The sequence below is a fragment of the Lachnospiraceae bacterium JLR.KK002 genome, from assembly GCA_036941025.1.
GTDB lineage: Bacteria > Bacillota > Clostridia > Lachnospirales > Lachnospiraceae > Petralouisia.
The window spans coordinates 2,977,744-3,034,713 of record JAYMNP010000001.1 but is presented as its reverse complement, the minus strand read 5'-3'; the positions used below and the strand labels follow the sequence as shown (position 1 = coordinate 3,034,713).

Below are 56,970 nucleotides of genomic sequence, written 5' to 3'. Positions count from 1 at the left end.
TGTGGGAGCAACCGGAGGCATGATCTGCCAGAAAGGGGCTTTTCTCTGCGCAGAGGAAAGCGTAACGTTAAGCGTGGCTCTTACCAAGAAGTTATCTGCGGGCCTGTTCGGCGGAGAAGGTTTTATTCTTCAGGATATTTCCGGCAAAGGTATGGTATTTCTGGAGATAGATGGAAATAAAGTGGAGAAGCAGCTTGCACCGGGAGAAGTAATCAAGGTGGATACCGGAAATGTGGTTGCTTTTGAAAAGTCCATAAAATATGAAATCGAGACGGTGAAGGGGCTGAAAAACATCTTTTTCGGAGGGGAAGGTCTGTTCCTGACCAAACTGACCGGGCCAGGAAGAGTGGTGTTGCAGACCCAGAACTTTAACGAATTTGCCGGAAGGATTATCCGCATGGTGCCCAGCAGGTAGCAGACAGCAGTATGCAGGCTATGGCTGTATTCTGTAACAGTTCAGCCCGTGCCCCTTAGACAGGCCACAGACCGCCTGCCAGGCAGGATCCGCTACTGCCGCAGCTCTTGTCTGAGGCTTAAGGGGCGCTCCGCTCATAGCCGGCAAGACGTGTTCATTCATGTAAACATGATTCACACGTCTTACAGGCTATGGCTGAACTGTTACAAAAAAATAAAAAAGGGTATTGACAATTTGGTATTTAGCGGGTAAAATAATATCGTTGCTGAGGAACAGCAGGCCCAGTTAGCTCAGTTGGTAGAGCAGAGGACTGAAAATCCTCGTGTCTCTGGTTCGATTCCGGAACTGGGCATTTACACTGAGTAATCACCGTGCGGGTGTAGTTCAATGGTAGAACACCAGCCTTCCAAGCTGGATACGTGGGTTCGATTCCCATCACCCGCTTCTGCGATAGTGGCGTAGTTGGTAACGCGCGACCTTGCCAAGGTCGAGACCGCGGGTTCGAGCCCCGTCTATCGCTCTCACGGATAACAGCCGCAAACCTGAGGATTTTTACAGTAGAATCAAAGGTTTGCGGCTGTTTTTTCTCTTACAGGAAATACCGTGTCACGTTAATGCCCTGTGCATTCTCTTTTAAGTTTTGCTCATACGGAGACATTCAGAAGCAGTTACTGTTCACACCCTGCGGGTGTTCCGGTAACGGCATCCGGTGACGTGTGAACAGTAACCAGAAGTATTCTGTCTTTCGCATATTTTCAGGTGAGTATTTTACTTTTGACAAAAGTATGTTAAAATGTAAAAACGAGAGCGTGATGACAAAAGAAATACGGAAGGGAGAAGCAGATGAAAGTTTTTCGATTACATCTGGCAGAAGTGGCGGTTGTGCTCTGCTTTGTGATTCTGGTAACCTGCTTTTTCAGAGGAAATGGAGATGATACGGAAATTTCCGGAACCGTACCGTATAATGAAGACTGGATTTGCATTACGGAAGAAGGGATGAAGGAATATCCGGTATTGCCTGAGAACATACCGATACCGGAAGGCAGAGAAGAGATTATTCTGCGCAAAGAGCTGGACGAAGATGTGATTTCCATAAATTCCGTGGGTTTTTATACGTCTCACCAGGAAGTACTTGCTTTTGTGGACGGAAAACAGGTATACAGGAAAAAGGCTCCGGAACATGTGCAGAGCAAATCACCGGGAAACTGCTGGAATTTTGTACAGATGCAGGAGGGATACGGAAAGAAAACGCTGGAAATACGCATTCGGAACTGTTATGATTATGGCAGTGTAAAAGTACCGGAATTTACCTGTGGCCCCCAGTCGGCCATTGTGGTGCAGCAGCTTAACACCAAAACAATGTCTCTGATCATAGGTATCAGTATGCTGGTGCTGGGTCTGATGCTGGTCATAAGCTGGTTTACCATCGGCAGGAGAATGCATTTTCATGAAGGGATTCAGTGGCTGGGTCTGTTTACCATTTATTTTGCCGTATGGTCCACCATGGAGACGCAGGTGCCGGCCCTGATGTTCGGAAGAGAACTTATGTGCAACCGGATTACCTTTATGAGTCTGAAACTGATGGTGCTGCCGATTGTCTGTTTTATTCAGGTGGTTTATCAGGTGAAGGGCAGCCGGCTGTGGAATGCTTTTGCCTGGATGGGAATTCTGGACTTTGCAGTCAGCTTTGTACTCCAGTTTTTTGGATGGGCGGATTACCGGGAAACCATATGGGTAACCCACCTGACGGGAATCTCTGTTATCTTTGCGGCTATGATATACGGAGGAAAGCTCCTGATTGAGAGAAGGAAAGAGATTGCGTCCCGGAAGCGCCGGGTGTGTATCAATATCATCGGTATCTGTATCATAGGCGGGTCCATGCTGCTGGACGCACTGAATTATTATTATCGGTTTTACGAAGATGTGGCGACTTTTTCCAGAATCGGATGCCTGCTCTTTATACTGATTCTGACAGCCCGGTTTCTGGATGATTCCATGGAGCTGATAGAAGTTGGCAAAAAAGCCGAAAGTATCAGAGAAGAAGCTGAAATGGACGGGCTTACCATGCTGAAAAACCGCAGAATTTTTGAGGCGGATCTCCATGGGATACCGGAACATAAACTGGAGAAATATGCAGTTGTCATGTTCGATTTGAATAATCTGAAGAAGATGAACGATTTATACGGACATGGAATGGGAGATTATTATATTATAACAGGAAGTGAAATTATCCGGGAAGTATTCGGAGAATTTGGAGAAATATACCGGATTGGAGGAGATGAGTTCTGCCTGATTTCAGAACATATTACACGGAAGATATTTCAGGAAAAAGAAAAAGTTATGTGCCGGTGGCTGGACAGTCTGAAGGGAATTCAGATGGAGATGAAAGATTATATGCAGATTGCGTCAGGCTGCGCAGTGTTTGACCGGAATCGGGATGGAAATCTTCAGGATACCATGGAACGTGCGGATAAACAGATGTACCAGTGTAAGAAAGGGCAGAAGGAGCAGAAGACAGGAGGTGTCTGAGATATGCGTTATATACCTGTTGCAGACGTGGAAAAAGGAATGGAACTGGGTCAGAATATCTATGATGGAGCCGGAACAGTTTTGTGGGAAAAAGGTTTTTTCCTGACGGATGAGGCAGTCTGGAAACTGCAGAATCTGGGAATTTCGGGTATCTATGTGGAAGATGAGTTCAGCTGGGATCTGGAAGTACCCCGGTTTATAGAGCCGGAATTAAAAAGAGAAGCACTCCGGCTCGTTCATGACCTGTTTCAGGAAGAACATTTTCGGGATGTGGAGCAGGATGACATTCAGCAGGCCGCGGGAAAGATTACCCGTCAGGTTCTTGCAGGAAGAGGGCGGATGTATAACCTGATTGATACCAGGATTTCTGATGACTATACATTTTTCCATTCGATTAATGTGGCGGTGCTGGCTGTTATGCTTGGAGCGGCAACGGGCAATCTGGGGCTGGAAGAACTGAACGAACTGGCTGCTGCGGCGCTGCTTCATGATGTGGGAAAACGATATGTGGAACAGGATGTGCTGAATGCCAGGAGGGGGCTTACGGAAGAAGAACGGCTGCTGGTGGTGCAGCATCCCAAACTGAGCTATGATTTCCTGCGGGAGCATTACGATTTTTCTCCGGAAATCTGTACGGGGGTGCTGGAACACCATGAATGGTATAATGGCTGCGGTTATCCCATGCGCAGGTCCGGAGATGAGATTTCCTATTATGCCAGAATTATCAAAGTGGCGGACGTGTTTGACGCCCTGACTTCCAGGCTCCCCTATCATGACCCCATTTCCCCTTCCGGTGCGGTGGACTATATTCTGTCCAATACCTGGGCGGAATTTGACCCGGATCTGGCGGAGATTTTTACACGGAAAATTGCTGTATATCCGGTGGGATGCGAGGTGTCTCTGTCAGATGGCCGGAGGGCGGTGGTATGGGAAAACCATCCGGAATCACCGTTGCGGCCCATTGTAAAAGTGCTGCCGGAAGGAGAAGTGCTGGATTTGGAGTCCGGTAAGGAAGGAAAGGAACTGGCAATTTCGGAATTGTTCATGTAACAGGCAAAAAGCAACGGGAAGTGAGAGTGTGGCGATACAGAAAGAAACCATGGATACCCTGCTGGCAGAAAGTTTCAAGGAGCTGGCATGTCAGCAGCCCATTGAAAAGATAACAATTAAGGCGATTACAGACAAAGCGGGAGTTATCCGTCCCACTTTTTACAATCATTTTCAGGATAAATACGAATTGCTGGAATGGATTATCCAGGTTCAGATTCTGGAGCCAATCCGGCCCCTGATTCACGCGGGAATGGTGGATGAGGCGCTGATACTGATTTTTACTTTATTAAAGAAGGAAAAAGAATTTTATGAAAAAGCCGTGCGTCTGGAAGGCCAGAATTCCTTTGAGGATATTGTGAAAAAGTGTGTGGAGGATATTCTGCTGGAGGTAATCCGGAGCAAAAGTTCCTCTGCCCGGCAAAGGCATCCCTGGCTGACGCCGGAGCATATTGCCCGGTATTATGCTCAGTCCATGTGTTTTGTGGTAATCAGCTGGATAAAAGGCGGAATGACCGTGGAGCCGGAGGAGATCACGGATATCTATAATTATATGATTACCCGTTCCATGAGCCAGGTAATCGAAGAACTGTGACGTCAGAGCCGGTTTTAACGTCAGAGTCAGATACAAAATGCTGTTTGTGTTTTTCAAAAGCTACAAATCATGTAAAATGTATGATTGAATGATACAGAGTAAAAGGATTGAATATTTCATTATTCAATCCTTTTTTTTATACTCTGTATGAGCTAAAAAATATTGAAAGAGGAGCGAGAGGAAGAAAGATGATTAAATTTGGAAAAGGAGTCGTAAAGTTAAGAGTACCGATTTTCATTATCAGTTTACTGCTTTTGATTCCGGCAGCATTCGGTATGATAACCACCAGAGTCAATTACGATATTCTGACTTATCTGCCAAAAGATATTGAAACTATGATAGGCCAGGACATTCTGGTAAATGATTTTGGTACGGGAGCATTTTCCATGTGCGTGATAGAAGGCATGGAGAACAAAGATGTTGTGGATTTGAAGGCTCAAATCGAGGAAGTTGACCATGTAAAGGCAGTTGTCTGGTACGACTCCGTTGCAGATTTATCACTTCCCATGGAATTTTTGCCGGAAGACCTGGTGGATAAATTCAATTCCGAAGGAACCACACTGATGGCCATCCTGTTTGAAACCTCCATGTCGGCGGATGAGACCATGGACGCCATCGAAGAAATTCGCGGTCTGGCAGACAAAGGATGTTTTGTCAGCGGTATGTCGGCAGTGGTAACGGACATCAAGAACCTGTCCAACAAAGAAACGCCCATTTATGTACTGATTGCAGTGCTGTTATCTTCCCTGGTACTGGCATTGACCATGGATTCTTTCCTGGCGCCGGTGTTCTTCCTGTTGAGTATCGGAATGGCAATTCTGTATAATCTGGGAAGTAACATATTCCTGGGAGAAATTTCCTACGTGACCAAAGCCTTAAGCGCAGTGCTTCAGCTTGGAGTTACCATGGACTATTCCATTTTCCTGTGGCACAGCTACGAGGAAAACCGGGAGCGTTATCCGGGAGATAAGAACCGGGCCATGGCCCATGCGGTGTCCAATACCCTGACCTCTGTGGTGGCAAGTTCTATTACAACGGTAGCCGGTTTCGTGGCTCTGTGTTTCATGAGTTTTACGCTCGGTATGGACCTTGGCGTGGTAATGGCAAAAGGCGTGGTATTCGGCGTGATTGGCTGCGTAACCATTCTTCCGTCCATGATACTGATTTTTGATAAGGCCATTGAAAAGACAAAACACAAACCCATTATTCCGGATTTGGGAGGAATCGGAAACTTTGTAACAAAACGGTTCCCCATATTTATTGTAGTATTCCTGCTGGTACTGGGGCCGGCAATTTACGGGTATACTCATACGGATGTGTATTACGATTTGGCAGGCACACTACCCAAAGATCTGGCAAGTATCCAGGCCAAAGAGAAACTGGAAGATAAATACGAAATGAATTCCACCCATATGGTGCTGGCGGACAGCAGCCTTTCCAGCAAGGACGCCACTTCCATGATAGAGGAAATGAAAGCGGTGGACGGTGTGAAAACCGTGATGGGCATGGATTCCATTGTGGGCCCGGCTTTTCCAAAGGAAATGATACCGGACGATATCAAAGAAGCGCTGATGGATGAAAATTATCAGCTTATGCTGGTAAGTTCCGAATATGCCATTGCTTCTGATGAAGTAAATGCTCAGATTGATGATTTGAATAAAGTAATTAAGAAGTATGATAAAAAAGCCATGCTGATTGGCGAGGCGCCCTGTACCAGAGATTTGATTTCCATAACAAATACGGATTTCCAGACCGTAAGCGTTGTGTCCATCGGAGCAATCTTTGTGATTATCCTGCTGGTGTTCAAATCCATTTCACTGCCGATTATTCTGGTATCCGTCATTGAATTTGCAATTTTCATCAATATGGGTATTCCGGCATATACAGGAACTACACTGCCCTTTATCGCTTCCATCGTAATCGGAACGATTCAGCTGGGCGCAACCGTTGACTATGCAATCCTGATGACCAACCGTTATAAGAAAGAGCGGAACCGGGGCGAAGACAAAAAGACTTCCGTCACCATTGCCCTCTCCACATCGGTACAGTCCGTATTCGTCAGCGCACTGAGCTTCTTCGCGGCAACCTTTGGTGTTGGCATGTACTCCAATATCGACATGATCAGCTCACTGTGTATCCTGATGGCAAGAGGCGCGATAATCAGTATGTTTGTGGTAATCTTCATTTTGCCGGCAATGTTCATGGTATTTGATAAGATTATCTGTAAATCAAGTATGGGATTTGGCAATCATAAAAAAGAATCAGCAGCAACTGTAAAAACAGTGTAATGAAATTGCAGGAGGAAATAACATGAAAAATCTGGAGTTAAAGAAAAAATTTAGAAATAAATACGTGATTCGTGTGGCAGCAGGAGTGGTTACCGTTGCGGTAATCGGAACCAGCGCCGGAGTAAGCGCTTATACCGTGCGGGCGGAAAAACAGGAAACTGTGCAGGAAACCCAGGACGAAGAAGACGATACGGTTGAAAAGGCAAAAGCAACCCTGGAGAAAGCCCTGTCTGTGGGAGAAGAAAATGAAGAAGCGGGAAAAGAAGAAACCGTTTACGTGGTGGCTAATCCCGACGGTTCCACAAAAAATGTGATTGTAAGTGAATGGCTGAAAAATAAAGACGGAGCCGCAACCCTGGAAGATACCTCTGATTTGAAAGACATTGAAAATGTAAAAGGCGATGAAACCTTTGAGCAGAACGGGGATAAGATTACCTGGCAGGCGGACGGTAAGGATATCTATTATCAGGGAACCACGGACAAAGACCTTCCGGTCACGGAAAAAGTAACGTATTTCATGGACGGAAAGGAAATGTCTCCGGAGGAGATGGCCGGAAAGAGCGGTAAGGCAACCATCCGTTTTGATTATACCAATAATGAAAAAACCACGCAGGTTATTGACGGAGAAGAACATGAAGTGTATGTGCCTTTCACCGTTATGACAGGTATGATTTTACCGGAAGATTATGCAAATGTGGAAGTAACCAACGGAAAAGTGATTTCCGACGGGGATAAAAAGGTAGTTGTGGGCATGGCAATGCCCGGTCTGAAAGAGAGTCTTGGTATTGAAGAAGGGGATCTGGACGGAGATCTTGAGATTCCGGAATACGTGGAAGTAACTGCAGATGTGGAGAATTTCTCTCTGGAAATGACCATGTCCATTATCATGAATGATCTGGTAGGTCAGGCCAACCTGGGAGAAGGGTTTGACCTGAGCAGCCTGGATGAGGAGCTGGATACATTGACAGACGCTTCCGGTAAGCTGATAGATGGAAGCAAGGAACTGTCAAAAGGACTCGGCACTCTGAAAGACAGCATGAAAGAATTTGCCTCCGGTGTGGGCACTCTGAAAGACGGTATTACCAACTATACCAACGGTGCTTCCCAGTTAAATGACGGAATTAACACGCTGGCAAATTCCTCCGGTACTCTGACAGAGGGCGTGGGAACATTAAACAGCAGCGCAGCAACTTTGAATCAGGGTGTGGCAGAACTGGATAAGACCCTGAAAGCCAAAATGACAAAAGAGGAGAAAAATTCTCTGGTTAAACAGGCAGACGACGCCATCGAGGCTACTTTTAAGAGCGGAGAGACCGGAACAGAAGCCATCCGGAATCAGGCTTCCTCCGTATTCTATGACAGCCTTGCCAACAATGAAGGGGCAAAAGCCCAGGTGGCAGCAGGACTGAACACCTATACGGAAACCGTTCTGAATACGGTGCTGAGTCAGGCCTTCAGCCAGGCGGCAGCTCAGGGAGCGAAAAACCAGGCGATGGTACAGTATGCACCGGCAGCCATTCAGCAGGCTGTTGTGGGAGTCGCTGATACGGTTGAAAAAGAGACACAGGCGAAGACAGCGGAGGTGACTGCAAATGCCATATCTGCCGGTCTGTCAGAAAAAGCGCCACAGATTATAGCGGCGGTTAGTGCGGGTCAATTAGATGAAACTGCTTTGCAGGCCATGATAAACGATGCCTGTCAGCAGGCAGGTGCAGCGGTGGGAGCAAATCCGGATATTTATGCAGGAGTTATGGCGAATGTGGATGGTCAGAAGGAAGCCATTGCCAGCCAGACCATGGCCGGGCTGGAAGCTCAGGTAGACGCAGGACTTCAGTCTGCGGAAAGCCAGGCTCAGATTCAGGCCACCGCTTCCCAGCTTACTTCTTCTACCGTAGCGACAGCCATGGGCAATGAAACCTTAAAAGCCGGTATGACTTCCACCGCTTCCCAGATTGTAACGGGAATTGCAGCAGGGGCAAAGGACACCGTAGGTTCCGCAGTGGCAGATACTGCCAAAACAGCAGCCAAAACAGCAGCGGAAGCAGCAACACTCACCGCAGTGGCAGGAACAAAAGCACAGATTTCCGAGGCAATCAACGCCAAAGACAAGAGCAGCGGATACAGCCTGGTAAGCGGTATGCAGGCATTGAGCAACGGGACACAGACCATGAGCGACAATATTCCGGCGCTGACGGCAGGCATCTCGCAGCTGACCAGCGGAGCTGCAACTCTGGTTTCCAACAACGGAGCGCTGGTGGAGGGAGCAGGAAAACTCTCAACAGCAACGGGACAGATTGAAGATGGCGTGGATAAACTGGCAGAAGGTTCTGACAAACTGATGGACGGTATGATTCAGTTTGATGAAGAAGGAATCCAGAAACTGCTGGATGCCTATAACGGAGACGTTAAGGAGCTGTTAAGCAGGCTGGAAGCAGTAGTGGAGGCAGGTAAGGAATACCAGACCTTTACAAAGGTTGCAGACGGAACAAAAGGCTCTGTGAAATTCGTTCTTCGTACTGAGGGAATCAAGTCCGAAGAAGGAGAAGAAGAATAAGCAGACCTTTAGAACAAAGGCGGGAGCGGAGTTATGAGTGTTGTGGAAGAGCTGATTATTATATTGGGAATATCTCTGGATATCTTTGCAGTGATGGAATGCCAGGGGTCGCTGGTTGCAAAAGTAGAGCGAAAGCAACTGCTGGCATTCTGCGGGATTCTGGTGGCAGGGCAGGTGCTTGCTCTGGGAATCGGAGATTTCATTTCCGTGCTCCTGTGCAGAAGCATGGGAAAAGAGGGGGAAGTTTTCCTGGGGCAGGTCATTGCGGCTGCAATCTTCCTCTGCCTGGGCGCCAGGCTGTTTCTGAAAGCCTGGCGGAATGAGCGGATTGTAGAGCGCAGGGAAGAAAAGTTTGATGTTCTGGAGTTTGTCAGACTTTATGCAAGAACCAGTATCTTCACCCTGCTCACCGGTCTTGCCTTTGGATTTCTGGAAAGCAGCATGTGGATTATCCTGATACTCATTACCATTATGACCGTTCTGGTTACGGTATTTGGTATGTATACCGGTTACCGGCTGGGATTTGAGCATAAGATAAAAGCCTATCTGGCCGGCGGATTTCTGCTGGTTGTGGGAGGAATGAATGTAATAATCAGCCACATATGGGAATTGATATAGAAAGCAGGATGATACCGGAAAAGGGGCCGAAAAATCATGAACAGATTTTTCGGCCCCTTTTCGCAGTCTGAACGGCAGGGCAAAATTATCCGTTTCAGAATTCCTGCCGGGGTTTTCCTGCATGAAGAATTCCCGTATATGCTTCAATGTCCCGGTTCAGGGTAACCAGGTCAGACCTGTTTAAATCATGAACAGAGCTGTGTCCGGTAATCCTTGCAAAAGTCTTCAGTTCTTCCAGTGACACATTCAGGAAATTAGCCGTGCGCTGTGCCGCCGCGTCAATATGCAGCCGGGAACGAAGTTCCGGATCCTGTGTGGCAATTCCCACAGGGCAGTTGCCGCTTCCGCAGATGCGGTACTGCTGGCAGGCTGCGGCTATCAGCCCTGCGCTGGCAATGGCAACTGCATCTGCCCCCATGGCCAGTGCTTTTGCAAAGTCGGAAGAAACGCGCAGCCCTCCGGTAATTACCAGTTCCATATCGGAATGAACAGAATCCAGATATGTTCTGGCCCGGTGCAAGGCGTAGATGGTGGGAATACTGGTAGCTTCCCTCAAAAACAGCGGACTGGAACCGGTAGCCCCTCCACGGCCGTCAATGGTGACAAAATCAGGAGCGGCATAGACACACTGAGCCAGATCCATTTCAATATTTCCGGCTGCAATCTTAATGCCGATGGGGCGGCCTTCCGAACGCTCCCGGAGCATATCTACCATCTGCTTCAAATCCTCTCTGGAATTGAGCTCCGGGAATTTGCTGGGGCTCTGGATATCCTCTCCCGTCTTTTTTCCCCGGAGTGCGGCAATTTCTTCCGTAACTTTTTCACCGGGAAGATGGCCGCCCATGCCAGGTTTGGTGCCCTGGCCGATTTTGATTTCTATCGCATCGGCTTTTCTCAGATTTTCATCGGTTACGCTGTATTTGTTGGGAATATATTCAAAAATATATTTGTAAGCCGCTTCCTGTTCTTCGGGCAGTATGCCGCCTTCTCCGCTGCACATGGCGGTTCTGGCCATGCAGGACCCTTTGGCCAGAGCAATCTTGATTTCTCTGGAGAGAGCGCCGAAAGACATGTGGGATATGTAGACCGGGTGTTCCAGTATCATGGGCTGTTTCGCATGTTTGCCGATGACGGTGCGGGTATCCACCGGGTCTTCTTCGTTCAGCGGAAATCGGGCAAGCTGAGCGCCCGGTAATAAAATATCATCCCATCCCGGCATGGCCATCTGTGTTCCCATGGAGCCGCCGATACTTCTGCCGGTGACAGCCATTTCATGGATTTCTTCCATATACCGGGCCGATTTGTCGTGGCGTTCAAACCGGGCGTCGTAAGCCAGCTCTCCGTCAAAAGAGGCTGCTTCCTCTGTGCCGTCATCCTCTGAAATTTTTTCAAATTTGGATATGGGCTGTTTGCAGACCGGACAGGCCTCCAGTTCTTCCAGCTTCTTCCCTTCTTTTTCCTCGTCAAAAATTGCTCCGCAAATACTGCATTTGTAAACTGCCATGTGCTTCCTCCTTTACATTTGTATAAAATAATATCAGTAATTATTACTATTTTATACAGAAAAAAGAAAGATGTCAAGAGTGTAAATTCTGATAAAATAAACAGTGGCGATAACCGTCGTTTCATGATAGAATAAAAGAAATTACAGAACAGGAGAGGCCTGAAATATAATTATGGATAATAACCGCAATATTGCATATGTAAGCATAACAGAATGGAATAAAAAGGTAATGCGCTTTATCTGGATCAGTATAGGTCTGGTTGTTTTTATTGAAGTGCTGCTGTTTATTTTTTATCAGCCGGTGCCGGAGTGCAGCAAAAGAGAATACTGGGAGACCTTTATTTTGAAGCCCAGTGTTATGATGGTACTGGAAGCCGGCGTTATGGAACTGATTTTCCGCTGTCTTGGAAAAGTTCTTGGGGAACAGGTGATAACGGTACTGTTTCTGTTCATGCAGTTCCTGCTTCTGGGAACCGTAGTGTCAGTGCACAGTTCCGTGCCCTATATGTGCATGACACTGACCTATCCGGTGATTTTTGCCAATGTGTACCGGGAAAAATACTTCCGGTATGTGGCTTTTGTCATGGCGATTCTGGTTTATGCAGGAATCAATTACGGGATGATTCCGTCTACGGAATTTAAACCGGATAACAGCAAAGAGGTACTTCTGGTTATCTTTATCGGCTTTACCATAGTGGCCTTTTCCTTCAGTAAAGTGCTGACTTCCGTGGTGGTGAATTTTGAGAAGGAAAATCAGAAAATCCATCAGGAAAAAGAAGAAATACTGGAAATTTCCCAGCGGGACTCCATGACCGGCCTTTATAATCATAAGATTTTTTATGACAAACTGAATGAATATCTTCAGAAATGTGACAAGGACTGCCCTCTGTCACTGATTATTATTGATATTGATAACTTTAAGAGAATCAATGATACGTTTGGCCATGCCACAGGAGATAATGTAATTCTGAAAATTGTTTCCCTGATTCAGAAAAACATCGGCGAAGCAGATATAGCCGCAAGATACGGCGGCGAGGAGTTTGGCCTGATTCTGGTGGGAAAAGGAGAGATGGAAGCCTATAATATGGCGGAACGGATTCGCCGGGAGGTAGAACAGGTTACGGTGGAAGGAGTTACCGGGAAAATAACCATTTCTCTGGGCATGACAGAAATACAGCCTCAGGACAAAAACAGTATCCTGCTGTTTAAGGAAGTGGATTCGGCGTTATATGAGGCAAAACAGACCGGGAAAAACAGGACCGTCTGCCGGGGCTGGAAAAAGGGAAGCAATAACGAGTATACATACCGACATTTCAACAGCCAGGAACAGGGCCCCGTATCATAGCCGGAGCGCGGGCTCTTTATTCACGGATATGCTCCAGTCCCTGGTCAATAATGGTGAGTACATGGGAATCCAGCAGAGAGTAATAAATGGTTTTTCCGTCTCTGCGGTTTTTGACCAGCCGGTTCTGTTTCAGGATACTGAGCTGGTGGGAGATGGCGCTCTGGGACATGCCCAGTTCCTCTGCGATGTCATAGACGCACTTTTCCTTATTCACCAGAGCGTACATAATCTGGAGTCTGGTTGGAGTTCCGAATATTTTAAATAATTCTGCAAGTTCTTCAAATTCTTTCTGGTTCATGAAAATTCCTTTCGTTCGGGTCCGGCTTTTCCGGACGTATCTTTCTCTCTAACTGATTATACCGTTAAAAATCTTTCACATCAACAGAAAAAAGCAACAAATGCATTTATAATATGATATAATAGTAACAGTTCGGACAAGCTGCCCGGTTACATATAATACGCCCGGAGGAACTGAAGGAGGTGACACTGCAGCATGGATTTGGAACTTACAATGAAACAGACCCAGAAACTGGCTTTAACGCCTCAGATGGAACAGTCCCTGTCCATACTGCAGATGGGCGGGCCGGAGCTGGAACAGTATATGGAAGATACCGTGCTGTCCAATCCCATGCTGACCTGCCAGGAACCGGAAGACGGGGAAAGAGAAGAACCGGAAGCAGAACCTTCGCCGGGATGGGAAAGAAAGACGTATTATGCGTCCGGGGAACAGTATGTGCCGGCACGGGACCAGGAGTATATCAATGGGCTGGTGGATGAAAAAAGCTGTGGAACCAGTCTGAAAGAACATCTCAGAATGCAGCTCTGCACCTGGAATTTAAAGCCTGACAGACAGAATCTGGCGGAATATCTGATAGAATGTATGGAAGAATCCGGATACCTGAAAATGAGCAGTTCGGAAATTTCCCGTATACTGGGAGTGACGGAGCAGGAGGTGGAAGCAGAAATCCTCAGCCTGCAGAAGCTGGAGCCCTGCGGCGTTTTTGCCCGGAATCTGCGGGAATGTCTGCTGCTGCAGATTGCAGAGCTGGAGGGGGATAACAACGACCTGTACCGGCTGGTGGCAAACTGTACGGACGAAATCATACATAACAGAATACCCCGAATCTGCCGGGAAACCGGATGGAGCAGAGAAAAGGTGCTGGGGCTGATTGCCCGTATCAAAGAGCTGGAACCTGTGCCGGGACAGGGGTATGGAACCGGAACCCAGGGGGAATTTATTTACCCTGATATTACGGTCCGGAGCAATAACGGGGCGTATCAGATTATTATGAACCGGGAAAGGAGTACATTTCCCAGAATTAATCAGGATTATCTGCCCCTTTTGAACCGGGAAAACCTGGGAGCAGACTACGAATATCTGCAGGAGCAGTACCGGGAGGCCAGGACTTTTCTGAAGAATATTGAGCGGAGAGAGGAAACTCTGCGCAGAGTGGCGGAAGCTGTTGTGGAACGGCAGGAAGCATTTTTTGAAAAAGGAAAAATCTGCTTAAGCCCTATGAATCTGGCTGATATTGCACAGGATATCGGTATGCATGAATCCACGGTAAGCCGGGCTCTGAAAGATAAATATCTGGAATGCCGCTGGGGAATATTTGAGCTGAAATATTTTTTTTCCAATAAAGGAGCAGAAAAAGATGCCCGTTCCTGTATAGAAAAAATTGTCCGGGAAGAAGATAAGAGCAATCCCCTCAGTGATTCCGGGATTGTCCGGGAACTGGAAAAAATGGGAATAGGCATTTCCAGGCGGACGGTGGTGAAATACCGGGAACAGCTTCAGATTCCCAATGTCCGCCAGCGGAAAGAGTATCACTGAAGTTCAGGAAGAAGGAAATCATGATGAGAGAAGACAGAACAGAAGCGGTGGTGAAAATTCACAGTGAAAAGGGGCTCCATGTCAGAATTGCAGCCATGCTGGTGCAGAAGGCAGAAAGGCTCCGGCGGAAATACCATGTGAATTTCCATATCCGGCGGAAAGGATTTCATGACGTGCCTCTGACCAGCCTTCTGCTGGTTACTTCCATGAAAATCAAAAAGGGTGAGGAAATTATTCTGATTACCCAGGGAGAACAGGCAGAGGAAGCCTCGCTGGAAATGCAGGATTTTCTGGAAGGTGATTTTCTGGAACACGATCTGAACCTGAATCAGGCGGAACTCAGCCAGGTGGATACCCTGCTGCAGGAACATGTAATCACTGCGGAAAATATATACAGCAGCATTGCCAGCGGGCTGGTGGTGACGGACAAACAGGAAACCGTGATTATTTACAACCGGGAGGCGGAAAAGCTGCTGGGGATTCCGGAAATGGAGGCGCTGGGCCGCAGGGCGGAAGATGTGTTTGCGGGAAGTAAAATGCTGCGGGCCATACGGGACAGGGAGCCCGTGACTGTCTATACCCAGACCATCGGAACCTCTACCATGGTGGGAAATACCAGGCCCATTCTGGAAAACGGAGAAATAAAGGGAACCATTACCACTCTGGAAGACGTGTCCCAGCTGGTGCGGATTAGCTGGGAATTTGAAGAGGTAAAAGAACTGAAAGAGAAATATTACCAGATTCTGGAGGCTGTGCAGGACGGAATCTGCGTGTTCGACCAGAAAGGGGCTGTCACCTATGTAAACGGGGCCTGGGAGGATATCACCGGAGAACAGGTACGGGAAGGCGACGACATACTGGCTTTTGACGACGGAGGAAGCGCCGCCAGAGTACTGGAAAAGGGCCAGAAAATTATGGGCACCATCTGTCAGAAAAAGAATGGGAAAAATCTGGTGCTGAATGTGGTTCCCATCATTGTAAATCAGCAGATTATGGGCGGTATTTCCGTGGTGAAAAGCCTGAGCGAGGTGCAGGAACTGGTGGAGCGGATTCACCATCTGTCAGCCAAAACGGAATATCTGGAGGAAGAACTGAACCGGCGCAACAAGCTGAACCCGGCGTTTAACCGGATTGTGGGTATCAGCAGCAAACTTTATGACGCCATGCAGCTTGCGGCGAAGACAGCGGACAATAATTTTAACGTGCTGATACGGGGAGAAAGCGGTACGGGAAAAGAGCTGATAGCAGAAGCCATCCATTATTCCAGCGAGCGGGCCAGTCATGATTTTATCCGGGTAAACTGTGCGGCCATACCGGAGAATCTGCTGGAAAGCGAGATGTTCGGCCATGTAAAAGGGGCCTACACAGGAGCCATTAAGACGAAAATCGGTAAATTTGAGCTGGCCCACAAAGGCACGATTTTTCTGGATGAAATTGGAGAACTGGATAGGTCCATGCAGGCCAAAATGCTGCGGGTAATTCAGAAAAAAGAATTTCAGCGGGTGGGGGATGACAGAACGATTCGGGTGGACGCCAGGATTATTGCAGCCACCAACCGGAATCTGGAAGAACTGGTGGAACAGGGAGAATTCCGGGAGGATTTGTATTACCGTCTCAATGTAATCCCCATCTGGCTGCCGCCTCTGCGGGAACGCCGGGAGGATATTCCTGTGCTGGCCGAACATTTCCTGAATAAAATTGCGGCGGATTTAAACCGGGAGCCCAAGTATTTAACGCCGGAGGCCATGGAGGCCATTCTTCAGTATTCCTGGCCGGGGAATATACGGGAACTGGAAAATGTGATGGAGCGGGTGAATATCCTGGCCGACGGATTCCAGGTGCGGCGAAAAGACCTGCCCCATTATATCAGTGAAAATATTTTTTCCGGTGAAAAACAGAAAGAAAGCAGTCCGGAGGCTTATGATATTCCCGTCCGGGACAGCCGAAGCCTTCCGGGGGACAGCCGGTGGGAAGGGGAAGAAGTACACCCTTTTGCATATTATGAAAAAGAAATTATCCGCCGGGCTCTGGAAACATACGGAAGTTTTAATGCAGCGGGAAAAGCGCTGGGCCTGACCCATAAAACCGTGGCGGCCAAAGCCCGGAAATATCATCTGGAAACAAAAACGGTTAAATAAACTGGCACAGAATTTGCTTATATATAATTATAAGCGATTGGGGAAATTTCCCCGATACATGCCAGATAAATATAACAAGAGACAGGAGGATTCTTATGGCAACCAAAATATATCAATGTATGCAGAAAATCGGAGAGGACATCATTGCAAACAAAGAATTTCTGACAGATCTGGATTCCGCAATCGGTGATGCGGATCATGGGATTAACATGGCCAGAGGATTTACGGAAGTACTGCAGCAGCTTCCCCAGGAAGAAGAGGATATCAGTGCGGTTCTGAAGAAAACCGGTATGGTACTGTTATCCAAGGTGGGAGGAGCTTCCGGCCCTCTGTACGGTACTGCATATATGAAAGCAGCAGGAGCTGTGAACGGTAAAAAGGAGATTACGCTGGAAGATGCAAAAGAGATGATGACAGCGGTAATCGGCGGTATTAAAATGCGGGGCAAGGCAGAGAGAGGAGAAAAGACCATGCTGGATGCCCTGGAACCGGCCCTGGAAGCTCTTACAAAAGGAATCGAAGCGGGAGAAAGTGCGGAAGACTGTCTGAACCATATGTGCGACGCGGCAAAAGAAGGGGTGGAATTTACCAAAACCATCCGTGCTACCAAAGGACGTGCAAGCTATCTTGGAGACAGAAGTATCGGACATCAGGATCCGGGAGCAACGTCATCCCTGATTACACTGGAAGCAATTCGTGCATTTTATCTGGAAAACATAAAGTGAGGTTAATATGGTAGGATTATTGATTGTATCCCACAGCAAAAAAGCAGCCGAAGGAATTTATGAGCTGGCGGTACAGATGGCGGGAAAAGATCATCGTGTGGTGGCAGTGGGAGGTATGGAAGACGGCAGTATCGGAACAGACGCACTTCGGATTCGTCAGGGTATTATGGATGCCAGTGACGGAGACGGCGTGGTTATTCTGGCGGATTTGGGCAGCGGTATTCTAAGTTCTCAGATGGCCATAGATTTGCTGGAAGAAGATATCGAAGTGGTGATTGCAGACGCGCCCATTTTAGAGGGAGCAGTCAGCGCAGCCGTACAGGCAGCCATAGGCGGAACCATGGCGGAGGTTGCGGAAGCGGCAGAACTGGCAAAACAGTTGTCCAAATTAGAATAATACGGAGGAAATCATGAAAACAGCAACTTATACCGTGAAAAATACGCTGGGAATCCATGCAAGGCCTGCAGCGGATATTGCGAGATTTGCCGGGAAACATAAGAGTGAAGTGACCCTTACCAGCGGTGCGAAAAAGGCCAATGGAAAGAGTGTACTGATGATTACCGCACTGGGAGCGAAAAAAGGAGCGGAGGTAACCGTAACCGTTTCCGGTGAGGATGAAGAAGAAGTGTTTGCACAGTTAGACGACATGTTCACTCATGGATTTTATGAGGAATAGGAGAGAAAAATATGCTGGTACGTGGAAATGTTGTAGTGGAAGGGGTTGCGGTTGGAGCCATCCAGTTTCTGAATATGGATTATGAAAAACATCTGCAGTCTTACATAGCCGGAGGGCCGGAAGCCGAAACAGCGAAATATGAAGGCGCGCTGGCCAGGGCAAAAAAAGATCTGGAAACCATGCTGGAAGCAGGAGAGAACCTTTCCGAAAGTGAAAGGGAGATTATGGGGGCCCACCAGATGCTGCTGGAGGATATGGCGTTTGTGGAAGCAATCACTCAGTATATACAGCAGGAACTGACGGCGCCGGCAGCAGTTTTACAGGCAGTTTCTGACTTTAAGGCCATGTTTGACGCCATTGACGACCCCTACATTAAGGAACGACAGAATGATGTGGCGGATGTGGGAAACCGCCTGGTTCGAAAAATACTGGGGCTGGATGAATTTTCCGTAGAAGGAGATCAGGTAGTTCTGTGCGCCAGAGATCTGGAACCCTCCATTATGGCGGGGCTTCCGGAGGGAAAAGTGAAGGCGGTACTTCTGGAAAACGGGAGCAGGACTTCCCATACGGTGATTATCGCCAGGGCGAAAGGATTTGTGACCATGGTTGGCGTGGAACTGACCCCTCAGATGGCAGCCCAGGGGGAGACGGTTCTGGTGGACGCGGTCAGAGGCGAAGTGACATTGCAGCCTTCTCCGGAGCAGATACGGGAATTTCAGGAAAAAGTCCAAAAGCAGGAACAGGAGCGCGCCGTTCTGATGGAGCGCGCCGGATTTCCGGCCTGTACCAGAGATGGGAAAGAAGTTCTGGTGGCTGCCAATATCAGCAGTCCGGAAGAAATGGAGAAAATTTCCGAGTACGGCTGCCAGGGCGTCGGACTGTACCGGACAGAATTTTTCTTTATGGAATCTCAGGAACTTCCGTCGGAAGAGAAACAGTTTGAATCTTATAAATCTGTGGCAGAGCAGGCAAAAGGGGCTTTGTGCGTCATAAGAACGCTGGATATCGGCGGTGACAAGCACTGCGGCTGCCTGGACCTGCCAGAAGAAGAAAATCCTTTCCTGGGTTTCCGGGCAATCCGAATCTGCCTGCAGAACAAAGATATGTTTAAGGCTCAGCTTCGGGCTATTCTGAGAGCCGGCGCTTATGGGAAAGTTGGAATTATGCTTCCCATGGTGACCATGCTTTCGGAAATCACGGAAGCCAGAAAACTGCTGGAAGAAGCAAAAGAAGAACTGAGAGCAGCTCAGACTCCTTTTGATGAAAATGTTCCGCTGGGAATCATGGTGGAGACACCGGCCTCGGTGGTGATGGCGCCTGTATTTGCACGTCATGTGGATTTTTTCAGTATCGGTACCAATGATCTGGTGCAGTATACGCTGGCGGTGGACCGGGGAAATCAGACGGTAAATTATATTTATGATTACTTTAATCCGGCAGTGATACATTCCATTTATCAGGTGGTGAAAGCCGCCCACGAAGCCGGAATCTGGGTGGGTATGTGCGGTGAAATGGCGGGAGACCGTCTGGCCATGCCTTTCCTGACAGCAGCGGGCATGGATGAACTGAGTATGAGTGCGTCTCAGGCTCCGGCTGTAAAAGAACAGATTCGGAATCTGGATTCCGACCGGTGCAATCTGGAAGAACTGCTGTCATGTTCAGATACGGAGGAGGTTCGCGCTTATCTGGAAAAAATTGTGCAGTGAAATCTGGTCTGAAATGGCAGCGTGCCGGAAAAAAGCTGGGAAATATGGACAGGGCACCTGGTAAATAATATCAACATGGTAAAAAGTATCAAAATGATAAAAAGTATCAACAAATATCAATAAGTGGAACCTGCAGAGGGAAATCCTGCTGTCTGTAAAAGGATAAAACTGGCATGAATTTTGCTCTGTATAATAATATAATCGCTTTGCGATATATAAGGCATGGCACAAGGAGAAGGAGGAAATTGCTTTGAAAAAAATGATTAACAAACCGGATGACGTAGTAGAGGAAATGTTACAGGGGATTGTAGCAGCACACCCGGAATATGTAAAAAGAGTGGACGGATGTGACGTTCTGGTAAGAGCCGGTGGCTCTCAGGGGAAAGTAGCGCTGGTAAGCGGAGGCGGAAGCGGACATGAACCGGCACACGGCGGTTATGTTGGAAAAGGAATGCTTGACGCAGCAGTTGCAGGAGCTATGTTTACCTCACCTACACCGGATCAGGTATACGAAGCAATCAAAGCATGTAACGGCGGCAAAGGTGTTCTTCTGGTTATCAAGAATTATACCGGTGATGTAATGAACTTTGAAATGGCGGCAGACATGGCCGGCGACGAAGGCATTGAAGTGGAAAAAGTTGTGGTAAACGACGATGTTGCAGTGGAAAACAGCACATGGACCACCGGAAGAAGAGGTATTGCAGGTACGATTTTTGTACATAAGATTGCAGGCGCATGTGCAGAAGCAGGCGGAGATTTACAGACAGTAAAGGCAGTTGCAGAGAAGGTTATTGCAAATGTCCGCACCATGGGTATGGCAATTGCACCCTGTACCGTTCCCGCAGCAGGCAAACCGAGCTTTGAACTGGGCGAAAATGAAGTGGAAATCGGAATGGGAATTCATGGCGAGCCGGGAACCCACAGAGAAGAAATCCGCACGGTAAAAGAAACCACCGATACGCTGCTGGAGAAAATTTTTGCAGAAGACCTTTATCATGAAGGAGACGAAGTTGCTGTTATGGTAAACGGACTGGGCGGAACTCCGTTACAGGAATTATATCTCGCAAATCTGAGAGTATCGGAAGTGCTGGCAGATAAGAAGATTAAAGTTGCAAAAACACTGGTAGGCAACTTCATGACATCCATTGACATGGCAGGCTATTCCGTAACACTGCTGAAGCTGGATGACGAACTGAAGAAATATCTGGACGCTCCGGCAGATACACCGGCATTTGTTCAGGCATAAGATAACGAATAAGAAGAATACGCAAAGGGAAACAACTTCGTAAAGAAGCTGTTTCCCTTTGTTTCCTCTTGCTGTCCGGCAGAATTGATGTTATAGTAATCCCATATCGGGATTTCGGAGGAAAATAACATGAAGATTCTGTTAGCGGCCATCAATGCAAAATACATTCATTCCAACCTTGCGGTTTACAGTCTGAAATCCTTTGCGAAAGAATATGAAGAACACATCAGTCTTGCGGAATATACCATCAACCACCGGACAGATTATATTCTCCAGGAAATTTACAGGCAGAAACCGGATGTGCTGTGCTTTTCCTGCTATATCTGGAATTTTTCCTGTGTACAGGAGCTGATTCCGGATTTGCACCGGCTGCTGCCGGACATGGCAATCTGGGCCGGAGGGCCGGAAGTTTCGTATGATGCAAAAGGATTCCTTTCGAAATATCCCATGGTTACCGGGGTTATGCGGGGCGAAGGGGAAGGAACTTTCCGGGAACTGTGCGGCTATTATCTGGGAAACGGGGCGTCTTCCCTGGAACAGATACCGGGGCTGATATTCCGAACGCCGGCGCACAGGCTGGAACAGACGCCGGAACGGGAGATTCTGCCCATGGATGAGCTTCCGTTCTGTTATGAACATCCGGAGGATTTTGAACACAGAATCATTTATTATGAGACCAGCAGGGGCTGCCCTTTTTCCTGCAGCTACTGCCTTTCTTCTGTGGAAAAAAAACTGCGGTTCCGTTCTTTTTCCCTTGTGAAGCAGGAACTGCAGTTTTTCCTGGATCATCAGGTACCCCAGGTGAAATTCGTGGACCGAACCTTTAACTGCAGCCATCGCCATGCCATGAACATCTGGCAGTATCTGAAAGACCACGACAACGGGAAGACGAATTTCCATTTTGAGATAGCTGCAGATTTGCTGACGGAAGAAGAACTGGAACTGATAGCTTCCATGCGGCCTGGACTGATTCAGCTTGAAATCGGAGTGCAGTCCACCCACGGGCCCACTCTCAGGGAAATCTGCCGAACCACGGATATGAACCGGCTGGAGCAGGCGGTCAGGGCCCTGGGGCAGGCCGGAAATATTCATCAGCACCTGGATTTGATTGCAGGACTGCCCGAAGAAGATTTCCGAACGTTCGGGGAATCTTTCTGTCAGGTATACCGGTGGAAACCTCAGCAGCTTCAGCTCGGATTTCTGAAAGTGCTGAAAGGCTCCCCTTTGGGGGAGAATCAGGAGAAATACGGACTACTTTACCGGGAACATCCGCCTTATGAAGTGCTGGCGACCAACTGGATTTCCTATGAAGAAATACTGGATTTGAAGCTGGTGGAAGAAATGCTGGAAGTGTATTACAACAGCGGCCAGTTCGAGATGACCATAAAGGTCCTGGAGCTGATTTGGGAAAATCCCATGGAACTCTATCTGGATTTGGGAAAGTTCTACGAACAGCGGGGCCTGCTGGCAGTCAGCCATTCTCGCATGAGGCGCTGTGAACTGCTGCTGGAATTTGCAGAGGAGCAGGATGGGGAACATGCAGAGCTTTATCAGGAAACCCTGATCTTTGATTTGTATTACCGGGAGAACTGCAAGACACGTCCCTGCTGGGCAAAAGAACGGCCGCTCTGCCGGGAGCTGACCCGGAAATACTGTAAAAAAGGCAAAATGTCCCATCTGGAGCCTTTCTGGTATGATATGGAAGTAATTCTGAAGAACCGAAGCCTTACTGCTTATCCGCCCAGAACGCCGGCAGGACAGCTCTGGCTGTTTTCCTACGAGGAGCGAAATCCTCTGAGCAGGCAGGCCGGAGTGAGGAAACTGCCGGAAGACGCGCTGTTAAAAAATACGGAGGAATTATGACGAAACGAACAAAAGAAATCCTGGCCCGGCTGGATGAGGCCTATGGCCGGGAATACCGCTGCTATCTGAACCATGACACGCCCTGGCAGCTTCTGATTGCGGTGATTATGAGCGCCCAGTGCACCGACGCCAGGGTAAATATTGTGACGGAAGAATTGTTCCGGAAATATGACACGCTGGAAAAATTTGCGGCAGCGGATATTGAAGAACTGGAACAGGATATCCATTCCATTGGTTTTTACCATAATAAGGCCAGAAATATTATTCTCTGCGCCCGGAAACTGGTGGAGGAATTTGACGGTCAGGTGCCGGAACGCCTGGAGGACCTCACTTCTCTGCCGGGAGTGGGCAGGAAAACCGCAAATGTAATCCGGGGCAATGTGTACCATGAACCCAGCGTGGTTGTGGATACCCATGTGAAACGGATTTCCAGGCGGCTGGGACTGACGAAAGAAGAAGATCCGGTGAAAGTGGAATATGATTTGATGGAAGCCCTTCCCAAAGACCACTGGATTTTATACAATATCCAGATTATTACCCTGGGAAGAAGTATCTGCACCGCCAGAAATCCCAAATGCAGCGAATGCTTTCTGAGTGATTTGTGCAGGGCAGATGACAAAAAGCGCTGACAGAGGGGAGGAAGGGGAGAATGCCCGAATGCTATGTGGTGGTGGATTTGGAGATGACCGGGCTGAGAGCCCGCACAGACCGAATCCTGGAGATTGGCGGAGTAAAAGTGGAAAAAGGGCGGGAGAACCGTACCTTTCACCGTATGGTGAATCCCCGCATGGAACTGCCGGAAGAAATCACGCTGCTGACAGGAATTACCGGTGAAATGGCCAGAGAGGGCTGTGAAACAGAAGAAGCGGTGAAAGCATTTCAGGAATTTGCAGAAGGGGCGCCTCTGGTGGGCCATAATATCCTCTTTGATTACAGCTTTCTGAAACAGCATATTGCAAATTCTGGCGGAACTTTTGAAAAAGAAGGCATTGATACATTGAAGCTGGCCCGGAAATTTCTGCCGGAAGCAGAGAAAAAAACACTGGATTATCTCTGTGAATTTCTTCAGATTCCCAGGAGCCGGAATCATCGGGCCCTGGAAGACGCTAAAGCTACGGCAGAATTGTTCCGATATTTACAGGAAAGGTTCGAAGCCCAGGAGCCGGAATCATTCCGGCCCCGGCCTTTGCTTTATAAAGTAAAAAAGCAGGGCCCGGCTTCTTCCAGGCAGAAAAAACATCTGGAAGAACTGGCCCGCTGGCATAATATCAAGCTGCAGGTGGAATTGGACAGCCTGACCAGAAATGAGGCCTCCAGAATCACAGACAGGATTCTGGCAGCTTATGGAAAGATTCCGGAATAGTATACGGTTATCCGGGAAGGGATTCACCGGAAGAAGCGGGAAGTTCCGGTGCAGCCATATGGTCAAGCATGGACAGAATGGGTTCTCTCATCAGAGAATTCAGGCAGGAGGCGCTGCGCTGCATGGTGCGGATACCCTCTGTATTTCCCGCCTGCTGATAAAGCTCGGCCAGGAGCTGGTAGGTGGCTTTCATATCGCTTCCCACAGACACGGCGAATGCCAGTACCGAGGTGGCTTCTTCCGGATGGGAAAGCTCCTGCAGACGATGGCCCCAGGAGTTCAGGGTCCGCACCAGCAGGGTAAAATTCTGGTCGTACTGAGTCAGCTGGGGCAAATTTGCGGCCCCGTAGTTTAATTTCAGCTCTGTGTTGCTGATACCGGTGAGATTCAGAATCTTTTCATCTTTCAGTTTCAGCACCTGTTCCTCGCACTGTTTCAGAAAATCATCCTGGAACCGGGCAAAGGGCAGGGCGACGCCGGTAAAATCCACATAGTTCAGGCTGGAAATGTCCTGCTTTCTGGTGGCGTTGGCAGCATTCTCGCGTTCCCAGAATGCAAGCTCCGGGTCGCCGTGGCTTGCTTTCCGGCGTTTCCAGGAAACTACAAGCATAAAGATTAAAGTCCATCCAAGGATAATCGGGAGTCCCATAATACGTCCTTTCTTTTTATTCAGGAAATAATTACAATATAAAAATGGAGGTGAACCTGATGTTGAATTTTAATAATCCGAAAACGAAAAAAACCTTTGCCGCAGTTGTCGCTCTGATTCTGGTGGCGTCTATGGTAATATCCGTATTTCTTTCTGCATTTGTATAATTGTTCACCTGTTCATAATATACAGAAAGAGCGGTATTATGTCAATGAAATTCGTGGTTTCGTACCTTGAAAAATTGCATTTTTGTGTGATAGAATGAGAAAGGTAGAAATTTAACGAAGCAGGATAGCAGGAGAATAGATTATGAAAAGAAATTGGAAAAAGTATCTTTCCGTTGCCGGTGCTGCTCTGGTGCTGACACTGGTTGCAGTCATTACGGTTCCGGTGGATGCGGAGACAAAAGAGACGGATACTATTCCTGGCCGTGTGTATTTTGGTGATATCGCTGTGGGCGGCATGACCCAGGAAGAAGCCAAAGCGGCGGTGGAAGAGTATGTGGATGAACTGAACAGTGAAACCGTTACCCTTCAGGCCGGTAAGAATACCGTGCAGGTACCTGTTTCCCAGATGGGGATTTCCTGGGGGAATCCGGATATCGTAACGGAAGCGGTATCTCTGGGCAAAAGCGGTAATCTGATTACCCGTTATAAGGCCATGAAGGATCTGGAAAATGAAGATAAGAAGTATGAACTGGCCTTTCAGGTAGACACACAGATGGTGGAAAAGGTTCTGGAAAATAATGCGGAACTGCTGAATACGGAAGCAGAAAACGCAGGCCTTACCAGGGAAAACAATTCCTTTACGGTGATTCCGGGAAGCCAGGGCGTTACTGTGAATGTGGAGGAATCTGTGAAAATTCTGGAGAAATATTTTTCTCTGGAGTGGAAAGGGGAATCCGGAAGCGTTGAGATTGCAGCGGACGTGGTGGACCCGAAGGGAACCGAGGAGGAACTTGGCAAGGTAAAAGACCTGTTGGGCGGCTTCAGCACTTCTTATGCAAGTTCCGGTGCGGGACGTTCCAAAAATGTGGAAAACGGAGCTTCCAGGATTAACGGTTCCGTGATTTATCCGGGAGACAGCTTCTCCGTATATGAGGCGGTGAGCCCCTTTGATGCGGAAAACGGATATGAACTGGCAGGTTCCTATGAGAATGGAACCACAGTGGAAACATATGGCGGCGGTATCTGTCAGGTATCCACCACCCTGTACAATGCGGTAATCCGTGCAGAGCTGGAAGTGACCGAGCGGTTCAATCATTCCATGATTGTAAGTTATGTGGACCCTTCTGCTGACGCGGCTATTGCAGGAACATACAAGGATTTAAAATTTGTCAATAATACAAAAGCCCCCATTTATATTGAGGGTTATACCTCCGGAAGGTCCATTTATTTTAATATTTTCGGAGAGGAAACCAGAGATCCCGGCCGGGAAATCAGTTTTGTCAGCGAAACATTGTCCACTACAGAGCCGGGAACCCAGTATCAGGCGGCTCCGGGACAGCCCATCGGTTACATGAGCCAGACCCAGTCTTCCCATACCGGATATACGGCTCAGTTGTGGAAAGTTGTCACAGTAAACGGTGTGGAACAGAGCAGGGAGATTTTTAATAAGAGTACTTATAAGGCTTCTCCCAGAATTGTGGCAGTGGGAACAGCTTCCGCCAGTCCTGACGCGGTAAATGCCATGAACGCAGCCATTGGTTCTCAGGATGAAGGGGCTATCAATGCAGCAGCGGCTCAGTGGAATGATGCGGCAGTGGCAGCCCAGCAGCAGGCTGAGGCAGATGCAGCGGCGGCAGCGGCGGCTCAGCAGCAACAGCAGGAGCAGGAAAAAGACAAAGATAAAGATAAGGATAAAGACAAAGATAAGGATAAAGACAAGGATAAGGACAAAGATAAAGAAAAAAATGACGATGACGGCGGAGACGACGGAGATGATGATACCGGGGACGACGAAGAATAATCGAAGATAGCATAGTGAACGATAAGGCTGTTTCAGTAGTGAGACAGCCTTATCGTGGTCAGAAGGGTTGAGGACATGAAGGCAGGAAAAATTCCGGAAAGCGTATTGAAACGTTCCGTACTGAAACAAATCCATACAAAGCGAAAAGAAGTTGTGCTGGGAGCCGGCGTAGGAGAAGACTGCGCCGCAGTGAAACTGGAAGAAGACGAGGTCTTTGTAATTTCCACAGATCCCATAACGGGGACTACCACAGATATCGGAAATCTGGCCATTCATATTACCATGAATGATCTGGCGTCAGCGGGGGCTGAGCCTGTGGGCGTAATGCTCACTATTCTTCTGCCGGAGGAATCGGAAGAAGGGGAGTTGAAAAAGATTATGGGCCAGATGGAAGTTGTCTGTGCTCAGGCCGGGGTGCAGATTATGGGCGGACATACGGAAGTCACCAGAGCTGTCAGACAGCCGCTGGTAAACGTCTGCGGCGTGGGAAAAGCAAAAAACGGAAAGCTGGTGTCTACATCAGGAGCCCGGCCGGGCGATGACATTCTGGTCAGCAAATGGATTGGCCTGGAGGGAACTTCTGTCATTGCAAAGGAAAAGGAGCGGGAGCTTCTGACCCGCTACCCGGCAGAACTGGTGAAAACAGCCCAGGAATTCGACAGGTATCTGTCGGTGCTGCCGGAGGCCGCCGCGGCCATGAAGTCCGGCGTCAGCGCCATGCATGACGTGACAGAGGGAGGGATTTTCGGCGCCCTCTGGGAACTGGCGGAAAGCTCCGGCGTCGGACTGGAAGTAGATTTGAAAAAAATACCTGTAAAGCAGGAAACCATAGAAATCTGTGAATTTTTCAATATAAATCCCTATGAGCTGATTTCCAGCGGATGTATGCTGATGGCGTCGCCGGACGGAAATACGCTGGTGAGAGAACTGGAAAAACGGGGAATCCACGGGGCGGTGATTGGTAAGGCGGTATCCGGCAACGACCGTATTCTGCTGAATGAAGAAGAAAAAAGATTTCTGGAGCCGCCCAAAACCGACGAGCTCTACAAAGTGGTATAGGAAGGATGGAGGTATGGAGATGAGAGAGAAAATTTTAACCTTTATAGAAAAAAACAGCAGAGTAGATTTGAAAGAGCTGGCCATTATGCTGGGGGTGGATGAAACAGTTGTGGCAAATGAAATGGCGGCCATGGAGGAGGAGCGGATTATCTGCGGATACCACACCCTGATTGACTGGGAGAAAACCAGTATTGAGAAAGTAAACGCCCTGATAGAGGTGCGGGTAACGCCCCAGAGAGGGAGAGGATTCGACAGCATTGCCGAGCGGGTGTATAACTATCCGGAAGTGAATGCGGTATACCTGATTTCCGGCGGCTATGATTTGCTGGTAACGCTGGAAGGGAAAACATTGCGGGAGGTGGCTCAGTTTGTGTCCGACAAACTTTCTCCGCTGGATTCTGTGCTGAGTACCAAGACGAATTTTATTTTGAAGAAATACAAAGACCATGGTACCGTGATTGCAAAACCCAGGGAAGATGAAAGGATGTTGGTGAGCTAATGAGAAATCCCTTATCAGAACGCATTGTGGGAATTCCCTTTTCCGGAATCCGGAAATTTTTCGATATTGCGGCGGAGATGAAAGACGTGATTTCTCTGGGGGTGGGAGAACCGGATTTTGACACGCCCTGGCATATTCGGGATGAAGGAATTTATTCCCTGGAAAAAGGGCAGACGTCTTATACTTCCAATGCGGGATTAAAAGAACTGAAGATGGAAATTGCAAAATATCTGGAGCGGAGGTTCCAGGTATCTTACGATTATAATACGGAAATGATGGTTACGGTGGGCGGCAGCGAGGCCATAGACATTGCCATGCGCGCCATGCTGGATCCCGGAGATGAGGTTCTGGTGCCTCAGCCCAGTTATGTTTCCTACGGGCCCTGCGCAGAACTGGCCAACGGAGTTCCGGTGATTATCAATTTAAAAGAGGAACATGATTTCCGGCTCACAGCCCAGGAACTGGAGGACGCCATTACGCCAAGAACAAAGCTGCTGGTGCTGCCTTTTCCAAACAATCCTACGGGAGCCGTCATGGAGAGGAAGGATTTGGAAGCCATTGCGGAAGTGATTAAAAAGCATGATATTTTCGTACTGAGCGATGAGATTTACGGAGAACTCACTTATCTGGAGGGACGGGATCATGTGACCATTGCCTCCCTGCCAGGTATGCGGGAACGCACCGTGCTGATTAACGGATTTTCCAAAGCCTATGCCATGACGGGCTGGCGTCTGGGGTATGCCTGCGCTCCCGGAATCATACTGGAACAGATGCTGAAAATCCACCAGTACGCCATTATGTGCGCCCCCACCACCAGCCAGTATGCGGCTGTGGACGCTGTGCGGAACGGAGACGAGGATGTGGCGGCCATGCGGGAAGAATACAATGGAAGGCGCCGGTATCTTATGCACAGGTTCCGGGAAATGGGACTGAAATGTTTTGAGCCTTACGGAGCCTTTTATGCCTTCCCCTGTATTCAGGAATTCGGCATGACCTCCGAAGAATTTGCCACCCGAATGCTGCAGGAAGAAAAGGTGGTGGTGGTGCCGGGAACTGCTTTTGGAGACTGCGGAGAAGGATTTTTGCGGATTTCCTACGCCTACTCTCTGGATAGCCTGAAGGAAGCGCTGGACCGGATGGAGTCCTTTATCCGGAAGCTGCGGGAAAGGAATTCCTGATGGCCGGGCTGAATCTTGTCCTTTATGAGCCTGAAATTCCGGCCAATACGGGAAACATCGGCCGTACCTGCGCGGCTACGGGAACCAGGCTCCACCTGATTGAACCGCTGGGATTTCAGCTTACGGAAAAGGCCCTCCGGCGGGCGGGCATGGATTACTGGAAAGAACTGGATGTGACCCGGTATATCAACTGGCAGGATTTTCTTGTAAAGAATCCGGGAGTCAGAATTTATATGGCCACCACAAAAAGCCGTCAGATTTATACGGAGGTTCATTATGAGCCGGACTGCTACATTATGTTCGGGAAAGAGAGCGCCGGAATTCCGGAAGAGATTCTGAAGGAATATCAGGAGACCTGCGTGCGGATTCCCATGCTGAGAGATACCCGTTCCCTGAATCTATCCAATTCCGCGGCAATTATCCTGTATGAAGCATTGCGGCAGAATCAGTTTGCTCATCTGAAACTGCAGGGAGAACTTCACCGGCTGAACTGGGAGGACTGACCCATGAATTTTATAGAAGCCAGAAAATTAGTATATGAATATATCAGGCGTGACGAGGACGACAATGTGGAGGGGATTCTCACAGCCCTGGACGGTGTGAATCTGGACATAAAACAGGGAGAATTTGTGGCTGTTCTGGGCCATAACGGCTCCGGCAAGTCCACTTTGGCCAAACATCTGAACGTGTTGCTGCAGGCCGGAGAGGGAACCCTCCGGATTGACGGAAAGGACGCACGGGATCAGCAGTATCTGTGGGAAATCCGCAAGATTGCCGGGATGGTATTTCAGAATCCTGATAATCAGATGGTGGCCAGTGTGGTGGAGGAAGACGTGGCTTTCGGGCCGGAGAATCTGGGGGTTCCTTCCGGAGAAATTCACAGCCGGGTGGAAAACAGCCTGAAGTCCACCGGAATGCTTTCCTGGCGGAAACATTCTCCCAACAAACTTTCCGGCGGCCAGAAACAGAGGGTGGCCATTGCGGGAGTCATGGCCATGGAGCCCAAATGTATTGTGCTGGATGAGCCCACCGCCATGCTGGATCCAAATGGGAGAAAAGAAGTGCTGGATGCGGTGGAAAGGCTGAACCGGGAAAAGGGCATGACGGTAATTCTGATTACCCATTACATGGAAGAAGTAATCCGTGCCCACAAAGTATATGTGATGGATCATGGAAAAGTGGTTATGCAGGGCTCGCCCCGTGAAATTTTTTCCAAGGTGGATACTTTGAAATCATATGGCCTGGATGTGCCCCAGATTACCCTGCTGGCACATGAGCTGCGAAAAGCGGGGGTGATGATACCTGAAGGGATTCTCACAGGACAGGAGCTGGTGGAAGCATTATGTCAATTATATTAGATAAAGTCAATTATGTATACGGTGAGAAAACCGCATATGAAACGCAGGCCTTAAAAGATATTAATCTGAAAATCCAGGACGGGGAATTTATCGGATTAATCGGCCATACCGGCTCCGGGAAATCCACGCTGATTCAGCATCTGAACGGGTTGCTGCGGGCTTCTTCCGGCGGGATTTACTACAATGGCCGGGACATTTACGAGGAAGATTATGACAGAAAGGAACTGCGGGGCAAGGCAGGTCTTGTTTTCCAGTATCCGGAGCATCAGCTTTTTGAGAGTACGGTGTTTGCGGACGTGTGTTTCGGCCCGAAAAATATGGGTCTGACTTCCAGAGAAGCTGAACTTCGGGCCTTCACTGCATTGCGCAGTGCGGGGGTGCCGGAGGAATACTGGTACCGTTCTCCCTTTGAACTTTCGGGAGGCCAGAAACGCCGGGCAGCCATTGCCGGAGTCCTTGCCATGAAACCGGAGGTGCTGATTCTGGACGAACCCACAGCGGGACTGGATCCCAGGGGCCGGGATGAGATTCTGAATCAGGTGGCAGCCATGCACCGGGATTTGAAAATGACCGTGATTCTGGTGTCCCACAGCATGGAAGATGTGGCGAATTATGTAAACCGCATGATTGTGATGAATCGGGGAAGTATTCTGTTTGACGGTACCCCTCAGGAAGTGTTCCGCCATTACCGGGAACTGGAGGCGGTGGGCCTTGGAGCTCCTCAGGTCACATATCTTATGCATGAACTGCAGGAACGGGGGTTTCCGGTCAATGTGGACGCCATTACCATTCAGGAAGCGAAGGATTCCATTTTGCAGGTTCTGGCCGGGCGGCAGCAGGGAACAGCAGGGAAGATAGCGGAGAAGATGATAAGGGGGACACAATAAGATTTGAACTGAGATTCCAGGAAAATATTCTGAAAAGATTATGAGAAAAAGATTATGAGAAAAAGATTATGATAAGAGATATTACCATCGGACAATATTATCCTTCCAATTCCGTTCTGCACAGCCTGGACCCCAGAGTAAAACTGATGGGAACGCTGGTATATGTGCTTTCCCTGTTCCTGTTTCGGGGGCCGGCGGGACTTGCGGCGGTTACCCTGGGTCTGATTGCTCTGATTAAGCTGTCCCATGTGCCCTTCCGGTACATGGTAAAAGGCCTGAAAGCCATTGCAGTGATTCTGATTATGACAGCAATGTTCAATCTGTTTCTGACGCCGGGGGAACCCCTTGTGTCCTTCTGGATATTCCGTATTACGGAGGAAGGGCTGACAAGCGCCGGATTTATGGCAGTCCGCCTGACTTTTCTGATTCTGGGCAGTTCCGTGCTGACACTGACCACCACGCCCAATCAGCTCACGGACGGACTGGAAAAGGCTCTGAGGCCTTTGAATAAAGTCCGGATTCCCGTACATGAAATTGCCATGATTATGTCTATCGCTCTGCGGTTTATTCCCATTTTAATTGAGGAAACAGATAAGATTATGAAAGCTCAGCTTGCCAGAGGGGCGGACTTTGAAAGGGGGAATCTGATTCGGAGAGTAAAGGCTATGGTGCCTCTTCTGGTACCTTTGTTTATTTCCGCTTTCCGGCGGGCCAATGATCTTGCACTGGCCATGGAAGCCCGCTGTTACCGGGGCGGAGCAGGACGGACGAAAATGAATCCGCTGAAATATACGGGCAGGGACGGCGCTGCTTATCTGGTGATGGCGGGATATTTCACAGGTGTCCTGCTGCTGAGGATATTGCTATAAAAATTTTAGAATCGGAAGCGGGTTTTACCCGGCAGGAGAAGTATTGTGAAACGAATCAAACTTGTGGTTGCCTACGATGGCACAGCTTACTGCGGCTGGCAGATACAGCCCGGTGTAATTACCATAGAAGAAGTGCTGAACCGCACCCTGTCAGAGCTCCTTGGAGAGGACATTCAGGTGACCGGAGCCAGCCGGACGGATTCCGGCGTGCACTCTCTGGGAAATGTGGCGGTATTTGACACCGGGACCAGAATTCCTCCGGATAAAATCTGTTTTGCCCTGAACCAGAGGCTGCCGGAGGACATTGTGGTACAAAGCTCCTGTCAGGTGGCAGAGGATTTCCATCCCCGCCGGTGCTACAGTGAAAAGACTTACGAATATAAAATATTAAACCGGAGAATCCCGGTGCCTACCCTGCGGCGGGATACTTATTTTTATTATCGTAATCTGGATGTGAGGAAAATGCAGCAGGCTGCGGATTCCCTGGTGGGCGAGCATGATTTCAGGAGCTTCTGTTCCGCAAAAACAGAGATGGAGAATACCGTGCGGCGGATTTTGTCCTGTCAGGTGGAAAAATCGCCGGAGGATATCATTACCATCCGGGTAACGGGAACAGGATTCCTCTATAATATGGTAAGAATTATTGCAGGTACGCTGATTTCCGTGGGAGTTGGAGAACTGCTGCCGGAAGCCATACCGAAAATACTGGAGCGGAAAGACCGGAGCGGGGCGGGGCCCACGGCTCCGGCTCATGGGCTTACCATGCTGGGTATTGTGTATAAAAGCGATATTTCAGAAGAAAATGAAGAAGAAAATAAAAAAAGATATTGAAATTTGAAATATATGCAGATATAATTTTTGTAATTGTGTAACGTCCGCTGTATAAATTGATTCAGCAAAAATGCCAGCAGGTAATTGCGAAACTCAATAATTATACAAATTTCATATGCAATTTGAATGCAAATATTTTCTCATACAAAAGATGGAGAAATGTATTTCGGCCTTTTTGTATGATGAAAATATTTCATGGAAAGTGCAGAAATTGTACATGAAATTTTGATAATTTAATTGTTTCGCAATTGTCTGTAAAAAAGGCCAAAAGAGAAAGGAGCGTAAATATCATGCTGAAAAAAATGGATAAGATGAAGATAAAGGAAAGGCTGCAGTATGGATACAGTATGGTAATCGGTCTGATGGTCATTATCACAGTCTGCGCCATTGTGGGGCTTTTCCTTGTGCAGGGAAAAATGAATTCTTATATTAATAGAGACCAGGCCGCCGATACTGCTGTGAAAAACTGCAGAATTGAGACAAATACTTCTGCAAGATATATTCGGGAAATGGCATTAAGCGATGATCCGGAATTGTTTAAGGAATACAAAGGAAATGTGCAGGAAGGAATGGCAGCGATTGAAGAGGCGCTGAAGGACCTGAAAGCATCAGACGCTATTCACAGCCAGTTAAATCAGGAGTATGAGGACGCCATTCACAGCTGGATGGAAATGGGCGACCGTATTATAGGAGAGCTGGAGTCGGGAAACAAAGAAGAAGGAATCAGACTGATTGTATCAGAATGTACCCCCATGCTCCGGGAGGCGGTGGAAATTGCGAAAGAGATTGATGCCGCCACCAATCTGCAGAAAGAAGCATCCATAAGCACAGTCAAAGGAACAATTGTGTTGGTTATTGTGATTATGGTGCTGATTCTGGGCCTTGCTGTTTTTACAGCCATGAAAGTGGGAAATCGGATTGTGGATACCATTGTGGTGCCTCTGAAAGAAATTGAAGGAGCAGCCATTGATCTGTCCAGAGGAAATCTTCACACGGAAATTACATACAGAAATGATGATGAAATCGGTAAACTGGCCCATGCTCTGAGAAGTTCAATCGGAAGGCTCTGGGATTATGTGGAGGATATTGACCGGGCCATGAAAGAATTTTCCCAGGGAAATTTTGACGTACAGGCCAATGTGGAGTATCGTGGGGATTTTATGGGAATTGAAGATTCCTTTATGCATTTTGAGAAAAATATGGCGGATATGGTGAAAAACGTCCAGTCCGTGGCAAATCAGGTGACAAAGGCTTCCGAGAGAATTTCCGTAAATTCCACAGACCTGGCAGAAGGCGCCTCCGAGCAGGCGGGCGTTACCCAGGAACTTTCGGCTACGATTGAAAATGTTTCCGGCCAGATTGACCGAAATGCAAAGGAAGCTATTGATATCAGCAGGGAAGTCCAGCGGGTGGGACAGGATCTGGAATACAGCAATGGAAAGATGCAGGAAATGGTGGAATCCATGAACCGGATTGGAGAGTCTTCCAGTGAAATCAGTAAAATTATTGCCACAATCAATGAGATTGCAAGCCAGACCAATCTGCTGGCTTTGAATGCTTCCATTGAAGCGGCGCGGGCAGGAGAAGCGGGAAAAGGATTTGCGGTGGTTGCAGATCAGGTATCTCTTCTTGCAGCTCAGAGTGCGGAGGCGGCTACCGAATCTACGACATTGATTGAAGAATCTGTGCGGGCGGTAAAGAGCGGAATGGATACTGCCAATGAGACGGCGGAACAGCTTCAGCATGTGGTACAGGGAGCAAGAACCATTATCCGAAAAGTAAATCTGATTGCGGAGGCGTCGAAGGAACAGGCCAGCGCAGTGGAACAGATTAACCATGGCGTGGACCAGATTAACAACGTAGTACAGACCAATTCGGAGACTTCCGAAGAATGTGCCGTATCCAGTCAGGAGATGACCGCTCAGGCAGAATCTCTGCGGGATCTGATTCGGAAGTTTAAGGTAGGGAAATTTTAGACAGCAGTTCAGCCATAGCCTGTTTCTGTGTGAATCATGCTCGCATGAATGAGCACAGGACACAGGCTATGAGCGGAGCGCCCCCTAAGCCTCAGACAGGAGCTGCGTCAGCAGCGGATAGCCTGCGTTGCAGGCGGTCTGAGGATTGTTAAAAGGGGCGTGGGCTGAACTGTTGTTGCTGTTCACACGGCACCGTGCACCACGCTGCACGGTGTCCGGCCAGAGAAGTAGTGGCTGCCGGGCATCCGGCCCCTCACCGAAGGTGACTTTAAATGGCCGGATGCCGTTACCGGAACACCCGTAGGGTGTAAACAGTAATGAACTGTTACAGTTTCAGAATAGAAATTCCAAAAAAGGAATTGACACCGGAAAATCTCTGTAATATAATAGAGCAGTATGGCAAGTGAGAAATGCAAGCCTTTCTCCGGCGAAGCGTTTTGGCTTTGATGTACAAAGAAAAATGTAAATGGTGTGAAAAGGATAGTTCGGATGAATTTCTTACTATTTTCTGGACGGCATCCGGATATCAGAGTAACATTGTAAAATTCCAGGAGGTAACATTCGATGAAAACTTTTATGGCCAGCCCGGCAACAATTGAAAGAAAATGGTACGTAGTTGATGCTGAAGGAAAGACACTGGGACGTTTGGCATCAGAAGTAGCAAGAGTATTAAGGGGTAAACACAAACCCATCTTTACTCCTCATATGGACACCGGGGACTATGTAATCGTTGTCAATGCGGACAAGGTGAAAGTAACCGGCAGGAAATTAGCCCAGAAGATTTATTACCATCACTCCGAATATGTGGGCGGAATGAAAGAGACCACATTAAAAGAGATGTTAGCAGACAAACCGGAAAGAGTCATCGAACTTGCTGTGAAGGGAATGCTTCCGAAAGGACCTTTGGGAAGACAGATGTATAAGAAATTATTCGTCTATGCAGGACCGGAACACAAACATCAGGCTCAGAAACCAGAAGCATTAACATTTTAATCAGGAGGTAGAAAAAGATGGCTGATACAAAGTATTACGGAACAGGAAGAAGAAAAAAATCAATTGCCAGAGTATACCTGGTACCGGGAACTGGCAAGGTTACGATTAATAAAAGAGATATTGACGATTATCTGGGTCTGGAGACTCTGAAGGTTATCGTGCGCCAGCCGCTGGTGGCAACAGATACCGTTGATAAATTTGACGTTAAGGTAAATGTAAAGGGCGGCGGATATACCGGCCAGGCAGGTGCCATTCGTCACGGTATTTCCAGAGCGCTTCTGCAGGCAGACGCAGACTACAGACCGGTTCTGAAATCAGCAGGATTTCTCACACGTGATCCGAGAATGAAGGAGAGAAAGAAATACGGTCTCAAAGCAGCACGCCGTGCTCCGCAGTTCAGCAAGCGATAATTCCAAACAAAAAAGAGATATTATAAAACCCTTGAAAGTCCGGTATTTTCAGGGGTTTTCTTTATGCTTGCGTTTTCTGAAATTGTGGTAAAAAGTGCTGAATTTTGAATAGTAGCACACAAACGAGAGCGCAAAAACCTTGTGTCTTGCGTAAGACTTTTGTATAATGCGGTTATTAAGAAAAGGGCGGTGTTTTCATGGATAGAACAGCGTATAAGAACCGGCATATCAAAGAGCATTACGACAGAATAAACTTTGTTATTCCCAAAGGCGAAAAGGACAGAATAAAGAAAATATGTTCTGAAATAGAGGCAAGTGTCAATGAATATCTCTATATGCTTGTCTGTAATGACCTTGCGGACGGTACAAGCAGAATGGCAGAGAAAAAGCAGGGCTTTAGTGAGGAACAGGAGCGGATGCTTGAAAAGTGGCAAGTGCCAGGAAAATATTATGAAATGATAGAAGATTTATCCTATACCAAAGACGAGGGATATTTTATCTATCTGAAAAAGGGCTATGTAAATGATGTGACAGGCAGCAGAAATATACATTGCATGAAAACATCAGAAGTACGGCGGATTATCAGGAAAACGCATAAGCGGTAATTCGTTAAGTGATTTGGAGATATGGTGGATTTTTCGGGTGAATAAGTGTCCATAAAGTGTCTATAACTGACCTGTTATTGAACCAATAATGAGCTTTTATAAATTCTTTTTTCATGAGATAATTTCAATATCAATAAGGAAAGGTGGTAAAAGATGATGAAAAAGCAAGAAAATTTAGCGACTGAAATTCTTCGCACAACTTTGAAAAAACAAAGATTTTTATTTATGGCGTTCTTAGTATCCCTGATAGTAAATGTTCTGTTAGGTGTAAAAGTTTCTAAAGAAAAGTGATGTGAAAGCCGTTAATTAAGAGAAAACGTTATCCAAAATGAGGGTAGCGGTTACTTTTCGGCATATTTTAAATACGGTTGACAATCGAAGCCCATCCCCTACATCTTTATAGATTATCTTGCCTAAGCCGCGGTCAGATAACCCGCAGTCATGGGCCAAAGCCACGATAGAACAATCTCTTTTACGCAATTCCCTGATCAATCGTTCGCTAAGTAGCTCCACAAACGCATCTACATCCTCTTCTGTGGTACGCACACATGAATGAAACCAGATAAGGATAAAACTCAAAAAATGTGTTTAAGACAGCATCCACAAATATGTGGAGTGAATATCTTGTTTGGAGGAATTACAAAATGATAAAATCGCTATTTGAACAGTTAGACGGCACATATCATGAAGAAAATGGATATTTTATTCCAGATTTACGATTACCCGCCGAAGAAGAACAGCCGACAGGCATATGGGGACAGCGGCATCTGGACTATCTGAAGCAGTACTGCAAGGTTACATACACCAATCTTCTCACAAGCGGCAGGCTTAACGCCTGCCTTGCCGACATCGACAGGCAGGCACAGAAACGCTCCCACAGGCTCATAGAGGGCATGAAACAGGCACAGGGCATAACGGAACGTCTAAAGGAAGAAAACGCCTTAGAATGGACAGGACGGCTCAACAACATAAGGGCGTGTGCAAGGGAGATTGTGAACGAGGAAATTATTCAAATGTAAAAGATAAGGGTGGGGAAAACCTCACCCTTATTTTCGTCAGACAATACAATTTCAATGTGAAGATGACAGTATTGAAAATTGCTTTAAAGCCCTTTCATCATGCGTGTGGACATCAGGCAAGTTTCTCCATTGGCAAAATGGATAATTCGATTTTTAGTGTCAACTTCTTTTATATTATTTTTGTTTACCAAAAATGCCCGATGGCAACGCACAAAATTGCTGTCCAATACGCCTGTTAGTTCTTTTAATGTGTTGGGAAATTCAATCTGGCGGTCTTTTGTATGGAGAATGACTTTATGGATATTGCTGGAAGTTTCAAAAAATAAAATATCCTCATAATCCACGCTGATTTTTCGTCCGCCAACTTCAAGGGTATAGACTTTATGTGTTTTGTTGGTTTGGAGCGTATGCCGTTCCATTGCATTTAACAGACATTCTCTGAGTTTCACTTTCGCTTCGGCAGGGTTGTCTTTTAATACAAAGTCCATCGCCTCTACCCGATACTGAAAAGTCATATAGCTCAGTTCTGAATGTGCTGTTATGAATATGATGAAACCACGGGGGTCATACAATCTGATTTGCTGTGCCAGCTTCATTCCATTCATGCTGCTGTTCAAGTCAATGTCAAGGAAATAAATGCCTGTGTTCTGGCTGATCCTGATTTTTTCCAACAACATATAAGGGTCTCCTGTATCTAAAGTAAGCTGCATATCTAATCCTTCTATCAGAACAGTATTTTGAATGATATTTACAACAGTCCGCCGCTGTGCGGCATTGTCTTCGCATACAAAGATATCCAACATATGATGTCATTCCTTTCTGTCAGTAAGTTCTATATGTTGTGTAAAATAGTCGCATTTCATTGTTGTTTCTAATAGCACGTTGTCATAAGAACTGATGATTTTCCGGGCATTCTCAAGCCCGATTCCTTGATGCCCGATTTTTGTGCTAAAGCCTTTTTGCTTTAATTTATGCAGCATTAGACCGCTATCCCGAAAGCGGTTGCTTATGATGATTGATACGCCAGTTTTATTCTGGATGATATTTAAGCCTATTTGCGGCTGTTCTGTCTCCAATGTGCTTTCAATCGCATTGTCCAAAAAGATTCCCAGTATTCTGGCAAGGTCTACCGTGTCTATCAGAAAACTTTCCACTTTGTCGGGAATATCAATGGTGACGTCAATCCCCGATTCATGGGCGTAAATCATTTTTGCTGAGAGCAGGCTTTTGATTTCCAACACACTGATATTGCTAAGCTGGTTCAGTTTATAATCTTCCCCCGTAATCAGATTCTTCGTTGGGAAGATTTTGCTTTCAAAAAAATCCTTTAACCTATCCAAATCACCCTCTTCAATATAACCAGATAAAGAGAGCAGAATATTAACATAATCATGCTTAAAGGAGCGCAGGCTGTTATACATAGCTTCTAAATTCCGTGTGTAGTCCTGTAAGTCCTGCATAGCTTTCTGCTTTGCTTCGGTCTGTATCCGTTCCAGATAAGAGCGGCGCATAGCCAGAAGTAAACAACACATCACAAGCATATACCCCGAAATATGTAAGGCATTATTATATATCATTTTGCCGATAGAGCCGTTTTGTCCTGGAATCAAATTATCAAACAGATAGATGGTTATAAGGAGCAGTAATGCAGCATCTATCACATACCATGTCTGCGGAAGACGCAAAATGCCTTTGCCAGACAGGAATATTTTTTTCAGCAGTTTGCCACAAAGCAGTGTTATCCAATAAAACAGCAAAGTATAAATCAAATCAATGCCGTAAGAAAAATACCACTGATTTGATAAAGGTGAGGGAATCAGCATATAAAGAAAATTTGCCAGCAAATTCTCTGTTACAACGGCAAGCATACATCCAATCACACCCATAAAAACATTCTGCGGCGCAGTGTCACGGCAAGCAAGCAACCCATAAATACATACCGCCACCAGAATACCGAACAAACCGTATGGAACACAGGCGAGGAGCGTTACAGGCATTCCAGCAACTAACAGCAGTATATAAAGTACGCTAAACGCTTTGAAGTTCATATGCTGAGGCCATACATTGCGGATAGCAAGGGAAAGCCGAAAAAAAGATAGCAGCATTTCAATATATTCCTTCTTTCGATATTTACTTCCCTGATTATACCTTATACCATTCTTTATATCAACTCCCCCTGCAAAAATGACGAATAAGTGCGTGTTCTGTAAAAAGAAAAACGCACTTATTCATGAATTAGGGCGTTTCATGACTGTTTTGAAAGAATTGCTGTTTTCTCTGGTATACTATTTTGCAGTACATAAATTTATTTTGGAAAGGAAACAGGAGCTATGAAACATTTATTAAAAGGAGCTGCTGTAGCAGCGGTGGTATTGGTTGCTTTAATGGTAATCAATATGTTTTGTAATATGCATGACATTCACTTAGACCAGACAGCGACAGGTACAACATCAGCAGTTTGTGCTATGCTGTTTTATCATGGATTGATTAGGAATGAAAAAAGTAAAGATGATGGGAATGAAAAATAACGAGTAATCATTTTGCAGGTCATATATCTTTAAAGGAGTAGATTACTAAAACGTCTGCGAATAAACATAAACGCAGCAAGTTATAACAAAAATTTTCACATACATAGAAGAAATATAGCAAAGACATGGATAAAGATACAGAGCTGATGAACAAGTGAGAAATTACCGTTCGCTGGCTCTGTTTTGTTTTATAAGATTTTAAGGCAAACGCCCACCATATAAAAAAACGGTGTTATGGTGGGTGATTTTGCTATGCCCAAAAAACTTAACAGACACTCTCCAGACCTGTTTTAGAGTTTGGAGGTTTTTTTTATGTTCTTTTTTCGGGCAGTATTCTATCTGCTCATGCAACGCAGAATTGACTTATACATAGCATATCGGGGAATGGCAGGAAGCCAGTTAAAAAAATCCCTGCCCAGGCAACGCTGCTTCTCACCATGAAACCAGAAGTAGAATCTCCGCTTAATGGAACAAAGTCTGAAAAGACATCCGCCCTTGATATTGACGGACAGATGTCTCTTTTTAATGAGACGGAATATTTTGCAGACCCCAATGCAAAAGAACCAAAACTGGTTGAAGTTGAGAAACATCTCCGCAAAAGAAAATATGTCGGCCAGCGCGAAGAACTCATCAAAGGCCTTCCGCACAGCAAAGTACTTCACACCATAGATGAAAGTGAACAGGTCTGCGAAAAATGCGGAAACTCCATGGTAAGGGTTGGAGAAGAATTCGTCCGTACCGAAGTACAGTTTGGTGGGCAGAGCGACCATGTCAAACTGGCTTCTGGTCGTCTTTCGGGACTGGATTTCCCATGTGGTCTGCCGCCTGAAGCAGGAACTGCTGAAACAGGATTACCTGCATATCGATGAGACCCGTGTACAGGTGCTGAAAGAACCAGGGAGAAAGAATACATCGGATTCTTACATGTGGGTTTACTGCAGCATGAAAAATGCAGAAACTCCCATCCGGTATTTCGAGTATCAGCCGGGACGGAGTGGGAAATATCCGGAAGCATTTCCGGACGGGTATAACGGCTGCATCCATCCGGATGCTTATTCCGGATACAATGGAATCCCAGGTGTAAAAAGATGTCTTTGTTATACCCATCTGCGCCGGGCATTTGTGGGTGCGCTTCCTGAGGAAGTCCATACCCCTGAAGCATCCAAACCTGCGGGAGCGGTTTTTTGGCTGAACCAGCTGTTTGATATAGAAGCAGAACTGGAGGAACTGCTGCCTGATCAAAAGAAAAAAGAACGTCTTATCCGCGAGAAGCCTCTTCTCGAGGCTTTTTGGTCATGGGTGGAAAAAAATGCCGTCTCAGAACTTCCAAAATCCAAACTGCTGTCTGCAGGCAGTCCGAAAGGAGCCACCGCAAGTGCCGGAATTTATACATTGGTAGAAACAGCCAAAGCAAATGGTCTTGTGCCAATGAAGTATCTGAAATATATCCTGTCAGATATGCCGGGGAGTAGATTTCTTGAGAATCCGGAATATCTGGATGACTATCTGCCATGGGATCCCATGGTACAGGAACGGTGCCGATAAGATAACCACTGCCCCTTTAGTATAAGCGGCTGGTGGTTATTTTTCTATCCACTATTTTATTTGACGCTTACGAAAAAGACACTAAATGCCTATGGAATAATGGTTGTATCAGTTTCACTTGTGGGGGTACAAATACTTTCAAAAAAGATTTATTACCATATTTAAAAGGTGGTAGATTTGCGGTATTTGGAGATAACGACAGTGCCGGGATTGCGGATGCAAAGCGTATTACAGCATTACTAAATACGGTAGGAACTGCAACCATGATTATACCGCCGGAAGTGCCAGAGAAGGGAGATATTAGTGATTATATGAAGAAACACACAAAGGAAGATTTACAAACGCTGATTGAAGATGCACTCAATAAGAATACCGTTAAAGAAGCCGTAAGGAATGTAGAAAACCGAAAAACTAATCTCGTAGAAAAACTGATTGAACTGGATGCGGTTAAAAACTACGCAACAAATGACAAAGGGAGCGCAGAACTGTTTTCTACTGTATTTAAAGATGTAAGCCGGTATAATCCAACGCAGAAGGATTGGATGTGATACAACGGTATTAAATGGGTTGCAGATACCGAAGGAATGAGGGCGAAAAGGAATGCTAAAGAATTAGCAGATACTCTGTTATCTTATGCGGTCAGTAATTCCGAATTAGATGAAAAACAGAGAGAAAGCTATCTGAAATATGCATCACGCTTAATGAATTATCGTGATAGAAATACAATGATAAATGACGCAAAGGACGTGAATTATTTTGAAAATGAGGAACTTGACAAAGAAGATTTTCTCTTGAATTGCAAGAATTGTGTCTTAGATTTATCGGGAGATAAGCCAACGATATTAAAGCATAGTGCTGATTTATTATTGTCAAAGGTTTGTAATGCCAGTTATGAGCCTGCTGCCCAATGTCCGCTATGGAAAAAGACTATTTCTGAAATCATGGAGGACGATATTGGAAAAATAAAGTATCTGCAAAAAGTCTTCGGTGTATCTCTAACAGGATGTACAGCAGAGGAAGAATTATATTTCTTTTTTGGCGGTTCTACAGGAAATGGGAAAAGTACGGTTTGTGAATCAGCTTTATTTATATTGGCGGACTATGGAGCGACAATATCACCAGAAACTTTAGCAGTCAAACAAAATAAGGACAGTCGGACGGCATCGCCGGATATCGCAAAATTGGCAGGGGCAAGGCTTGTTATTGCATCGGAGCCGCCAAAGAGAATGATATTTGACACCTCGCTTGTAAAAACACTGACAGGAAGAGACCGGGTAACAGCTGGATTTCTGCATCAGAATGAATTTAGTTTTACTCCTGAGTTTAAGTTGATTTTGAATACAAATTATTTGCCGACAATCACAGATAATACCATTTTTAAAAGTGGACGTGTACGAGTGGTTAGTTTTAATAAACATTTTGGAGAGCGTGAGCAAAATAAGAAGTTAAAAGACGATTTGAAAGCAGAATCAGCAGGAATTTTAAACTGGATGATTGAGGGGCTATACTTATATCGCCGGGAGGGATTAACGCCGCCTGCTGCCGTCCAGGGTTCTACAGAAGAATATGAAAGTGATTCTGACAAAATCGGGCGGTTTGTCTCTGAATGTTTGGTGAAGTCTGACAAGAATGTATCCGCAAAGACAGTCTATGAAACTTATTTAAAATGGTGTTCGGCTTCTGGATGTGGAATAGAAAACAAAGGAAATTTCTTTACAGAATTAAAGGTAAAGGGCATATTTGCGGCAAGTGGAACTGTTGGTGGAAGAACTGTAAGAAATGTTGTAAAGGGGTATGAACTAGCAGAAGATGATTTTGTTGCAGTAGATAACGATATCCCACTTCCGTTTGATTGATAAAAAGGACGAATGTGCAAACTGTGTATTCTGTATGTAAGGGTATATAGAGTTGATTTTTAGAGTTTTACATATGAAATACACAGAATGCACAAATCCAGTAAAATCAAGGGTTTCAAGCACTTTAGTAAATTGAAGTGTACAAAATGAATGTAAGCAATTTTACGGTTTTTGTAACGGTATTTCAGAAACGGAGGTTAATAGTGACGAACAAAGATATTGATATGATACAGGAAAATATTAGAGCCACAGAGGGCAGCAGTCTATTACTTTCCTAACGGTTGCATTAACGGAATTTATTCTTGAATTTATCCGGGGATTATGCTATATTATAGATACAAAAGAGGAAACAACCGCCCACAAAGTGGTTGACCTCCGACCAGGTTATAAGCCTGCCTTCACCGGCCAAGTGACAAGGTAGGCTTATTTATTTTCGCTTGTTCCTCTTATCGAGAAAGGCAAGCAACGCTATAACAAAACTACCAAAGGCAATCAGCAAAGCTAATATACCTATGAAAATCGAAATGATTTCAAAAGCTGTCATTTGCGCCACCTCCCCTCTTATGTACTCCGGCAAACCGGGTGTGAAGTTTAGGGAGGTTACCACCTTGCAACACGCTTGTTCCTCTCTGATATTCTATCATATTCTTTCTTTTATGACAATTCCCAGATTCCCCACATGTATTATTTTTCTTTTTGAATAGTCTAAAAATATTATTAATTAAATTATACCATTTTCTGTTGACAATAGCAGCAACAACAAGTATAATTTTGGTATAAATTTATTTGTAATTATTTTTGAACCGTTTTGGAGAAAGAGAGGGAATAGATTATGTGTAAAATATACGGTTATGTAAGAGTTTCTACAATCCAACAGAAAGTAGAAAGGCAGATAAACAATATTATAGGATTCAATGGGGATGTAATCATTATATCCGAAAAGCAATCTGGCAAAGACATAGATAACAGGGCGGAGTTTAAGAAGCTGCTGAATAAGGTAAAGCCAGGAGATACAATAATATTTGATGAAGTCAGTAGAATGTCAGGAAATGCTGATGAGGGCTTTTCTCTGTATATGGAACTTATGAGCAAGGGTATTTCTCTTGTGTTTCTGAAAGAGCGGCATATAGACACAGATGAATATAGACGCAGGACGCAAAAGCATATAGAGAAAGTATCATCCAGCAATAAGAAAATGGATAATCTCATAAATGGAATACTGGAGCTTGTGGCAGAGTTTGAGCAGGAAAACTTGAAAGATAATATCCGGCTTGCATTTGAACAGGCAGAGCATGAAAGGCAGTTCCTTATTAAAAGGGTAACGGAGGGCAAAGCTACATCAAGTAAGAAGCAGGGCAGGCCAGAAGGAAGCTGTAATATAAAGACAGATAAAGCGGAGCATATAAAACAGACGATAAAGGATTTATCAAAGGACTTTGACGGTAAGTATTCAGATGCTAAGATATTGAGGGAATATTTGCACAACACATCAAAAGGAACATACTACAAGTATAAGAAAGAATTGAAAGAAGAAACAGCATAATAACATAGAACTGTTAAGGGTATCAGTTGCATAGATACCCTTTTGTTTTGCCTTAAATACCATGTCGTGGGGGTCTTATAGGAAACGCCGCATAGGGGTAGTAAGTGTGTCAAATTGCCGGGCATTTTCAAAAAGGCTTAGTCCTGTTGCCGTTCTGAAATATTTTTGAAATGTGCAAAAAGGCGGTTTTGTGATAAAATGAAAATTATCATTATATGGAAGAGGTCGTTAAGATGAAAAATCAATCATTAGCTGCTAACGTTATGAAAATTTCAATAGAAGATTCAATACATAAAGTTATGGACATTATAGAAAAAGAAGATGGAAGAACCTTTGAAGAAAAAAAGAAAGAAGCAATCAATTTTCTTAAGGATAAAGAGAATACGTTGCTGGCAGAACGTTTAATTGATATTGCTACAAATGATGAAATGGGGAAAAAGATTTATAAGAAGTTTTGGGCAATGGGAAAGTGTATTATTATAGGAAATGAAATTATATTGCGAAAAGTACAGGATTCGGATAAAGATATATTTATTGAATTGCAAAAGGAAAATAATATCGTTAAGTCAATGATGAAAGAAGAAGCTTATCGTAATATGTTATGGAATGAACATATAGAGTATAAAGCATTGATGTTTTCGGTAATTGTGGATAATGAATATGCCGGATATTGTGGTATAAAGAATACTACGCATGAACAATGGGAGATAGCGATGGAAATTTGTATTTCAGAATTTTTGTTGCATGAGGAAGCGGATATTCGTAGATGTGAGGAAGAGAATATTCATTTGCTGGATGAGAGAATGCAGCAATTAGCAAAGCAGTTTAATGTTGAACCAAGAAAATTGTTGAGCCATGTGTTGGAATATAAATTAACGTGGCATTAAAGAAAATGTCTGTAAGTGTTCAAAAATAGATGAAAATGGTTTTTCGTAACACACTTGTAGCACACAAATAGCCTGTAAAGCCTTGTTTTATGCGGTTTGAAGTTTAGTAAGAGATAGGAAATTGCATATTTTATTGCATGGTAAACCCACAAACATCGTGTTTGTGGGTTTTTTTTAGTGATAACTGTGGTAAACTTATATTGTCAGGTATATATAGTGTCTGCTGATTAGGTTTAAAACACTTGATTTTACCGACTTTTACCGCATTTTATGGTATAATACCTGCAAGGATTTTGATAAAATCAAACCGTTTTTCTTGCAGTTATTCTGCATATTTTATGTATAAAGGGGCTAAATCAATGTACAAACCTATTAACAAGTTACACCACTCGTTTCTCGATTTCAACCAGCCTATGGGACTCCACATGAACTCGGATAACCGCTGGATCAAACTGGCTGACCGAATCCCATGGGATGAATTTGAAGTAAAATATGCCAGACTGTTCCCGAGTGGTACGGGTAATGTTGCCAAGCCATTTCGGATGGCGTTAGGAGCCCTGATCATCCAGACCAAGTTCCAGTATTCTGATCGTGAACTCGTGGAACAGATCACAGAGAATCCATATCTGCAGTACTTTATCGGACTTCCCGGCTATCAGGAAGAAGCTCCGTTTGATGCAAGCACACTGGTTCTTTTTCGCAAACGCATTTCTGCTGAAATGCTGATGGAAGTAAATGAGTATCTTCTTGCTCACAAAGATGATGACAACAATACACCACCATCTTCCGGAAACTCCGGCGATAATGACGCTTTGAAAGAAGACACAAACAAAGGAACACTGACACTGGACGCAACCTGTGCACCGGCAGACATCCGTTATCCCCAGGATATTTCACTCCTGAACGAAGCAAGGGAGAAACTGGAAACCATCATTTACCGTTTTTGCAAATCCTATGGTCTTCCACTGCCAAGACGCTATAGAAGACGTGCCAGAAAAGATTATCTTTCATTTGCCAAAAGTAAAAAACATAGTGCAAAGAAAATCAGGAAGGCACTGCGCAAACAGCTTGGTTACGTTGCAAGAGACATCGGATATCTGGAAAAGTTCATGAGCGACGGATATGCGATGACAGATAAAGAAATTAGTTTGTATCTGACTATCATCACGCTGTACGAGCAGCAGAAGTACATGTACGATAACAAAGTACACTCAGTGGAACATCGTATCGTAAGCATCTCGCAGCCATGGCTTCGTCCTATTGTCAGGGGGAAAGTAAAAGCCCCAGTTGAATTTGGTGCAAAGTTTGATCTAAGCCTTGACAGTGAAGGATACGGACGCATCGAAAAAATATCGTTTGAAGCATATAACGAGAGCACCTGCCTGATTGAAGCGGTAGAACGCTTCAAGGAACGCACCGGTTATTATCCGAAACGTGTGCTGGCAGATCAGATATACCGGACCAGAGAAAACAGGAGTTATTGCAAAGAGCATGGGATCCGTCTGTCAGGACCAAAACTGGGCAGACCAAGTGCTGCAGTAAAAGTTGATAAAAAACAAGAGTATCAGGATAATACTGACAGAATCGAAGTGGAACGTACTTTTAGCTTAAGCAAACGCTGCTATGGCATGGACTGTATTACCACCAAGCTGGAGGAAACGCAGTTAACTTCTGTCGCATTATCTGTATTTGTGATGAATCTATTCAAGATTCAGAGGCGAATACTTTATGCTCTTTTGTATCTGATCCGATTTTGGTGTAACTGGAGCAGATGTAAGAGTTGGAAGTTGCAAATATTTGCTTAATCAGCAGACACTATATAGTCAACTATATATGCGACAGAATGAAATGAGGAGAGAAGTATAATGCCAGAGATATCGTTGTTTTACGGAATCAGGGTTACAATGTATTATGATGACCATAATCCTCCACATTTCCATGCGGAAGGAAAACCGATGAACCGAATCAACCCGTTAGTTTAAAAGTGAGGTGAACATTATGTTTCCGAAGGTTGTGCAGGTAATACCAATGGAAAATTATTCGGTATATGTATACTTTGAAGATGGTAAAATCGTATGTTATGATATGATTCAAATGATTGAGAAAGAGGTATTTCGTCCATTGAAAGATATCACTGTTTTTAAAGAGGCCTGTACAGTGATGAATGATACATTGGCATGGGATATCGGGGGAAACCGAGATAATACGAAGTGTTTGGATATTGACCCGGATACACTGTATGATTTACCGATGGAGGCAGAAAAGATAGCATAATATATGGTTTGGAGACAGTATGCGCACATATGATCGTATATGGGTAACGAACACGTAACTGACAAACAGCTTAAAAATAGCGTATTTACGGCGTTCGGAGTTATGTAAGAGATAATTACAAACGTAATAATGAAATTAGTAAAACCCTTGAAAGTCCGGTATTTTCAGGGGTTTTCTTTATACCTGCGTTTTTGAATATGTTCTGAAATAAGGGCAGGTATCAATGAATATCTCAATATGTCTGTCTGTAATGATCTTGCGGACGGGACAGGCAGAAAAGAAGCAGGTTTTAATGAGCATGAGTATTTTCTTTAGATAATGTAATGGCGACAACCGGGGAGAGCTGAAGAAATTTTACAGAGGATAGAGCAATGCAGACAGGAATTATAGAAGCAGGAGAAAACCTGGACGAGTATTCCAGGCCTGTAGAGTCACAGAGGGCAGCAGGCTGTCATTTTCCTAATGGTTTACATTAACAGAATTTTTTTGAATTTGTTTGGGGAATATGCTATATTATAGAAAAGGGAAAGCCAGGGAAACGGCTACCCCTCTCACAATAGCAAACTAAAACATTTTACAATATTCGGCCGTCAGCTACTGGGAATAGTTTGCGGTTCCTTTCTTTTGTCCTTAAAAAGTTGATAAGGGTAACAATAAACGTACAGAATAAAAAGAAATCCTGATATGTAATCATTGCATCGCCCTCCTTTTTTTCGTCCGGAGGGCTTGCAGGGAACATGTTTTATAAATATAAAAAAGAATGAAAAGCGGAATAAGGACTGTCTGGCAGGGCTCATAATGGGCTGCTGCAATTCTGGCATATTTTTGAAATATGTAAAAAGCGGTTTTGTAATAAAATAAAGATTATTATTTCGTGGGAAAGGTTGTTGAGATGAAAAATCAATTATTAGTTGCCGGTATTATGAAAATTTTAATATAAGATTCAATCCATAAAGTTATGGATATTATAGAAAAAGAAGATGGAAGAACTTTTGAAGAAAAAAAGAAAGAAGCAATCAGTTATCTCAAGGATAAAGAGAATATGTTGCTGTCAGAACGTTTCAATAATATTGTTGCAAAGGATGAAATGGGGAAGAAGATTTATAAGAAGCTAATATTGTTAAGTCAATGATGAAAGAAGAAGCTTATTATAATATGTTAAGAAATGAACATATAGAGTATAAAGCATTGATGTTTTGGATAATCGTGAATGGTGAATATGCCGGATACTGTGGCATAAAGAATATTATGCATGAACAATGGGAGATAGCGATAGAGATTTTGAATAAGTGGAAATATAAAGGAATTGGATATAAGGCGATTAGCGTTATGTCAGATGAAATAAAGAATTGGTTGAATATGTTAAAATTTCGTGTGAGAATTGATGTTGAAAATTATCCAGGACAAAGATTATTTGAAAAACCTGGGGCAGAACCTAATGGTATTTCAGAATTTTTGTTGCATGAGGAAGCGGATATTCGTAGATGTGAGGAAGAAAATATTCATTTGCTGGATAAGAGAATGCAGCAATTAGCAAAGCAGTTTAATGTTGAACCAAGAAAATTGTTGAGCCATGTGTTGGAATATAAATTAACGTGGGATTAAAGAAAATGTCTGTAAGTGTTCAAAAATAGATGAAAATGGTTTTTTGTAACACACTTGTAGCACACAAATAGTCTGCAAAGCCTTATTTTATGCGATTTGTAGTTCTGTAAGAGATAAGCAGTTATCTGCAAGCAGAGATATATGGAAACCCACAGACAAATGTTGTTTGTGGGTTTTTTGACTTTGCGCAGGGAGTTGTTGCCAAAATTTTTAATAAGGTGTGGATTGACAATAGAAACAAACAGACCGACTTTATGTAAGTCATCTGCCATGGGATCATGGTGTCTGCCGGTACACTCCATAACAATTTTAGTATCACTATTCAGTGTGCCAGGGTATTCCGAAAACTGGCTGAGATTCTTTGATGTATGGGGGACATCAAAGGGCTTACGAATAACGACACCTCCGTGCTGCAGGGCTGCTGCGGCGCTCTTGCCTTTTGAAACATCAATACCTGCTGCGTTGTACATTCTTACATACCTCCGGATATAAATTTGCATGGTTCCAGCTTTCCTCATTGCTTATTCAATCTCCTGGGGTATTAAACGAACGTACATGATGGTAGTTCAACCTGCATAAATCGAACGGCTGTAAATGGCGGCTGGTTGACGGGTTTTTTTACGGACGCAAAATGGTCCAGGGGGAAATCTGTCAGACCGATGTCTGATCATTATACAGCTAAACAATGGAGGGAAAAGTCTCAACTGGCTGTTGGGTACTGAAACCCTACACTTATATATTAGGAGAGGATATTAAATTTTTATGGATTTACATTTTGATAAGGCATCCGGTGAGAAATATAAAAGTAAGGCTCAGAAAATCAGAGTAATGAGTGAAAATTGGGTTGAGAAAAACATGTTCTGTCCCTGTTGTGGAAATCCACGCCTTTTAAAATTAAAAAATAATGAGCCCGTTGCTGATATGAAATGTGAAAATTGCTGTGAAATCTTTGAATTGAAAAGTAAACAGGGTAAAACAGGAAAAAAAAATTAATGATGGTGCTTATTCAACAATGATTGAAAGAATAAAAAGCATTACAAATCCTGGACTGTTTGTTATGCAGTATTCTTCTGATTATATTGTGACAGATTTTGTTCTGGTTCCAAAATTTTTTCTGGTTCCGCAAATGATAGAGAAAAGAAAACCGCTTGCACCTGAAGCACGTCGGGCAGGCTGGACAGGATGTAATATTTTATATTCTGAGATACCGCAGCAGGGAAAAATAGATATTATCAAAAATGGGACAGTTTTGCCTGTAAACGAAGTAAAAGAACATTATTTCAAAGTTAAAAAGCTGGAAAGCCGGAATATTGATTCCAGGTCATGGTTATTGGATGTACTTGATTGTGTTAATCATATAAAGTCAGAGGAATTTTGCTTGCAGGACATATATGCATATTCTGAAATTCTGCAAATAAAGCATAGAAATAATCATAATGTTGAGGCAAAAATCCGTCAGCAACTGCAGGTTTTAAGAGATAAAGGTTTTATTGAATTTTCAGGAAAAGGACACTATAAAAAATTATCTTTATTGCACTGCGAATGTTAAATTCTGAATAAAAATGAAACGTTAAAATGATTGCAGTTCATAGCAGGGAAGTTCTTGACTCGAATCTGAAATCGGACTATAATATCTTATAATCCGATTTCGGATTCGGGGAGGTGAAACCATGAAATTTAATATGGGAGAACATCTGGAGGAATTTAACCGTCTGTACCGGGAGATGGACCGAATCTATCACGAACTTGCGGTGAAGGCAGGAATGTCCGACAGCGCTTTTTTTATTCTGTATGCCATTGTGGAGATGGGAAACGGATATCTGCAGAAAGACATTGCAGAGCGCTATTCCATCAGCAGGCAGACCGTAAATTCTTCCATTCAGAATTTAAAAGCCAGAGGCTATATTGACATGGAGCCGGGAAACGGGCGGGACAGGCATATTTACCTGACTCCTGCAGGGCAGCAGCTTGCGGAGAAAAATATATATCCGGTGATGGAAATGGAAAAGGCCGCCTTTCAGGAAATGCCTGAACAGGAAAGCAGAGAGCTGTTAAGGCTCACTAGGAAATATGTCCGTATTTTTCAGGAGAAGACAAAATGAGAATACAGTTATCCGATCATTTTACTTATAAAAAATTACTGCGTTTTGTGATATCACCGATACTGATGATGATCTGCACATCTCTGTACGAGATTGTGGACGGATTTTTTGTGTCCAATTATGTGGGAAAGACACCCTTTGCAGCGGTAAATCTGATTATGCTGGTCTGCATGGCCTTTGGTACCACGGGCATTATGATTGGTACGGGAGGCAGTGCGGTGATTTCCAAAACTCTGGGCGAGGGAAAATCCGGAGAGGCAAACCAGTATTTTTCCATGCTGGTGTATTTTGCAACCGGGTTAAGTCTGCTGCTGTCCGTGACAGGATTTGTGTTTGCCAGGCCCATTGCCGCCGCACTGGGAGCAGAAGGGGAATTGCTGGAATCAGCAGTGCTCTACAGCCGGATTCTGGCGTTTGGGCTTACTGCCTTTGTGCTGCAGAATGTGTTCCAGATTGCGATGGTGGCAATTCTGCCGGTATTTTTTGGCATGGACGGAATCTGGCTGGCCATTGTGGCGGCGGAGCTGCTGGCTCTTGTGGTGACTGTGGGCTTTTTATCCTGTGAGAAAGAACTTGTCGCCTTAATGCGTAAAAGTGCTCTTTCCTGATAGAAAAGTCTTTCAGGCAGGATACACAGCCTGCAGAGAAGGTAAATATTGTTTCACAAGTGCGTTTAAATGGGATACGTTCAGCATACTGCGTATGCCCTTTCCTGTTTCTGTCAATACTAATGGAAAAACAGAAACGAGGAAAAACCATGAAAACATTTCATCAGTTATATCTGGATATTTTAGAGCAGGAAGCAGGAAAGGGGCGTGTACTGGAGGAAGAATATAATCTATATCACATGGATTGCCTTCTTCATCCGGAGAAACACGCCCCTGTGATATTTGCAGAAGAATGCCAGCAGTGCGCCTATGAGAAAGCCTGTGAGAGAAGCTGCATTTTTGACGCCTTTGAGCAGGACGAAAACGGGAAGGTCTATATTAACAAAGAAAAATGTACGGGCTGCGGCGCCTGTGTGGAGGCGTGCAGGCTGGAAAAACTGGTGGCCAATAAAGATGTGGTTCCGGTGCTGCGGGCAGTCAGAGGAAAACAGCGGGAGGTGTATGCCCTGGTGGCTCCGGCATTTCTGGGGCAGTTCGGGCCGGAGGTTACCACCGGAAAGCTGCGGGCGGCCTTTAAAGCCATGGGATTTCAGGGGCTGATAGAGGTGGCTGTATTTGCAGATATTTTAACATTGAAGGAAGCGCTGGAGTTTGACGCTAATATCCGGGAAGAACAGGATTATCAGCTTACAAGCTGCTGCTGTCCTGTGTGGATTGCCATGATACGGAAAGTATATCAGGAGCTGATGCCCCATGTGCCGGGAGCCGTATCTCCCATGATTGCGGCAGGACGGGTAGTGAAAAAGCTCCACCCGGATGCGGTTACCGTATTTATCGGTCCCTGCATGGCCAAGAAGCAGGAAGCCAGAGAAGGAGATATTGCCGACGCAGTGGACTATGTGCTGACCTTTCAGGAAGTGCAGGACATGTTTGAGGCGGCGGATATTCATCCGGAACAGCTTGGAGAAGACGATAAAGAGCATTCTTCCAGAGCAGGGCGGATTTATGCCAGAACAGGAGGGGTCAGTGAGGCTGTGAAGACCACGGTGGAACAGCTCAGGCCGGAGCGCAGCATTGAAGTCCGGGCAGAACAGGCAGACGGTGTGCCGGCCTGCCGGGAAATGATAGAGCGGCTGAAACGGGGAGAGACGAAAGCCAATTTTTTTGAGGGGATGGGATGCCGGGGCGGCTGCGTGGGAGGGCCGAAAATCATCATAGACAAAGAAGAAGGCAGAAAAAATGTGGAGCGTTACGGAGAGGCGGCGGAATACCGGACGCCGCTGGAAAATCCTTTCGTACCGGAACTTTTAAGAAGGCTGGGATTTCATACCATTGAAGAATTTCTGGAAAAAAGCGATATTCTTGTAAGGAAATTCAGTTAGACCTTGTAGGAAATGAAAATTTCCTGTAGAATGAGGGAGGAAGTGTTTTGTCCGGAAAACAAAAGGAGGAAAGGTAATGAAATTATTTATTGACACAGCCAATGTGGATGACATTCGCAAAGCAAATGATATGGGGGTAATCTGCGGAGTGACCACCAACCCCTCTCTGATTGCAAAAGAGGGCAGAGATTTTAATGAAGTAATCAGAGAGATTGCAGCTATCGTGGACGGACCCATCAGCGGGGAAGTAAAGGCAACCACAACAGATGCAGAGGGCATGATAAAAGAGGGACGGGAGATTGCGGCGATTCATCCCAATATGATTGTGAAGATTCCCATGACTGTGGAAGGGCTGAAAGCCGTTAAGGTACTTTCAGGAGAAGGGATTAAAACCAATGTGACGCTGATTTTCACAGCAAATCAGGCATTGCTGGCGGCCAGAGCAGGGGCCACCTATGTATCGCCTTTCCTGGGGCGGCTGGACGACATCAGCCAGCCCGGCATTCAGTTAATTGAAGATATTGTTACCATTTTCGATAATTACGGACTGGAAACGGAAATCATTGCGGCCAGCATCCGCAATACCATCCATGTCCATGACTGTGCGCTGGCCGGAGCAGATATTGCAACCATTCCCTGGAGCGTGATTGAGCAGATGACGAAACATCCTCTGACAGACCAGGGAATTGAGAAATTCCAGAAAGATTACAGAGCAGTTTTCGGGGAGTAAAAGGGGTGAATGAGGGGAAACAGACAGAAAAATGTCTCCGGTGCAGGAATTTTCCGGTTTCCGGAGCAGAGACAGACAGCGCATTCTTTTTACACAACAAGGAGAAATTATATGGAAAATTTAGAACTTCAGAAAGCAGCCAATGAAGTCCGCAAAGGAATTCTGACTTCCGTACATGCGGCGAAAGCCGGCCATCCCGGCGGCTCCCTTTCCGCTGCAGAGGTGTTTACGTATCTGTATTTTGAAGAAATGAATATTGACCCTCAGAACCCGAAAAAGCCGGACCGGGACCGGTTTGTACTCTCCAAGGGCCATACGGCTCCGGGACTGTATGCGGCTCTCGCCAACAGAGGCTATTTTCCGGTGGAAGATCTGAAAACACTGCGTCATATCGGTTCCCATTTACAGGGGCATCCCTGCCTGCAGCATACGCCGGGTATTGATATGTCCAGCGGCTCTCTGGGGCAGGGGATTTCCGCAGCAGTGGGCATGGCGGTGTCCGCTCAGATAAGCAATGACAGTTACCGGGTGTACACCCTTTTGGGCGACGGGGAACTGCAGGAAGGCCAGGTGTGGGAAGCGGCCATGTTTGCAGGGCACCAGAAGCTGGACAATCTGGTGGTGATTGTGGACAACAATGGCCTGCAGATTGACGGTAAAATCGAAGACGTATGTTCCCCTTATCCCATTGATGAGAAATTCAGAGCTTTCCAGTTCCATGTGATTAACGTGGCGGACGGAAATGACTTTGATTCCCTGCGGGCAGCTTTTCAGGAAGCGCGGGCAACGAAAGGGCAGCCCACAGCCATTGTGTTGAAGACACTGAAAGGCAAAGGCGTTTCCTATATGGAAAATCAGGCCGGATGGCATGGTAAGGCTCCCAACGACGAAGAATACGAAATTGCCATGAAAGAACTGGAGAAAGCAGGTGAAGCATTATGCCGGAAGTAAAGAAAATTGCAACCAGAGAAAGTTACGGGAAAGCGCTGGTGGAACTGGGCAGAGAGCATGAGAATCTGGTAGTGCTGGATGCGGATCTTGCCGCCGCCACCAAAACAGGACTGTTTCAGAAAGAATTTCCGGAGCGCCATCTGGACTGCGGAATTGCAGAATGTAATATGACAGGCATTGCGGCAGGCATTGCCACAACGGGAAAAGTGCC

Annotated in this window: 58 protein-coding genes, 3 tRNA genes and 1 pseudogene (2 of these 62 cut by a window edge); 55 read left to right on the top strand and 7 right to left on the bottom strand. The window is 45.7% G+C overall.

Translation table 11 applies throughout. From position 1 onward, the window contains the following. The 10 genes from VSQ32_14775 to VSQ32_14730 form a co-directional block, all read left to right on the top strand. Positions 1-415, top strand: partial view of a TIGR00266 family protein gene (locus tag VSQ32_14775; GenBank protein MEH2944089.1) — the 3' portion only. 266 nt of this gene lie to the left of the window's left edge; only the last 415 of its 681 coding nucleotides appear in the window; its start codon lies beyond the left edge, outside the window; it ends in the stop codon at positions 413-415. A gap of 279 nt (positions 416-694) precedes the next feature. Further along, positions 695-767: transfer RNA gene (locus VSQ32_14770), tRNA-Phe, on the top strand. 21 nt (positions 768-788) lie between these two features. Continuing rightward, positions 789-859 (top strand) — tRNA-Gly (locus VSQ32_14765). 3 nt (positions 860-862) lie between these two features. Then, positions 863-935 (top strand) — tRNA-Gly (locus tag VSQ32_14760). 323 nt (positions 936-1,258) lie between these two features. Continuing rightward, a complete protein-coding gene (locus tag VSQ32_14755) occupies positions 1,259-2,944 on the top strand; it encodes a GGDEF domain-containing protein (protein ID MEH2944088.1) in 1,686 nt (561 codons plus the stop codon). Positions 2,945-2,947: 3 nt separating this feature from the next. Continuing rightward, positions 2,948-3,994, top strand: coding sequence for an HD domain-containing phosphohydrolase (locus tag VSQ32_14750; protein MEH2944087.1), 1,047 nt, complete (start codon positions 2,948-2,950; stop codon positions 3,992-3,994). 28 nt (positions 3,995-4,022) lie between these two features. Beyond that, on the top strand, positions 4,023-4,586 hold the full coding sequence (locus VSQ32_14745) for a TetR/AcrR family transcriptional regulator C-terminal domain-containing protein (GenBank protein MEH2944086.1): 564 nt from the start codon (positions 4,023-4,025) through the stop codon (positions 4,584-4,586). Between the two features lie 188 nt (positions 4,587-4,774). Beyond that, positions 4,775-6,874 carry an MMPL family transporter gene (locus VSQ32_14740; GenBank protein ID MEH2944085.1) on the top strand — a complete coding sequence of 700 codons (2,100 nt, stop codon included), beginning with the start codon at positions 4,775-4,777 and terminating at the stop codon, positions 6,872-6,874. Between the two features lie 22 nt (positions 6,875-6,896). Then, a complete protein-coding gene (locus VSQ32_14735; protein ID MEH2944084.1) occupies positions 6,897-9,428 on the top strand; it encodes a hypothetical protein in 2,532 nt (843 codons plus the stop codon). A gap of 33 nt (positions 9,429-9,461) precedes the next feature. Then, positions 9,462-10,046, top strand: coding sequence for a manganese efflux pump (locus VSQ32_14730; protein ID MEH2944083.1), 585 nt, complete (start codon positions 9,462-9,464; stop codon positions 10,044-10,046). A gap of 94 nt (positions 10,047-10,140) precedes the next feature. Here the strand turns inward: VSQ32_14730 and VSQ32_14725 are convergent, their stop codons facing one another. After that, the gene (locus tag VSQ32_14725) at positions 10,141-11,550 is read right to left on the bottom strand and encodes a glutamate synthase-related protein (GenBank protein MEH2944082.1); all 1,410 of its coding nucleotides are present in this window, start codon (positions 11,548-11,550) and stop codon (positions 10,141-10,143) included. Positions 11,551-11,722: 172 nt separating this feature from the next. On the opposite strand from VSQ32_14725, the gene VSQ32_14720 reads away from it, so the two are divergent. After that, complete coding sequence (locus VSQ32_14720; protein MEH2944081.1) at positions 11,723-12,895, top strand: GGDEF domain-containing protein; 1,173 nt, start codon at positions 11,723-11,725, stop codon at positions 12,893-12,895. Between the two features lie 16 nt (positions 12,896-12,911). Here the strand turns inward: VSQ32_14720 and VSQ32_14715 are convergent, their stop codons facing one another. Then, a complete protein-coding gene (locus VSQ32_14715; protein MEH2944080.1) occupies positions 12,912-13,193 on the bottom strand; it encodes a metalloregulator ArsR/SmtB family transcription factor in 282 nt (93 codons plus the stop codon). A gap of 195 nt (positions 13,194-13,388) precedes the next feature. On the opposite strand from VSQ32_14715, the gene rpoN reads away from it, so the two are divergent. The 10 genes from rpoN to VSQ32_14665 all read left to right on the top strand — a co-directional run bounded on the left by rpoN (position 13,389) and on the right by VSQ32_14665 (position 24,447). After that, positions 13,389-14,729, top strand: coding sequence for an RNA polymerase factor sigma-54 (gene rpoN, locus VSQ32_14710; protein MEH2944079.1), 1,341 nt, complete (start codon positions 13,389-13,391; stop codon positions 14,727-14,729). A 20-nt stretch (positions 14,730-14,749) separates the two neighbouring features. Continuing rightward, a complete protein-coding gene (locus VSQ32_14705; GenBank protein ID MEH2944078.1) occupies positions 14,750-16,867 on the top strand; it encodes a sigma 54-interacting transcriptional regulator in 2,118 nt (705 codons plus the stop codon). 95 nt (positions 16,868-16,962) lie between these two features. Beyond that, on the top strand, positions 16,963-17,592 hold the full coding sequence (gene dhaL, locus VSQ32_14700) for a dihydroxyacetone kinase subunit DhaL (protein ID MEH2944077.1): 630 nt from the start codon (positions 16,963-16,965) through the stop codon (positions 17,590-17,592). A gap of 7 nt (positions 17,593-17,599) precedes the next feature. Beyond that, entirely contained in the window at positions 17,600-17,989 is a 390-nt protein-coding gene (gene dhaM / locus VSQ32_14695; GenBank protein ID MEH2944076.1) for a dihydroxyacetone kinase phosphoryl donor subunit DhaM, read from the top strand. Between the two features lie 13 nt (positions 17,990-18,002). Next, entirely contained in the window at positions 18,003-18,269 is a 267-nt protein-coding gene (locus tag VSQ32_14690) for an HPr family phosphocarrier protein (protein MEH2944075.1), read from the top strand. An 11-nt stretch (positions 18,270-18,280) separates the two neighbouring features. After that, complete coding sequence (gene ptsP / locus VSQ32_14685; GenBank protein ID MEH2944074.1) at positions 18,281-19,975, top strand: phosphoenolpyruvate--protein phosphotransferase; 1,695 nt, start codon at positions 18,281-18,283, stop codon at positions 19,973-19,975. Between the two features lie 250 nt (positions 19,976-20,225). Next, a complete protein-coding gene (gene dhaK, locus VSQ32_14680) occupies positions 20,226-21,221 on the top strand; it encodes a dihydroxyacetone kinase subunit DhaK (protein MEH2944073.1) in 996 nt (331 codons plus the stop codon). Between the two features lie 129 nt (positions 21,222-21,350). Beyond that, positions 21,351-23,084 carry a B12-binding domain-containing radical SAM protein gene (locus VSQ32_14675; protein ID MEH2944072.1) on the top strand — a complete coding sequence of 578 codons (1,734 nt, stop codon included), beginning with the start codon at positions 21,351-21,353 and terminating at the stop codon, positions 23,082-23,084. Next, a complete protein-coding gene (gene nth, locus VSQ32_14670) occupies positions 23,081-23,713 on the top strand; it encodes an endonuclease III (GenBank protein MEH2944071.1) in 633 nt (210 codons plus the stop codon). Before VSQ32_14675 ends, nth begins: the two co-directional genes overlap by 4 nt. A gap of 20 nt (positions 23,714-23,733) precedes the next feature. Then, entirely contained in the window at positions 23,734-24,447 is a 714-nt protein-coding gene (locus VSQ32_14665; GenBank protein ID MEH2944070.1) for a 3'-5' exonuclease, read from the top strand. Positions 24,448-24,454: 7 nt separating this feature from the next. Here the strand turns inward: VSQ32_14665 and VSQ32_14660 are convergent, their stop codons facing one another. Next, entirely contained in the window at positions 24,455-25,096 is a 642-nt protein-coding gene (locus tag VSQ32_14660) for a hypothetical protein (GenBank protein ID MEH2944069.1), read from the bottom strand. A 309-nt stretch (positions 25,097-25,405) separates the two neighbouring features. Between VSQ32_14660 and VSQ32_14655 the strand changes: the two genes are divergently transcribed. The 15 genes from VSQ32_14655 (at position 25,406) to VSQ32_14585 (ending at position 38,748) form a co-directional block, all read left to right on the top strand. Beyond that, positions 25,406-27,064, top strand: coding sequence for a VanW family protein (locus VSQ32_14655; GenBank protein MEH2944068.1), 1,659 nt, complete (start codon positions 25,406-25,408; stop codon positions 27,062-27,064). A gap of 75 nt (positions 27,065-27,139) precedes the next feature. Continuing rightward, entirely contained in the window at positions 27,140-28,123 is a 984-nt protein-coding gene (locus tag VSQ32_14650) for an AIR synthase family protein (protein ID MEH2944067.1), read from the top strand. Positions 28,124-28,142: 19 nt separating this feature from the next. Then, positions 28,143-28,622, top strand: a complete 480-nt coding sequence (locus tag VSQ32_14645) for an Lrp/AsnC family transcriptional regulator (GenBank protein MEH2944066.1) — start codon at positions 28,143-28,145, stop codon at positions 28,620-28,622. Beyond that, positions 28,622-29,800: an aminotransferase class I/II-fold pyridoxal phosphate-dependent enzyme gene (locus tag VSQ32_14640; GenBank protein ID MEH2944065.1), complete on the top strand. Its 1,179-nt coding sequence runs from the start codon at positions 28,622-28,624 to the stop codon at positions 29,798-29,800. The genes VSQ32_14645 and VSQ32_14640 overlap by 1 nt, the downstream gene beginning before the upstream one ends. Further along, positions 29,800-30,303 carry a tRNA (cytidine(34)-2'-O)-methyltransferase gene (locus VSQ32_14635; protein MEH2944064.1) on the top strand — a complete coding sequence of 168 codons (504 nt, stop codon included), beginning with the start codon at positions 29,800-29,802 and terminating at the stop codon, positions 30,301-30,303. The genes VSQ32_14640 and VSQ32_14635 overlap by 1 nt, the downstream gene beginning before the upstream one ends. 3 nt (positions 30,304-30,306) lie before the next feature. Then, the gene (locus VSQ32_14630) at positions 30,307-31,158 is read left to right on the top strand and encodes an energy-coupling factor transporter ATPase (protein ID MEH2944063.1); all 852 of its coding nucleotides are present in this window, start codon (positions 30,307-30,309) and stop codon (positions 31,156-31,158) included. Then, the gene (locus VSQ32_14625; GenBank protein ID MEH2944062.1) at positions 31,143-32,045 is read left to right on the top strand and encodes an energy-coupling factor transporter ATPase; all 903 of its coding nucleotides are present in this window, start codon (positions 31,143-31,145) and stop codon (positions 32,043-32,045) included. Before VSQ32_14630 ends, VSQ32_14625 begins: the two co-directional genes overlap by 16 nt. A gap of 68 nt (positions 32,046-32,113) precedes the next feature. Beyond that, a complete protein-coding gene (locus tag VSQ32_14620) occupies positions 32,114-32,914 on the top strand; it encodes an energy-coupling factor transporter transmembrane component T (protein ID MEH2944061.1) in 801 nt (266 codons plus the stop codon). A gap of 45 nt (positions 32,915-32,959) precedes the next feature. Next, a complete protein-coding gene (gene truA / locus VSQ32_14615; protein ID MEH2944060.1) occupies positions 32,960-33,745 on the top strand; it encodes a tRNA pseudouridine(38-40) synthase TruA in 786 nt (261 codons plus the stop codon). Positions 33,746-34,035: 290 nt separating this feature from the next. Then, the gene (locus VSQ32_14610) at positions 34,036-35,721 is read left to right on the top strand and encodes a HAMP domain-containing methyl-accepting chemotaxis protein (protein MEH2944059.1); all 1,686 of its coding nucleotides are present in this window, start codon (positions 34,036-34,038) and stop codon (positions 35,719-35,721) included. Between the two features lie 564 nt (positions 35,722-36,285). Continuing rightward, entirely contained in the window at positions 36,286-36,714 is a 429-nt protein-coding gene (gene rplM / locus VSQ32_14605) for a 50S ribosomal protein L13 (GenBank protein MEH2944058.1), read from the top strand. Positions 36,715-36,731: 17 nt separating this feature from the next. Further along, entirely contained in the window at positions 36,732-37,124 is a 393-nt protein-coding gene (gene rpsI / locus VSQ32_14600; protein MEH2944057.1) for a 30S ribosomal protein S9, read from the top strand. 197 nt (positions 37,125-37,321) lie between these two features. Further along, a complete protein-coding gene (locus VSQ32_14595; GenBank protein MEH2944056.1) occupies positions 37,322-37,729 on the top strand; it encodes a hypothetical protein in 408 nt (135 codons plus the stop codon). 153 nt (positions 37,730-37,882) lie between these two features. Then, positions 37,883-38,020, top strand: coding sequence for a hypothetical protein (locus VSQ32_14590; protein MEH2944055.1), 138 nt, complete (start codon positions 37,883-37,885; stop codon positions 38,018-38,020). 353 nt (positions 38,021-38,373) lie between these two features. Next, positions 38,374-38,748, top strand: coding sequence for a TnpV protein (locus VSQ32_14585; GenBank protein ID MEH2944054.1), 375 nt, complete (start codon positions 38,374-38,376; stop codon positions 38,746-38,748). A gap of 83 nt (positions 38,749-38,831) precedes the next feature. Here VSQ32_14585 and VSQ32_14580 read toward each other — a convergent pair whose 3' ends face one another. Beyond that, positions 38,832-39,551 carry a LytTR family DNA-binding domain-containing protein gene (locus tag VSQ32_14580; protein MEH2944053.1) on the bottom strand — a complete coding sequence of 240 codons (720 nt, stop codon included), beginning with the start codon at positions 39,549-39,551 and terminating at the stop codon, positions 38,832-38,834. A gap of 6 nt (positions 39,552-39,557) precedes the next feature. Further along, positions 39,558-40,853, bottom strand: coding sequence for a GHKL domain-containing protein (locus tag VSQ32_14575; protein MEH2944052.1), 1,296 nt, complete (start codon positions 40,851-40,853; stop codon positions 39,558-39,560). A gap of 225 nt (positions 40,854-41,078) precedes the next feature. On the opposite strand from VSQ32_14575, the gene VSQ32_14570 reads away from it, so the two are divergent. The 4 genes and pseudogenes from VSQ32_14570 (at position 41,079) to VSQ32_14555 (ending at position 44,677) form a co-directional block, all read left to right on the top strand. Then, entirely contained in the window at positions 41,079-41,276 is a 198-nt protein-coding gene (locus VSQ32_14570) for a hypothetical protein (protein MEH2944051.1), read from the top strand. Positions 41,277-41,737: 461 nt separating this feature from the next. Then, a pseudogene (locus VSQ32_14565) lies at positions 41,738-42,821 on the top strand (transposase). Between the two features lie 32 nt (positions 42,822-42,853). Continuing rightward, entirely contained in the window at positions 42,854-43,369 is a 516-nt protein-coding gene (locus tag VSQ32_14560; protein MEH2944050.1) for a hypothetical protein, read from the top strand. Positions 43,370-43,378: 9 nt separating this feature from the next. After that, positions 43,379-44,677 (top strand): phage/plasmid primase, P4 family, encoded by a 1,299-nt coding sequence (locus VSQ32_14555; GenBank protein ID MEH2944049.1) that lies wholly within the window; start codon positions 43,379-43,381, stop codon positions 44,675-44,677. Positions 44,678-45,104: 427 nt separating this feature from the next. On the opposite strand, the gene VSQ32_14550 is transcribed toward VSQ32_14555, so the two are convergent. After that, positions 45,105-45,221 carry a putative holin-like toxin gene (locus VSQ32_14550; GenBank protein ID MEH2944048.1) on the bottom strand — a complete coding sequence of 39 codons (117 nt, stop codon included), beginning with the start codon at positions 45,219-45,221 and terminating at the stop codon, positions 45,105-45,107. A 288-nt stretch (positions 45,222-45,509) separates the two neighbouring features. Here VSQ32_14550 and VSQ32_14545 point away from each other — a divergent pair, with 288 nt between their 5' ends. The 7 genes from VSQ32_14545 (at position 45,510) to VSQ32_14515 (ending at position 50,986) form a co-directional block, all read left to right on the top strand. Beyond that, positions 45,510-46,220 carry a recombinase family protein gene (locus VSQ32_14545; protein ID MEH2944047.1) on the top strand — a complete coding sequence of 237 codons (711 nt, stop codon included), beginning with the start codon at positions 45,510-45,512 and terminating at the stop codon, positions 46,218-46,220. 233 nt (positions 46,221-46,453) lie between these two features. Further along, entirely contained in the window at positions 46,454-47,107 is a 654-nt protein-coding gene (locus VSQ32_14540; GenBank protein ID MEH2944046.1) for a hypothetical protein, read from the top strand. A gap of 359 nt (positions 47,108-47,466) precedes the next feature. After that, positions 47,467-48,912 (top strand): IS5 family transposase, encoded by a 1,446-nt coding sequence (locus VSQ32_14535; GenBank protein ID MEH2944045.1) that lies wholly within the window; start codon positions 47,467-47,469, stop codon positions 48,910-48,912. Between the two features lie 60 nt (positions 48,913-48,972). Beyond that, positions 48,973-49,089, top strand: coding sequence for a DUF4160 domain-containing protein (locus VSQ32_14530; protein MEH2944044.1), 117 nt, complete (start codon positions 48,973-48,975; stop codon positions 49,087-49,089). 16 nt (positions 49,090-49,105) lie between these two features. Next, a complete protein-coding gene (locus VSQ32_14525; protein MEH2944043.1) occupies positions 49,106-49,381 on the top strand; it encodes a DUF2442 domain-containing protein in 276 nt (91 codons plus the stop codon). A gap of 958 nt (positions 49,382-50,339) precedes the next feature. Beyond that, positions 50,340-50,513: a hypothetical protein gene (locus tag VSQ32_14520; GenBank protein ID MEH2944042.1), complete on the top strand. Its 174-nt coding sequence runs from the start codon at positions 50,340-50,342 to the stop codon at positions 50,511-50,513. Positions 50,514-50,536: 23 nt separating this feature from the next. Further along, the gene (locus tag VSQ32_14515) at positions 50,537-50,986 is read left to right on the top strand and encodes a GNAT family N-acetyltransferase (GenBank protein MEH2944041.1); all 450 of its coding nucleotides are present in this window, start codon (positions 50,537-50,539) and stop codon (positions 50,984-50,986) included. Here VSQ32_14515 and VSQ32_14510 read toward each other — a convergent pair. Beyond that, positions 50,983-51,456 carry a transposase gene (locus tag VSQ32_14510; protein ID MEH2944040.1) on the bottom strand — a complete coding sequence of 158 codons (474 nt, stop codon included), beginning with the start codon at positions 51,454-51,456 and terminating at the stop codon, positions 50,983-50,985. The genes VSQ32_14515 and VSQ32_14510 overlap by 4 nt on opposite strands. A gap of 292 nt (positions 51,457-51,748) precedes the next feature. Here VSQ32_14510 and VSQ32_14505 point away from each other — a divergent pair, with 292 nt between their 5' ends. The 8 genes from VSQ32_14505 to VSQ32_14470 form a co-directional block, all read left to right on the top strand. Beyond that, entirely contained in the window at positions 51,749-51,979 is a 231-nt protein-coding gene (locus VSQ32_14505) for a DpnI domain-containing protein (GenBank protein ID MEH2944039.1), read from the top strand. Positions 51,980-51,998: 19 nt separating this feature from the next. After that, complete coding sequence (locus VSQ32_14500) at positions 51,999-52,535, top strand: DpnI domain-containing protein (protein MEH2944038.1); 537 nt, start codon at positions 51,999-52,001, stop codon at positions 52,533-52,535. Between the two features lie 121 nt (positions 52,536-52,656). Next, positions 52,657-53,088 (top strand): MarR family winged helix-turn-helix transcriptional regulator, encoded by a 432-nt coding sequence (locus VSQ32_14495; protein ID MEH2944037.1) that lies wholly within the window; start codon positions 52,657-52,659, stop codon positions 53,086-53,088. Beyond that, positions 53,085-53,696 carry an MATE family efflux transporter gene (locus VSQ32_14490; protein MEH2944036.1) on the top strand — a complete coding sequence of 204 codons (612 nt, stop codon included), beginning with the start codon at positions 53,085-53,087 and terminating at the stop codon, positions 53,694-53,696. Before VSQ32_14495 ends, VSQ32_14490 begins: the two co-directional genes overlap by 4 nt. Positions 53,697-53,845: 149 nt before the next feature. Further along, positions 53,846-55,078, top strand: a complete 1,233-nt coding sequence (locus VSQ32_14485; GenBank protein ID MEH2944035.1) for a [Fe-Fe] hydrogenase large subunit C-terminal domain-containing protein — start codon at positions 53,846-53,848, stop codon at positions 55,076-55,078. Positions 55,079-55,154: 76 nt separating this feature from the next. Further along, positions 55,155-55,808, top strand: coding sequence for a fructose-6-phosphate aldolase (gene fsa, locus VSQ32_14480; protein MEH2944034.1), 654 nt, complete (start codon positions 55,155-55,157; stop codon positions 55,806-55,808). A gap of 111 nt (positions 55,809-55,919) precedes the next feature. Continuing rightward, positions 55,920-56,759, top strand: a complete 840-nt coding sequence (locus tag VSQ32_14475) for a transketolase (GenBank protein MEH2944033.1) — start codon at positions 55,920-55,922, stop codon at positions 56,757-56,759. Next, positions 56,747-56,970 carry the start of a transketolase family protein gene (locus VSQ32_14470; protein MEH2944032.1) on the top strand. Its footprint extends 715 nt past the window's final position, so the window shows 224 of its 939 coding nt (coding positions 1-224); it begins with the start codon at positions 56,747-56,749; its stop codon lies off the right edge, out of view. The genes VSQ32_14475 and VSQ32_14470 overlap by 13 nt, the downstream gene beginning before the upstream one ends.

Excerpts from the sequence above, each read along its gene's own strand:
- VSQ32_14750 (MEH2944087.1), top strand. The coding sequence starts at position 2,948 with ATGCGTTATATACCTGTTGCAGACGTGGAAAAAGGAATGGAACTGGGT.
- VSQ32_14580 (MEH2944053.1), bottom strand. The coding sequence starts at position 39,551 with ATGTTGGATATCTTTGTATGCGAAGACAATGCCGCACAGCGGCGGACT.
- VSQ32_14540 (MEH2944046.1), top strand. The coding sequence starts at position 46,454 with ATGAAAAATCAATCATTAGCTGCTAACGTTATGAAAATTTCAATAGAA.
- VSQ32_14520 (MEH2944042.1), top strand. The coding sequence starts at position 50,340 with ATGGATATTATAGAAAAAGAAGATGGAAGAACTTTTGAAGAAAAAAAG.
- VSQ32_14735 (MEH2944084.1), top strand. The coding sequence starts at position 6,897 with ATGAAAAATCTGGAGTTAAAGAAAAAATTTAGAAATAAATACGTGATT.
- VSQ32_14570 (MEH2944051.1), top strand. The coding sequence starts at position 41,079 with ATGAAACATTTATTAAAAGGAGCTGCTGTAGCAGCGGTGGTATTGGTT.
- VSQ32_14730 (MEH2944083.1), top strand. The coding sequence starts at position 9,462 with ATGAGTGTTGTGGAAGAGCTGATTATTATATTGGGAATATCTCTGGAT.
- VSQ32_14650 (MEH2944067.1), top strand. The coding sequence starts at position 27,140 with ATGAAGGCAGGAAAAATTCCGGAAAGCGTATTGAAACGTTCCGTACTG.
- rpoN (MEH2944079.1), top strand. The coding sequence starts at position 13,389 with ATGGATTTGGAACTTACAATGAAACAGACCCAGAAACTGGCTTTAACG.
- VSQ32_14655 (MEH2944068.1), top strand. The coding sequence starts at position 25,406 with ATGAAAAGAAATTGGAAAAAGTATCTTTCCGTTGCCGGTGCTGCTCTG.
- VSQ32_14705 (MEH2944078.1), top strand. The coding sequence starts at position 14,750 with ATGATGAGAGAAGACAGAACAGAAGCGGTGGTGAAAATTCACAGTGAA.
- VSQ32_14525 (MEH2944043.1), top strand. The coding sequence starts at position 49,106 with ATGTTTCCGAAGGTTGTGCAGGTAATACCAATGGAAAATTATTCGGTA.
- VSQ32_14720 (MEH2944081.1), top strand. The coding sequence starts at position 11,723 with ATGGATAATAACCGCAATATTGCATATGTAAGCATAACAGAATGGAAT.
- VSQ32_14500 (MEH2944038.1), top strand. The coding sequence starts at position 51,999 with ATGATTGAAAGAATAAAAAGCATTACAAATCCTGGACTGTTTGTTATG.
- VSQ32_14575 (MEH2944052.1), bottom strand. The coding sequence starts at position 40,853 with ATGCTGCTATCTTTTTTTCGGCTTTCCCTTGCTATCCGCAATGTATGG.
- VSQ32_14660 (MEH2944069.1), bottom strand. The coding sequence starts at position 25,096 with ATGGGACTCCCGATTATCCTTGGATGGACTTTAATCTTTATGCTTGTA.
- VSQ32_14510 (MEH2944040.1), bottom strand. The coding sequence starts at position 51,456 with ATGTACAACGCAGCAGGTATTGATGTTTCAAAAGGCAAGAGCGCCGCA.
- VSQ32_14635 (MEH2944064.1), top strand. The coding sequence starts at position 29,800 with ATGGCCGGGCTGAATCTTGTCCTTTATGAGCCTGAAATTCCGGCCAAT.
- VSQ32_14610 (MEH2944059.1), top strand. The coding sequence starts at position 34,036 with ATGCTGAAAAAAATGGATAAGATGAAGATAAAGGAAAGGCTGCAGTAT.
- VSQ32_14535 (MEH2944045.1), top strand. The coding sequence starts at position 47,467 with ATGTACAAACCTATTAACAAGTTACACCACTCGTTTCTCGATTTCAAC.
- ptsP (MEH2944074.1), top strand. The coding sequence starts at position 18,281 with ATGCTGGTACGTGGAAATGTTGTAGTGGAAGGGGTTGCGGTTGGAGCC.
- VSQ32_14595 (MEH2944056.1), top strand. The coding sequence starts at position 37,322 with ATGGATAGAACAGCGTATAAGAACCGGCATATCAAAGAGCATTACGAC.
- VSQ32_14755 (MEH2944088.1), top strand. The coding sequence starts at position 1,259 with ATGAAAGTTTTTCGATTACATCTGGCAGAAGTGGCGGTTGTGCTCTGC.
- rpsI (MEH2944057.1), top strand. The coding sequence starts at position 36,732 with ATGGCTGATACAAAGTATTACGGAACAGGAAGAAGAAAAAAATCAATT.
- VSQ32_14490 (MEH2944036.1), top strand. The coding sequence starts at position 53,085 with ATGAGAATACAGTTATCCGATCATTTTACTTATAAAAAATTACTGCGT.
- VSQ32_14515 (MEH2944041.1), top strand. The coding sequence starts at position 50,537 with ATGTTAAGAAATGAACATATAGAGTATAAAGCATTGATGTTTTGGATA.
- VSQ32_14740 (MEH2944085.1), top strand. The coding sequence starts at position 4,775 with ATGATTAAATTTGGAAAAGGAGTCGTAAAGTTAAGAGTACCGATTTTC.
- VSQ32_14715 (MEH2944080.1), bottom strand. The coding sequence starts at position 13,193 with ATGAACCAGAAAGAATTTGAAGAACTTGCAGAATTATTTAAAATATTC.
- VSQ32_14675 (MEH2944072.1), top strand. The coding sequence starts at position 21,351 with ATGAAGATTCTGTTAGCGGCCATCAATGCAAAATACATTCATTCCAAC.
- VSQ32_14665 (MEH2944070.1), top strand. The coding sequence starts at position 23,734 with ATGCCCGAATGCTATGTGGTGGTGGATTTGGAGATGACCGGGCTGAGA.
- dhaL (MEH2944077.1), top strand. The coding sequence starts at position 16,963 with ATGGCAACCAAAATATATCAATGTATGCAGAAAATCGGAGAGGACATC.
- VSQ32_14725 (MEH2944082.1), bottom strand. The coding sequence starts at position 11,550 with ATGGCAGTTTACAAATGCAGTATTTGCGGAGCAATTTTTGACGAGGAA.
- VSQ32_14485 (MEH2944035.1), top strand. The coding sequence starts at position 53,846 with ATGAAAACATTTCATCAGTTATATCTGGATATTTTAGAGCAGGAAGCA.
- VSQ32_14475 (MEH2944033.1), top strand. The coding sequence starts at position 55,920 with ATGGAAAATTTAGAACTTCAGAAAGCAGCCAATGAAGTCCGCAAAGGA.
- VSQ32_14495 (MEH2944037.1), top strand. The coding sequence starts at position 52,657 with ATGAAATTTAATATGGGAGAACATCTGGAGGAATTTAACCGTCTGTAC.
- VSQ32_14530 (MEH2944044.1), top strand. The coding sequence starts at position 48,973 with ATGCCAGAGATATCGTTGTTTTACGGAATCAGGGTTACAATGTATTAT.
- fsa (MEH2944034.1), top strand. The coding sequence starts at position 55,155 with ATGAAATTATTTATTGACACAGCCAATGTGGATGACATTCGCAAAGCA.
- VSQ32_14550 (MEH2944048.1), bottom strand. The coding sequence starts at position 45,221 with ATGACAGCTTTTGAAATCATTTCGATTTTCATAGGTATATTAGCTTTG.
- VSQ32_14585 (MEH2944054.1), top strand. The coding sequence starts at position 38,374 with ATGATAAAATCGCTATTTGAACAGTTAGACGGCACATATCATGAAGAA.
- VSQ32_14505 (MEH2944039.1), top strand. The coding sequence starts at position 51,749 with ATGGATTTACATTTTGATAAGGCATCCGGTGAGAAATATAAAAGTAAG.
- VSQ32_14630 (MEH2944063.1), top strand. The coding sequence starts at position 30,307 with ATGAATTTTATAGAAGCCAGAAAATTAGTATATGAATATATCAGGCGT.
- nth (MEH2944071.1), top strand. The coding sequence starts at position 23,081 with ATGACGAAACGAACAAAAGAAATCCTGGCCCGGCTGGATGAGGCCTAT.
- dhaM (MEH2944076.1), top strand. The coding sequence starts at position 17,600 with ATGGTAGGATTATTGATTGTATCCCACAGCAAAAAAGCAGCCGAAGGA.
- VSQ32_14640 (MEH2944065.1), top strand. The coding sequence starts at position 28,622 with ATGAGAAATCCCTTATCAGAACGCATTGTGGGAATTCCCTTTTCCGGA.
- VSQ32_14645 (MEH2944066.1), top strand. The coding sequence starts at position 28,143 with ATGAGAGAGAAAATTTTAACCTTTATAGAAAAAAACAGCAGAGTAGAT.
- VSQ32_14545 (MEH2944047.1), top strand. The coding sequence starts at position 45,510 with ATGTGTAAAATATACGGTTATGTAAGAGTTTCTACAATCCAACAGAAA.
- rplM (MEH2944058.1), top strand. The coding sequence starts at position 36,286 with ATGAAAACTTTTATGGCCAGCCCGGCAACAATTGAAAGAAAATGGTAC.
- VSQ32_14625 (MEH2944062.1), top strand. The coding sequence starts at position 31,143 with ATGTCAATTATATTAGATAAAGTCAATTATGTATACGGTGAGAAAACC.
- VSQ32_14690 (MEH2944075.1), top strand. The coding sequence starts at position 18,003 with ATGAAAACAGCAACTTATACCGTGAAAAATACGCTGGGAATCCATGCA.
- VSQ32_14590 (MEH2944055.1), top strand. The coding sequence starts at position 37,883 with ATGATGAAAAAGCAAGAAAATTTAGCGACTGAAATTCTTCGCACAACT.
- VSQ32_14620 (MEH2944061.1), top strand. The coding sequence starts at position 32,114 with ATGATAAGAGATATTACCATCGGACAATATTATCCTTCCAATTCCGTT.